Genomic DNA, 40774 nt, shown 5'->3' with positions numbered 1-40774 from the left:
CTCTACTAACAGATCAAAGCGAATCCCTTTTTCACCTTCATTTGCTTTCACCGGTTCACTCTCCCGGATCTGCAGCCGGACAATCCGAATGCCGAGCAAATCCGATAGAAAAGCGATCAGGATTTTATTGGACAGTTGATCCTCTGAACCAAATGTGTAACGAAAGAGATCGTTACTCCGATAATCCAAAGCCGCTAAGACGGGATGTGTGGGAGCGAACACAAATCTGACTTTTTGAATTTCCTGTTTGGTTAAAGTTCTGAGCCGGTCGATTCTCTGCATAATAGGATACCTCCTATCATTAATATTGCGGAAAATCGAAAAAAGCCCCCTAAAATCATTAAAAAAATTAAAAAATACTTTTTTGAGTTAATTTTACACCCTCATTATAGCTCAAAAGAGTTCGCCAATCAATCTGAAATGGTTATGGCTCAGCTGAATCAAATTTAAAAATTCTTAAACGAAAAAAACTCTCGCTATTCAGGCTAAGCCTAATTCCTATATCAAAAAAAGCAGCCGTTATGTCATAAACACAGACGACTGCTCCTCAGTATTAGAAATGAACTAGTTCAATATTCCGTAACTTCAACTCTTCTTTCAGTTTAGGATCGCAAAGTCCGGCCAGTTCCTGAACCCGCTCTAAACTATAAGAACTTTTTTGATATAGTTCTAAATCGCACCAGCCTGGATGAACCATAAACTCCAATTTTTCTGCATCGGCATGTTCCTCTAACATTTCCACAAAATGCTCAGGCGTCGCTTGTTCACCATGATAGGAGCTCAGCCATAAGTATTCGCAATGACGCCGCATCGGAAGCTGATACTCTTTCGCCAAAGCCAACGTTACAGCCAAAATTTCCTCGGTATTATGTTCCTCGCCAATTCCGCCAACGCGCGCCATTGTCAATGTCTGTCCGTCGTAACAACCCTGATGGCAATCCAAGTGAGTCGGTCGGCGGCCGAACAATTCGATAAATTTTTCAATTTGGGCACGGAATTCAGCTTCCACCTCAGCGGGATCAACATACACTTTATAAAACTGTGTGTTTTTCAGGAAATCACCATGCTGATCCACTAACGTTTTCGCTTTTGTCAACGGCCTTCCGCAAGTCAACGTTAAATGAACCCCAGTTCCGAGTCCCGGAACCGATCGTAGCCGTTGAGCGGCTTGAGCAGCTTGATCCATATTGCACATCACGGTGGTTGATGTAACGATTCCCTTTTCATAACCCTCGATAATTCCCTCACTGACACCTCGGTTATATCCCATATCGTCAGCGTTGACAATGATTTTCATCTTATGGCACCAAAACACCAAGGAAGGAACAGAGAATTGCCAGCGCCATAATCATCAGGATCAGACGCGAAGATTTCATGCCGATTTTACCTAAAACCCAATAACATAAAGCGACTATCAGAACCGCGCCGAACTTCGGCATAATCGCATCAAATAATTTCGTCTGCAGATCAAATTCTGTACCCATGATAGTCAGCGTCCCAAAATTCACCTTTACCAAAGAAGCGACCATGGAGCCGACAACCATAATCCCCAAAACACTGGCAGCCTGTGTAATCTGATTTAGTTTTCCACTCAGAGTTGTAACCAGCTTAATGCCCTGGGTATAACCTAACTGCATCAAATAAGGACGCAATCCAAACATCACGAAGAACAACCAGATTTCCCATAAGATAATTCCAAAATAGCTGCCTTCCAAAGCGGTCGTCACCGCAATAGAGCCAAAGATTGTCGCTAAGACGCTGGTAAACAACGTATCTCCGATACCTGCAAACGGCCCCATTAAACTGGCCTTAATCCCCGCGACAGTCTCAAGACCTTCAGCCCCCATTTCTTCCTCAATCGCGATGTCCATCCCCAGAATAATATTGGTCAGGTTTGGTTCGCAGTTGAAGAACACGCTGTGCGTTTCAAAGGCTTTCTTCCGCCCTTCCGGATCATCTTGATAAAGCTTGTCAATAACCGGAAGCATCGTCGTCATGTAGCCGGCTGTCATCATTTTCTCATAATTCCAGGCTAACGACCGATTCCATGACCAACGATAGGATAATCTGCGGATATCTTTTTTTGTAAACTGCTTACTCATCAATTTCACCTCCAGCATTGGATTTCCCGGTCTTTCCCGCCTGGTAATAAACGGCAATTGCGGCGGCCGCGCCGAACGTCGCCACAGCCAAGGTCGGCATTCCCGCCCATGCCGTTAACGCAAAACCCAGGATTAAAAAATGGAGATTGGAGCGGATTGGCAAATATTTTAATAAGATCGCAAACCCGACAGCCGGGAACATCCCCGCAGCGATGGATAAACCGGAACTGAGCCACGGCGGCATAATCGCATTCAGGGTATCAACAAAGGTTGGCCCTAAGCATAAAGCAACAAAGACAGGGATCATCCGCGATAAGGACCAGCTTAAAACACCTAAATGATTGCTGAAAGCAACTTGCCGGGAATTACCCTGAGCCGCGTATTTATCCGCACGGTGCTGGAAGAAAGTATTTAAGAAGCGGCCAAAAACATCAATCTGAACTGTCAGCGTTGCTACCGGAATACCAATCAAGGCAATCGTTGCCGGTACATCCGCAGCGGATGCGGACAAGGCGACGACGATAATCGCTGTAACCGGATAGTTAGGAATCGAAGCTCCGCCAAACATTCCTAAACCTAAGGCGTAAGATTGGAGCGTGCCTCCGACAAGTAATCCCAATTCTGGTTTTCCAACCACAAGTCCTGTAAAAATTGCCGTCGGGATAATGCCGCTGGGCAGCAGGTTGAACGTCATCTGATCGACCTGAGAGAAGCCTGCCCACAGAGTGAGTAACAAAATCTGTAAGATTGTCATAAGTCTACCCCTTTCATTATGTGGAAAGTATCTTGTCGAAATACTGAACTGCCGCGGTCCTCCTTTCTACATTCTGATAACCGACTTGTATGATGAAGTGTTATTCATTCAGAAATGATTACCTTTCCTTACTTCATCGGGTTGTTATGATTTCATTATAAATAAAATCCGCAGTTATGCAATACATATTTTTAAACTTGTATATATTTTTATTCCAATTTGAACGTTCATGGTATATAATTTAATCAACAACAAAGTAGTCAGGTGCTGATCACGAATCAGCGGAAAGGAGAATCGCTAATGGTCTTTATCAGCAGTCAACGTGTCTGGATCCACGAACAATTTATTCCCGCTACCTTAAAACTGGAAAATGGGAAAATCACCGAAATTCACAAAGGTATCCTGAAGAATTCCCAATCCTATGGCCACGCCCGGATTATCCCGGGCTTGATCGACGTGCATACCCATGGCTATGCGGGCGGCGACGCCTCCGACGGAGATCCCGAAACCATTCGGATCTGGCAGAAGTATTTACCGCAGGAAGGTGTTACTTCTTTTTTACCGGGCACCGTGACGCGTTCGGAACCCAGGATTCTTCAGGCACTTCAAGCTATCCGCTCCGTCATGGAAGATAAAAATGAGAACGGCGCACATATTCCTGGAATTTTCCTGCAAGGTCCCTACACTTCTCACGAATATCCCGGCGCTTATGATAAGTATTTAATTCAAAAGCCAGATATCGCGCAATTTAAGCGTTTCATGGAAGCTTCCGGCGGACATATCATCCGCGTTGGCATTGCTGTGGAAAAAGATGATCAGCATCAGCTTTTAAAGCACTGCGCCGCTTCCGGATTGGAAGTTGCAGTGGGTTTCTCCGGCGTCAGTTATGAGGAAATGATGCAGGCGGTTGAGGATGGCGCAACCTCTGTCGTTCATTGTTTCAACAGTATGAATCCGCTTCATCACCGAAAGCCAGGACTGCCGGGGGCTGCGTTATCCTGTGACGATCTATACTCTGAGGTCATCGCCGACGGCATTCACGTTCATCCTTCCGTTATCAATATTATCGGCAAGTGCAAAGGCAAAGACCGTCTGGTTGTCATTACCGATTCTTCCCGTTATAAAGGATTAAAGCCAGGTTATTATGAATCGGTCGACCGCAAGGTCACCATTGGCGAAGATGGCGTCGGCCGGCTCCCTGACGGCCGGCTTGCGGGATCCTGTATAACGATGATCCAGTCCGTCCGTAATCTTCAAACCTTAGGGCGCCTTGATGAAGTCTGCGCCATCAACGCAGCGACGATCAATCCGGCGCGTATGTTGAAACTTGACGATCATTTAGGTTTGATTGAAACTGGATATCAGGCAGATCTTACGATTTATAATGATGACTATCAGATTCTTCAAACGTTTGTTTCCGGTATCCCGATGTTGAAACAGGAGGAAACACGATGACTGAGATCACGATGTATGATTATATTCTGGAAGAAAAAGACGTATTATTGAATATTCTTCAGAAACGAAAAACGATCACCCGTCCATTCTGTACTCTGCTCCAGGAAAAGAATGTTGATGAGCTTGTTCTGTGCGGTTCAGGAACCTCTTATCACGCAGCGTTGGCCGCCCGGCGAATAATGGAAAATCTGCTTCAAATCCGAGTTCGCGCTGAATTGCCTTCTTTATTCACAACCCAGCAGAAAATCTATTCAAAAAATACGTTAGTACTGGGAATTTCCCAAGGTGGAAACAGTTACTCTACCGCGGATGCCCTGGAAAAAGCGAAGACGCATCAATGCATGACCGCCGGTTTAAGTGAAAATTCAAAAAGCTTGATTTTCCGATTATCCGACGTTCATCTGCTTATGGAATGCGGCGCGGAACTGAGCATTGCCAAAACCAAGGGATACACCGCCACCGTCCTCATTTTGTGGCTGCTTGGAATCGAAGGTGCTTTGTGTTTGAAACGAATCAGCGATTCAGAAGCTGAGGATCTGATTCAACGGCTGAACACTGTAATTACTAATTATGACGCGATCATCCCTGCGGCGACTCGCTGGGTGGACGCAATCCAAGAAGAATTAATCGAAGGCCGGAGAATCCTGGTGTTAGGCTATGGCAATAACTATGCCAATGTGCTGGAAGGCTCGCTGAAAATGTTGGAAACTCTCCGTTTCGGCATCGTTGGTTATGAGCTGGAAGAATTCTGTCACGGTATCTACAATTCAATCCAAAATGATACCCGACTCCTTTATCTTGCTAGTCCGGATCCCTATGAAAAAGATCGACTGATTAAAATCCATTCTGTGATCAAGGAAACGACCAATCATCAATATATCATCGGCGGGAAGCTTCCGCCTTCAATCACGACAAACAAAGATTGTTTATTACCGATGACTGACGATCCGGACTTCCATGTTTTAGAGTACATTCTGCCGCTGCAGATCATTTCATCGCGGATTCCCTACAAGCTGGGCATCAATCCTTTCCTTGCCGCAGATCCGCAGTTCCATAAAAAAGCGGGAAGCAAGCTAGTTACTTCGTAATTCCATCTGAAGAAATACGAATTCTTGGATATTTATGGTAAAATGATTTCGAATAGAGAGTTGAGGAACACCATGGCAAAGAAACAGCTTCAATATCAGAAGATTGAAGAGTATATCATTAAACAAATCAAACACGGAAAAGTTCATCGCGGAGATAAGCTTCCTTCTGAAAACGAGCTGTGCGCGCAGTTTAACGTCAGCCGTATGACTGTAAATAAAGCGCTGACTCACCTTTCTGATCAGGAATACATCGAACGGATTCCAGGCAAGGGCAGTTTTGTACGCGGGCCGAGAATCGAGCGGAAAATACCGGAAATGCTTTCCTTTTCCGAAGAACACCGGCGCGCTGGAATTAAAACAGAAGCTAAACTGCTTCAGTATTCTGTCATCTGCGCGAAAGAAGTTCCGGAAATCATGGAGAAGCTCGGCCTCAAAGAGAATGATTTTATCCATTATTTTATCAGACTGCGCTTAGGTGATGGAAAGCCGATGGCCGTCAGTTATAATTACATTTCTGTTGTCAAAGTGCCATATTTAGACATTACTTATCTGGAAAAGTCACTGTATCAGTATTTAGAAGAAAAATTGAATTTACAGCTGGCTTACAATGATACGACCATCAGCGTCGTCATGCCGAGTAAGGAAATCCAAAAGGCATTAGAAATGAGCGAGAAACGGGACGTCGTCCTCAGTACGCATATTTCGTATCTTACTGACAATACGCCGTTTGAATACACGGAAACTTATTACCACGCAGATCAATATTCATTCCGTTACCAATGTTATCGTCAGGAGAAATAAAAAAGGCATAAAAAATCGGGAACTCCTTCATTCCCGATTTTTTTATACCATCAATGAAAATCGTACAATTCAGAAAGGAAGTTCATCTTCCTCATCCCCGCCGAATTTTTCAAAGTACAACGACCGGATCCAATCCTTCACTGGAAGCTTCCAGGATTGTGACGGCGCAGGAATATTCTTGATTAAGCTTTTCGGCGTCATCCCCAATTGTTTAGCCATCTCAATCTCTTTTACACTTAACCGGCAGCGGCGTTTAGCTTCTGCCCAGGCTGCCTGTTTCTGTTTTTCTTTCTGTCCCATCGTCAGTTCCGATAGATCTGACGCGCGTCGATCAGCTGCTTATTGAACCGGTAGTACACATGCCATGTTCCGTCCAGCCCTTCCGCGCTGACCGTCTGGATTAACGTTGCGACGTCCGGCGATTTCGGCTGGTTGAAAACCGCCACGCACATCCCCGGCTGCGTATCCGTCTGAACCGGATAAATCCGCACTTCCTCCTGCTTCGCCAGAATGAGGTCGAGGTTATCATGCTTGTTTAACGTTGCCGTGACCATCAAGCGATCCTGTTCCTGCGTTAACGTCAGTTTCGCAGCCAGTTCCCCGTCAATCGGCTGAGCTTCGCTGAATTTCAGCTTGGACTCCAGATCGTCTTCCGTTTGATATGCCGTAACGCCCAGACTCCCCAATAACCTTCCGGATTCCAACGGTGTCATCGTCGTCTTGGAAACATCGATCATCTCAGCCCGGTAAATATTCGCCGGGATTTTAATTTCAAACTGTTCCTGACTCCCTTCGATCAGGGTCACATAGGCTTCCATCTGATCATAAGTCGTCAGTGATCCCGGCATGTTATTAATCTTGCCGTCCAGCCAGGAAATTCCGCCTGAAGTCACCAGCCACTGGTCATTTCCCAGGAAATCAACGTCGCTGATATACGGGGAATAATAAGCGTACCCCCGCTCTTTGCCATATTCCTTGACCTGCCGGATTGTCCTGGCCTCTAAATCGACTTCATAAACAACCAGGCGGGAATAATTATCTTCTGCCGCTACGGCGTTCTCTTCGGTCTTCGACCGGTACATTCCATTATCAAACATCATGATATGCCGATCGTCCAGCCAGGTTGCGGCATGCTGAGCCCACTGCCATTCGAAATTCTCACCCGTCGGCGTCAGAAAATATTGCTGCATTTCTTCCGGCCAGCCGTCCGGCGAACCGATGATGGCGATCAGTTCCTGTGTATCGTAGTCGATCACCGCCACAGCGTCCTGATGCCGCCCGGAAACCGTCAGCGTGTTCTGCGCCGGATTATAATCGACGCTGTTGTTGTGGAACCAATCCTTAGCCGTCCAGTTCAAGCTCTTCCCCTGATCCTGCGGCAGGATCGTTTTCAGATCAAAGGACTTCACGATGGTCCCAGTTTGCCGGTCCACCTCCACGATCACATCCTCCACAGTCGATCCGCTGAAGTCATCGGAAGCGATCAGGAAATTCCCATTGGGCAGCTGATCGAGATCATGATGATATCCGCCCGGCACACTGTATTCCGCGTCGATATGACCCAGTAAATCCATCGTCAGAAATCCCGTCGTGTAGTAGGGACTGTCCAGCAGCCGGTTCGTGCTCAGCGTGATCCGCCCGTCTTCCAGTAAATTCAAATCCCATAACATCATCACATTCAAAATCCAGCGGATTTCGCCCTGACTGTCATAGCCCGTGGCATAGCCGGTGCTGGAAGGTGTTGTGAAGATCAGCTGATTCGGCTGCGGATTCTGATGTTCGATTGTGACCTCGGCCATAAACGCGTTCTCTGGCAGAGCCTGACCTTCAATCTCCAGCTCTTTCACCATATCATCGACAATCAGCTGAACCGTGGTTTTCTGTTCCGGATACAATCCGATGATCGGCAAGCAATGCGAGGTTGATGGTTCATAAGTCCAGGTCAGGTCCGTCTGCGGCTGTTTGCCTTTGACAATGACCGTGACCGGTTCCGCGGTTTCAGTGTCGAATTGAATCAAAGCGCTCAGCGGACTTAAGCCATACGGATTGACAATCACGACGGGATTATCCAGCGTTCCGCCCGTTGCTTGGGCCGCAATCTGTTCAGTCTGTTTGTTCTGCGTTTCCAACAACGTTTCCTGATAAGCAACGGCTGTTTTTCCATCTTCGCTGAATGTCCGTTGTTCAACCGCGGTTGTGCAGCCGGCGCTCGCCAACAGGCCGCAGGCCAGGATGATCAATAATCTTTTTCGCATAATTCTCCTCCTTTTTGATAAATGTCTCAGGGAATGGGAATCTGATTTTCTTAACCCGAATCAAGTTTCGAATTGAATCCGCAGCCTTCCCGTCTGCCCGACAGTACTGACCGGTACTGAAACTTCCAGGCCGCCGCAAATTCTCAAATTCAGTTTATTGCGGAATGCCGCGGTTTCCGGCATCGTCGCGGGTAAAGAAAACCTCTGAGTTAATGATACCACAACTCAGAGGGATTGTTTGTTCTGCGGAATACTTTTTTACTTCTTTGCCAACATGCTTTCGTTCCAGCCTTCTGGAACTTCCAGGCCCATCAGCTCGACGGCCGTCGCCGCGACATTGCTTAAACCGAAATCGCCGTCTTTTAATTCAATGTCCGCCCCGCGGATGATGAATGGAACCGGATTGAGCGTATGCGAAGTTTTCGGTTTCGCCTTGTCTTCCGGATTCTTCTTCTTTTCTTCCATCTCGTCGGCATTGCCATGGTCGGCTGTGACAATCATGATCGCTCCCGCTTTATCGCAGGCATCCATCAGACGCTTCAGGCACAGATCGACGGTTTCCATACCGATGATCGTCGCTTCATAGTTGCCCGTATGCCCTACCATGTCGCCGTTCGGATAATTGACGCGGTAGAAGTCATAGTCTCCGGATTCAATCGCTTTGATCAGTTCATCACTGATTTCCGCGCCCTTCATCCAAGGCCGCTGCTCAAATGGAACGACGTCAGAAGGAATTTCAACCCAGGTTTCCAGCTTTTCATCAAATTTCTCAGAACGGTTGCCGTTCCAGAAATAAGTGACATGACCGAATTTCTGCGTTTCCGAGATCGCGTAGGAACGGATACCCTTCTTCACCAGATATTCGGATAACGTGTTGGTGATGTGCGGCGGCGTCACCAGGAATTTTTCCGGGATGTGCAAGTCGCCGTCATACTGAAGCATACCCGCGTAAACCACCTTCGGGAAGCGGACGCGGTCAAACGCGTCGAAGTTCGCCATTTCAAATGCCTTGGAGATTTCGATCGCGCGGTCGCCGCGGAAGTTAAACAGGATTACGCTGTCGCCGTCTTCGATCGTTCCCAGCGGCTGTCCGTTTTCAGCGATGACAAAGCCCGGCAGATCCTGATCTGAGCAGTGCAGCTCGTCGCGATAGGTTTCAATCGCTTCCTTCGTGGAAGCAAACTGACGGCCTTCGCCCAGGACATGGATATGCCAGCCCTTTTCCACCATATTCCAGTTGGCTTCGTAACGGTCCATCGTAATGACCATCCGTCCGCCGCCGCTGGCAATCTTTGCATCAAAGGTGCCGTCGCTCAGCTCGGCCAACAGATTTTCAATTTCTTCCACATAGATCAGCGCCGAAGTTTCCGGAACATCGCGGCCGTCCAGCAGGACGTGCAGGCGAACCCGTTCCACGCCTTCCTTTTTCGCTTCGCGGATCATCGCTTCCAGATGCTTGATGTGGGAATGAACATTGCCGTCCGACAACAGACCTAAGAAATGCAGCGTGTGACCCTTGGCGTTGGCGATCAGTTCCTTCCAGGTATCCGAAGTATAAATCGCGCCGGTTTCAATCGACTCGTTGACCAGTTTTGCGCCCTGGCTGTAAATCTGGCCGCAGCCTAACGCATTATGACCGACTTCGGAGTTTCCCATATCAGCGTCGCTCGGCAGACCGACCGCGGTTCCGTGCGCTTTGATTTTCGTATTTGGGCAGGTTGCCATCAACGCGTCCAGATTCGGAGTGTAGGCATGCTTGACCGCATTGCCGTTGTCCTTATCGGTTAATCCGACGCCGTCCATGACAACAAGAACTAAAGGTTTTCTATTCATGATATATCCTCCTGTTTTCACATCAATAATATACCACGAAGCGGGCTTAAAAGCATTAAAATGTCTTGTGATTCTCTGGATTATTTCAACGATCCGAGTTACAGCTGAAAAGAAATTGATCAGGAAAAAGGCAAGACCCGGTTATTCCCCGGCGCCTTGCCAATAGCCCCATTTCTGATCCTGACAAAAGGCGAGCTTGTTCTCGCTCAACAAGCCGATCGCTTCGCAGACTTCCGATTCCCAGCGGCCGTCGCTTGTCCGCAGCGTCATTTCTTTTGCCTGCAGTCTTTGCCTGTCCACAGTCTGCGCCTGCTTGAACACATTCTTCTCGATCAAGGAAAGGCCCGGTGCTTCCGCAAGCGTCTGACCGCCGGCCGTCAGCTTCACCGGCGTCACCCCATCGCTGATGCCCAGAAGACTGGAATCCTGATTTTCCCGCAGGATTCGCTCCGTTTCATCGGGTCTTGACAGCGTAGGGGTCTGTTCGTTTCCTTCCCACTCGATGAACACCAGTCCGCCCTGTTCATCGGCTTCAAGCTGAAACGCATGATTTTCCTCTCCGATCACATAACGGTAGAACACTTCTCCGCCTGCGTAATCCACGGTAAAATTCACCGCGCCCTCAAGCACCTTCCTTGGGTTTCCTTCCAGATCATAGAGTACCAGGCGCGGGGTCTGGGTTCCGCCACCTTCCGCGCGCACCAGCCATTTTTCTTCTACCGGCCAGGTCACGCTGTTTTCCAGCGGCGGCAGAATCGCTTCCCCTTGATTATTTAAGACTTCCTGAGTCCACGTCGTTTCCCCCTGACAAAACAGGGTTCAGCGCAGCAGCGGCAGATCGCCGGTCAGCTTGTTTACCCGCTTCTTCGGCCCATAAATGCCGATGCCAAAGTACGTGATTTCTTCTTCGGTCACCGCGGCGGCCTTTTCAATGTATTCCGGATAGTTCTTGCAGCTTTGCGCGACGTCAGAGAAATCAACGACGATCAGGTCGGAGAACTCCGGCTGATACAGCTGTTCCCGGATGGTTTTCAGCTTCTCCTTGGATACGCTGAGAATGGGAACCGGGATCGCGACGACGCCCAGATGGGAATTTCCGCTTTGATCGACAACATCCTCGCCGACGATCTGCGGCGCCAGCTTGCCTAAGGTGACGCCTAAAATTCCGGCGGTGTTCGCGATTAAGCCCAAGGGCAATTCGGCGTTGATCACCATGACGCATTTTTCATTCGAGTGTTCCATATTGTTCTTTCTGCTCCTTTTCTTGATTTGTTTTCTGCGACAGCACCAGGCCGCCTAACGTTAAAGCCAGCCCCAGAATCACCTTCGGCGTCAGCGGTTCATGGAGAACCAGCGCGGAAGCGACCGCGGTGATCACAGGGACGATATAAATGGTAACGCTGGTCTTCACCGAACCCAAAATTCCGACGGCCAGATTCCAGGTGACAAAGCACAGCGCGGAGGCCCCCAATCCTAAAAAGACTAAATTGAACAGGATTTCCGGCCGCAGGATCGTCGGAAGTGAAACTGAGAATTGCGTGAACGTCAGCGGAAGCATGAAGAGTAAGCCATAAAAAAAGGTTCTCCGCGTCGCTAAGAGCACGTTATAGCCCAGCTCGGAAATCCGCCGGCTTAGCAAACAATAGACTGCCCAGATCATCGCGGCCAGCACTGCCAACCCGTCGCCGACAGGATGAATCTCAACCGCTTCCTGATTGAAGCTGATCAGCATAATGCCTGCCATAGCGATCAGAAACCCTGCAAAAAAGCGCAGACCTGGCCGTTTCTCTTTCAGGAAAACCGCGCTGAACAGGACGGTAAAGAAAGGGGCGATGGAGATGATTACCCCGACGTTCGACGCCCGGGTTGCGCTCAGCGCCAAATTTTCAAATCCATAATATAAGGTAACGCCGCACAGTCCGGCCAATGCGAATAAGCCTTCCTGCCGCCGGTCGGTCAACCGCAGCCTTCGCGGAGCGGCCAGCCACAAAGCCAGATAGCCCAGGCTAAACCGCAGAAACAGAATTTCCACCGGAGACAGCGTATCCAACAGAACCTTGGTGGAAATGAACGTCGTCCCCCAGATCAGAATCGTGACCAGCGTCGCGGCCTGGCCGATCCGCTGCCGGTCGTTATTCATGATCCGGATTCGCGCTTTCCTGCGGCTGGGTAAAAATCCGCTGATACTGCTTCGGCGTCAGACCGATAAAGTCTTTAAAGTAATTGGTGAAATGACTCTGATCCGCAAAGCCGGTCATAGCCGCCGCTTCAATCGGCGCAATTCCCTGTTCCAGCAGCTTCTTGGCCCGATCGATCCGGATCGTCTGTAAGTAACGGTAAGGCGACACGCCGATCTGCTGGGTAAAACAACGCAGCAGATACGACTTGCCAAACCCGGCCCGCCCGGCCAACTCTTCGAGCGTGATATTCTCTGCGTAATGGTCCTCTATATATTGACACAACGCCTGAATCTGCGGGTTGGGCTGCGGAGCGGGACATTGATCAAAATCTACTGCATATTCCTGGAGCACCTGTTCGATCAGAAAATAAAAAGCTTCGGCTTTTTTCAGCTTCGGCGCCCCGCTTAAGATTGCATCATACACATCTGCGATCAAGGATGCGATTTCGCTTTGCGGCACAACGTTCTGCGTAAACCGCGGCAGCTGATCCCGCCCGGTAATTTCCCTGACGGCTTTGCGCATAACATCCGGGTTGATATTCACCGCCCGGTAATCCAGAATCTCACCGTTGATCGGAGCGCAATAGTGATTATCCCGCGGATTGAATAAAATCAGATCCCCGGCGCTCACGTCATATTCCTCGCCCCGGCACCACAGATGCCGTTTTCCCCCTTCGATAAAACCCAGGACATAAAATTCATGAAAATGGTTTGGAAACTTCTGAACAATTCCACCCAGATTGTACGCTTCAATTTCCAAATCGCGGTCATAGTAAACATGCCGCTGTTCCTGTGTCGATGGCATGAACTTCCCCCTTTTTCTTCTGGTTTTTATTGTACGCTGTTTTCCTCCTTTTTTCTTGTAGGATCTGACACTTGCCGGCAGGAAAACTTTAGATTGACACCTCTCACGCCATGAGCCCTTCGCCGGCAATGGAAAGCCATCGAAAAAAAGCGGGCTGTTTTGTTACAGACCGCGCTTTCCCCATTTTTCTCTGATTTTCCTTTTACTTCTAGAATTCTTCTTCGATTCCTTTGCCTGTCAAGTCAGTCGGAACCGGGATCGGTTTAGAAAGGGAGGTTCGTTCGCCGATCCCGAATTGACCGCTTGATCGTTCCCTTCAGGAACCGGATGTCAGCAGTTTCCGGGTTTTCCACTTCCCGCTGCAGTAATAGCCGATACAGATCAGACATGGAAGTATCCGCGAACAGGCGACGCCCCACCACAAGCCCTGATAGCCCATCTGGAAGAGATTGACAAAGATCAGGCTGAGACCGATCTTGCAGACAACGCCGTCCAGGATACCGATCGCAAATCCCAGTTCGACGAAACCGCAGCCAGTGACCATGGCCTGGAAGGCACCGATCACCGCGGAGACGAAGAAGTGCAGGATGAAGATGCGTAAGAAGGTAACGCCGAGATCCAGAACCAGCGGATCCTTAGTAAACAGACCGAAGATCACCTTTGGACAGAACAGGCATAACAGACTGGTCACCGTCGCGCAGACTAACGTGCATCCCAGCGTATAGATCGTTGTTTTGCCGGCCCGTTCAATCTTCCGCGCCCCCAGATTCTGCCCCACCATTGAAGCGGATGCGGTATCGACGCCCTGAACGAAGACTTCCAGGAACTTCTGCAGCTTGTTGCCGATGGAGTTGGTGCTGGATACGATGACGCCGTAGGAATTGGCCGTCGAATTAACCCACAACATGGAGAACCGAACTAATAAGCTGCGCACCACCTGCGGAATTCCCAGCTTAATAATAATTTTCATGACTTCGCCATCCAGCTTAAAATAGGACAACTTGGCTTCAAAGTCAAACTTTTCACGGTTTCTGAGCATGAAAATAAACGCCGCGCCGAACGATCCGATCTGCGCCAGCACCGTGGCGATCGCCGTCCCGGCTGCTTCCATGTGGAAGCCTGCCACAAGCACCAGATCCAGCACGATGTTGATCGCCGCCGCCACAAGAATAAAGATCAGCGGACGCTTGGATTCGCCCATCCCCCGCAGGATTCCGCAGACAGCGTAATAACCGAAGATAAACGGAAATCCGATCGCCGTGATCACCATGTAAGCACTCGCCTGATCCATCGCCTCTTTCGGACAGTTGATCAGATTCAGAATCGGCGTATGAAAGAAAATCGCCGCGAGTGCCAGCACGATTGAAATGAGTATCATAAAGCTTAACAACGTGCCGACCGTTTTCTTGATCTTCCCCTCTTCCCGTGCGCCGTACAGCTGGGATATATAAATCTGCCCTGCGGTGGAAAAGCCCATCGCAATCGGTGCGACCAGGTCGGCGATCTCACCGCCGGTATTGACACCGATTGTTCCCAGGGTGCCGACATACTGGCCGATAACCGCCAGATCGACCATCGAATACAGCTGCTGGACCAGATTGGTCAGCACGATCGGAATCGCAAAAATCACCAGGCAGCGCAGAATGGAACCTTCCGTCAGGTTCATTCCGACTCGGTCTTTTTTTATCGTTTGGGTCATGAATGAAACACCTCCAATGAACACGCTTATTTTAACAAGGAACCGCTCAGCTAAAATTTCAATAAGTAATCCATCATTACCATGAAATTAGAAATTTTACATATCCATTAAAAAGCAGAATACAGGCAGAGTTCATCCTTGCGTTCATCGTTAGCACAGAGCCGCGGCTTCCCCTGCACCCCGAAGGATTGGCTGGAAACAGGCTCTTTTCTTGGATCACGGACTCCGCTGGCGATCAAAACCATCGCTCCAGGTCCGCAAGCTTCCGGAAGTAAAGTGTATTTCATCCCTTTTTTAAAATGCTTATAATTTGGATAACCAACAGGAACAGTGATTCTTCTGTTCCGCCTGTATTGAAGGAGGAAAAGAAATGCAGATCAGCACCAGCCGCACCCGGATCACACCGGAAGGTCCGTTTTTTCCATGTTATCTTCTTGGTCATGCGATCCGGACCGAAAAAGCCCTCGGCGTCGCGGACGAGCTCTGGGCCAGTGCGCTTGTTTTAAAGATTGAAGAAACGACTTTAATCTGGGTATCCGTCGACCTGGCCGGCTTCAACAAGAGGGAAAGCGACCAGCTCCGCAGCGAGCTTTCCGACCGGTATTCGATCGCGAAGGAAGCCGTCACGATCAGCTTCACCCACACCCATTCCGGACCGGAATATGATTCGGTTTCCCCGTTTTTCGGAACGGAAAAAGCCGCGGTTCCCGGTTATATGGATTTCGTTCATGCCCAGATTCTGAAAGCTGTCGAGAAATGCTTCGAAAACGGGTTTGAGGAAGTCCAGGCTTACGCCTCCACCCTTCAGATTGAAGGGTGTTACGGCAACCGCAACGGCAAGGACAAACCGGCGGATAAAAGCCTGACGACCATTGAGTTCCGATCTGGCGAACGGATTGTCGGCGGAATCCTCCATTTCACCTGTCATCCAACGGTGCTGGGACCACAGAATTTATTCGTCAGCGGCGATTTAGCCGGCTATTTATCCCGTGCCCTGCAGCAGCGCTGGGGCGTGTATCCTCTGGTCATGCAGGGCGCAGCCGGCGATATGTCCAACCGGTTATACCGCCAGGGCAACGATTTCCATGAATTGCAGCGGATCGGTGATGCAATCATGGCGCAATGGGACGCCCATCCGGAGCGAACACCGCTGAACCTCGCGCCGGCAACGATGCGAACCGGTCGATTCCAACGCACGTTCAGAAAAGATCCGCAGAAACAGAAAGCTTTATTAGCGGAAGTGGAAAAAAGAATTGCCGAAGCGAAGACTTTCGATGAAAAGAAAGTCTATACCTCCAGTCTGGCGGTGCTCCGCCTTCAGTCAGAGCAAGCGGAAACAAAGTTGGATCTGGAATATACGTTATATAAAATGAACGATTTGTTTATCCTGACGATCCCGGCCGAGCTGTTTTCCCGCTTCGGCTTGGAAATTAAACAGGCGATGTCCGCTGTGTGTCCGATTGTCTGGGGATATTCCAATTATTCCGTCGGTTATCTGGTCGACCGGGAAGAATACGGCCGGTCGTTTGAAAGCGCCGCAAGCTCCATTCCGGAAGGCACGACGGAACAGATTGTCGCTGAAATTCTTGACGCTGTTCGCACACTGCGTTGATCCCCGCCGGACTTATCTAACGCTTACAAATCATACGATTCCGCAAACCCGCGATGCGTGCAAGGTCAGCGATCATCCTACGATCACTATCCAGAATGAGAAGTTCGCCAGTGGTAAAGAACTGCTTGCCGGACGGACTCACGCTTGACCGGCAATGTCATCATCCGCGATTCAATCAAAAATAGCTGCGGTTATCCCGTTAGCTCAAGGAGGAAATATTCATGTTAGAAGTCGCAAAAAGCTCCCGCATTATCACCCCGTCCGGTTCCGTTCCGATTGCCGGTCATGCGATGCGGACCGAAAGTTCCACCGGCGTCCACGACGAATTAGAGGTCCATGTTCTGCTTCTCAATCTCGAGGGGATAAAATGTTGCTTCATCAATGCCGACGTGATCGGCGCCGGTTTTGATTTTGTCCGCCGGGTGAAAACGACGGTGCATGAATTATTGGACATTGACCCGGCGCTGGTCATCTTCAGCGTCACGCATACTCATACCGGTCCTTATTTCGGACTCTCCGCGATGACGGGAACCCAAACCGAAGCGGAATCTCAATATGAAGACGAAGTGCTGGACAAAACGATCGAAGCGGTGCTGGATGCGGCAAAACAATGGACGCCCTTTACCGACGTCATCGTGCGCCAGGGCGAAGTCAAAGGGTTCTACGGCAACCGCAACGGTCTGGATAAACCTGGCGATGAGGTCATCACCGATCTGGAATTCCGTGATCAAACCGGCAAGCCTGTCGCGGCCTTCGTCAACATGTCGTGTCACTCCACGATTATGAATCCACTGGAAACCCGGCTGAGCGCCGATATGCTGGGGAACGTCCGGCGGGAATTAACGCCGTATCTGGGCGTTGTTCCGCTTATGAGCAACGGCAATGCGGGTGATTTGTCCAACCGGCTGTACCGCCATGGCAACGATTTTAACGAACTGAAGCGCGTGACCTCCGGAATCGCAGCGCATATCGCCGGATTCCGCGACGGCGCAGCCCTCTGCCTGACGCCGGTCCGCCATCGTGAAGTCGCTTTTGAAGTGGATTATGACAATGATAAAGCTGCGCTGGCACAAGCCTTGGCAAAGCTTGAGCAGCAGCTTTCCGTCGTCACGGAATTTGATGACCGCAAATGGCTGCTTTCGGAAATTTCCGGCTATCAGCGCAAGCTGGCTCAGGATCATGTCCACGTCTGCCTCAACAGTACAATTCTGCGGTTAGGCGATCTGGAGCTGGTCGTCGTTCCCTGCGAGCTGGCCAGTGCCTTCGGCCGTCAGATCAAGCGCAGTTCCAACGCCAAGCTCTGCTTAGTCTGGGGTTATGCCAATGGATGCAGCACCTATGTCGTCGAAGCGAGCGAGTTCAACGGCGGCCACGACGGCATCTCCACCCGGCTTCTGCGCGGACAGGCCGAGGAATATGTCGCCAAATTGATCCAGAATCTGTTCTGAGTTCTTCACCCGTTCAAATCATGCCTATTCCGCAAGCCTTCCTTAAGATGGTTTGCGGAATTTTTTATTCTTACCGGTTCTGTTTTCCGTTAAGCAGCCGCCACGCCCGCCGTTCATTCTTCCTATCGCCGATCGGTTCAATTGATTAAATAAGGAAGAGGCATTCCTGAGTCTGCCCCCCAAAAGCGACAGACTTCGCCCGTCTTTCAGCGTTCATTCCCGAAAATTCAACAAAAGACAACAATACTAAGGAACTTATCTGACCAATTCCAGGCTATTTCCAGTTTTTGGCATCATTCTTTTGAAAACAAGCATGGAAAAGGCTAAATTCTAGTGGAAATTGATATCCTATAATAAAAAAATGTAAGCGTTTATAATTAGTCTATCAGATAAATATGCATATTTGATTGATACGAAAGGAGATTGTTTTATGAATGAATATCTGCAGAGCAGCGGCATCGTTGACGTCCGCGTCGATGACCGGATGGTTCACGGTATCGTTGCTACCATGTGGATTCCAGAGAATCACTGCACCCGGGTTATGGTTGTCAACGAAGATGCTTCCAACAACCAGGTGATTCGCAGCACGCTGAAAATGTCCGTGCCGGCCGGCGTCAGCCTGTCGGTCCTGGCTCCGGAAAAAGCCGCGGGCAACATCAAAAATGGCAATTATGCCGATCAGCGCGTGTTTATTGTCGGCCGCGAGATTCAGGATGTTTACGCCTTATATAAGGCCGGCGTTCAATTTGCCCGGGTCAATCTCGGCAACGTTACCCAGAATACCGGGGAAACGCTGATCCTCGACAAGACCGTGCGGGTCAACGCCGAAGAAAAAGCGATGCTGCGCGAAATGCGCGATGCCGGCATTCAGATCACCTGTCAGTTTAGAACGGACGATCCGATAAAGATCTGCAAGGAAGTTCTGGATTAATTGTAGTGATTCAAAGTTTCAATCAATCAAATTGATTAAGAAAGGAAGAGAGAAATGTTTACTCCAATTCAAATCATTCTCGTTTGCGTGTGGATGTGGGGATTCACCGTCATCGGAATGAGCGTTCAGCTTTTCAGCTACGGCGTGGCGGTCCTGCATGGGTTTGTTACCGGCTTGATTATGGGCGACGTCGCGACCGGCCTGACGGTCGGCGGTACTCTGTGCCTGATGGGGCTGGGGGTCGGCGGTTACGGCGGATCCTCCGTTCCGGATTACGCGATGGGCACCGTTGTCGGCACCGTCTTCGCGATTGCGACCGGCGGCGGCGTCGAAGCGGGCTTAGCGACCGGAATTCCGGTTGCGACCTTGGGCACGCAGTTTGATATCCTCGCGAAAATGTGCGGCTCCTTCTTCATTCACAAACAGATGGACTGCGTTGAAAAACACCAGTTCGATAAAATGGGCATCTGGGCACATGGCTGGAATATCTTCCGGGCCACGTTATACACCCTGCCGATCTTACTGGTTATGACCGTCGGTTCCGGGATTATTACCACCCTGTTGGCAAACATGCCGCTGTGGCTGACCAAAGGGCTGAACACCGCTGCCGGGATGCTGCCGGCCGTGGGCTTCGCGATTCTGATGAAATATCTGCCGATCCGCGAATACGGCGTCTTTATGATCTTCGGCTTCGCGGCCGCCTCCTACCTGGGACTGTCGATGGTCGCGATTTCGATGTTCGCGTTCGTCGCCGCCTACATGGTCTATAAAGGCTTAGAAAAGGGCAATACTGCCGCGGCGGCCGGAAACGGAGGAAACTACGATGAGTAACGTATTAACCAAAAAAGATCTCCGGCGCTGCTTAAACCGTTATATCTTCACGCGTCAGTCGCCGTTCAACTATGAAACGATGCAGTCAGGCGGCTGGGTCTACTCGATCCATCCGGCCATGGAAAAGATCTATGACGGCGACGCCGATCTGTTAGCGGAAAAGTACAAGGATCATTTCAAATTCTATAATACACATCCATGGATGGGCAATATCATCCTCGGCGCGTGCATCGCGATCGAATCCACGAAGGATCCGGACGCAACCAAACAGGCCGTTGAAATGCGGACCGCGCTGATGGGGCCGCTGGCCGGCATCGGCGACGCGATCATCTGGATCATGTTTATGACGATTCTGGGTGCGATTGCCGCGTACATGGCGCTGGAAGGCAGTATTGTCGGCTGGGTCATCGCCGAAGCCATTCAGCTGGTCATCTGGTTTGCCTTCTACAAGCTGTTCTTCGTCGCTTATGAACAGGGCGTCACGTTTGTCACGACCCGCAGCGCACAGCTGCAGCACATCACGGAAGCGGCTTCCGTGCTCGGCCTGTCCGTTGTCGGCGCGCTGGTCGCTTCGACCGTCAACGTTAAATTCGGTATTACGATGAGCTATGGCGAAGTTGTGCAGCCGGTCAACGATCTGCTCGATTCGATCATTCCGCATTTCGGCAACGTCGTCACCGTCGCCCTGATCTATTGGGGTTTAGGCCGTAAGAGTATGACGTCCGGCAAGATGATCATCATCGTGCTGGTCGCCGCGATCGTTCTTTCAGCGATTGGGATTCTTGCCTAGCCGTCAATTTAGGTACTCACGAAGCACGCAGTATTCTTGCGTGCTTCCTTTCATAAGAGGAGAACGATATGATCCGATTTCAAGAAAACACCGCCCAGTTCATGGATGAATTCGTCCGGCGTCATACTGAATTTGAACAGTTGATCGATCAAGGGCGCTTCGCGGAAGTCAACCCGCGGCTATTGTCGATGATCGACGCCGTGCTGCCGGGGTTTGCCTTCCGGCTGATCCGGACAGAATCCGGGAAAAAGATCCATCTTGAGCTGACGACAACGCTGGATCCGCTCAAACGGATCCTGGCTTTTTATTTCTGTTCACGCCTGCCGGAAACGCTGCGGTCCCGCTGGTGTTTCGATTTCTGCCACCCCGCCTTTAAGGGCAGTTTCACGCAGGACGGCATCACCTGGTCGCCGGCGGAAATCCAGGTCATTCCTTCATTTGACAACAAGCGTCATCGGCTGAATTTGTTGGTGGAGAAGAATCCGAAATTCAAAGGGCTCCGTGAGGAAGACTGCTTCATGATATTATATATGATGCTTTCCGACGCGCTGGGCGAAACCGCTGTCGACGCCTACCTCGGATCGATTCAGTTTCTCGACAAGGTCGGACGCCTGACGCATCGTGGAAAAACCCGGGTATCGCTGCTTGAACTGGGAGCGGTGCTGCAGGAAGAATGTAAAAAACGCGGCTGGATCGATCCCCAGGACATCGTTTTTATCGCAGAAAATTATACCCGGCGGACTAAAAAGCTGCAGCTGCGCCAGGACATCACCGAAGGAATCAGCTTCTGCCTTCCGCTTTTAAACGAAGAAGGCGAACCGGCGGAGAAACAGCGTTCCACCGCACTCTTGCGGGCCTGCCAGGCTGGTTATTACAGCGTTGTCGTTCCTACCGCGCCGTCGCTGCCGAAAAACGAAAAGATCGCGCAGCGGGAAACGGTTGAAAAAGAAGTCAACCGGATTTTAAGCGAACATCATGGCGGCATGTTGATCAATGCCGCACTGGGCAACGCCCATGGCTACGTTGACTTTCTCGTCTACGATCCCGCTTCGCTGAAGGCCGTGCAAACCTGGGCCGCCGCGGATTCCCGGCTGGAAGTTCTTGAAATTCATTGACGATCCCAGGAGGTGAACGGATGAAGGAAAAACTGCTCCCGATCCAAAACCAGCTGCTCGACCGGCTGAACCGGACCAAAGAACCGGTGAGTTCCCAGTTTCTCGCAAACAGTCTGGGTGTTTCCAGCAAAACGATCCGTAAGAACCTCAACCAGCTCAATGGCTACCTGGCCGGTCAGGGCGCCCGCATTGCCTCCAAGACAGGCAGCGGCTACCGGCTGATCGTCGAGGATCCGGAAACATTTGAGCGCTTTATGCAGAAAAATACGATGCGCAGTTCACAGCTGATTCTCAATCCGGTTCAGGTCGACCGCGCGCACCTCATCATCCGCACGCTGCTCTGCCGACAGGATTATACCCGGATCGAAGAACTGGAAGATCTGCTTTTCATGAATCTGACCAGCGTGAAGCAGATTCTTAACCGGGCCCGTGAAATCCTGAGGCTGTTCGATTTAAAAATTGTTTCCAAAAGTCGGCACGGCATGAAAATCAGCGGACGCGAGCATGATATCCGGCTATGTCTGAATTATGAATACGGTAATTTTTCAACCACCTCCCTGCCGCTGGCCCAGCCTGAGGAATATGGCCGGCTCTATCAGTTTGACCCGCAGATCCAGCAGCGGATCGAGCTGATCATCCGGTCTTTGCAGGAGATGTTTATCAGCTACAACCTGTCGGTATCCAGTCTGGCTTCGCTGAGCCGGTTGATTCTGATTTCCGCAGTCCGCAGCCAAAACGGCCATCCGCTGGACTATCCAGAATCCACAATCATCCGTTTCACCAACCGGAATTCGTATTACGTCGCCAAGCTGGTCCTGAACCAGTGTGCCGAACTGCTTCAATGTACTTTTATCCGCGAGGATATCATTCTGCTTGCGATCGGTTTCGTCGGCTTCCGGATTGCGCTGAGTCCGGACGAAATGTTCCGCGACGGTTTTCTCGAAAGCAAGGATATCGCATTTGACCTTGTTCAGCACCTGGCGCAGACCAACCAGTTCAGCTCGATCAATAAGGATATCAAGCTGGTCGATGACATCGCGCTGCATCTTGACGGATTGTTCACCCGTTCCCGCTATCATCTGCGCACGACGCAGTTCGCCAGCGAGGTGCAGGTAGAAAGTTCGCTGATGTCGCGGAAAATGGCGATGCAGGCGATGGTGTATCTGCATGAGAAATATGAAATCGAAATCAGTGCGGAGGAAATCACGCGGTTAGCACTGGTGATCCATCCGGTCTTCGGCCGCTTCCCGTGGAAGTTCAGGAAGATCCGCGCCTGCTGCGTGTCCAATATCGACAAGAGCGTCGGCCGCGGACTCGCCGAACGGCTGATGCGCAACTTCGGCCGGTTTATCGAACAGATCGACGTGCTGGAATTGTATGAGTTAAAGGCAATGGATCTGAGCGGCTATGAATTGTTATTCACCTCCTACAATCCGGAGATGCTGGATTTCCTGCCGCCAACGCTGACCGTTTTTCAGCTGGATTTGTTTTTCGATGAAAGCACCAAGCGCACGATCCGCAGTCTGTTCGTCAACGGCAATCATCACAGCAATTTCAAAATCCGCAGCGATCTGCGGCCGGAGCTGATCTTCACTGGCGTGGAGGCCGCCAGCGAGGATGCCTGCCTTGAACTGATCGGACAATCGCTGAAGCCGCTGCTGGACAGTCCGCAGGCGCTGACGGAGGATCTGCGGACCTGTGAAAAGATCATGGCGTCGCAGCCCCGCGACAATGTCGTCATTCTGAGCGGACTGCATTCGCATACCCCGGGCGTGACGATCGGCGTGTTTGTCCTGAAACGGCCGATTCCCTGGAATCACAGCCTGCACAAAGCGCAGATCATCGTCTACTGGGATCGCGGCCAGGTAGCGAAAGACGCCGAACGGTTTGAAAATGAATACGTTCCGCATCTGTTGGAAACCGTATTCCACGACCGGCTGGTGATCGACGAGCTGGTTAAGAATCCGGATTATGAGCGCCTGATGGATGTAATTCTGGAATATCATTTTGCGGTGCTGACGCTGGGAAGCAGCTTCCGGTAAACGGCCTGTAGTCTTTCCCGTTATTATTTTCCCAGAGTCTGAATTAGAACCATGGCAGATGGCGGCGGTTTGAGGACTTCCGTTCTCATAACCCCCAATTAAATCAAAGAAAGAAGGAAGAATTATGCGTAAAATTGTTCTCTTAAGTCACGGCGGGATGGCGAAAGGCCTCCTGAACACCTTAAGTATTTTCACAGCCAATATCGATCCTATCACAGCGATCAGCGCCTATGTCGACGACTGCGATCCCAAAGCGGAGCTGGAGCGGTTTTGGACGAGCGTCAACGATGACGATCAGGTCGTCCTGTGCACCGATATCCTGGGCGGCAGCGTCAATCAGCTGGCCCTGCCTTATCTTTCCCGGCCGAACACCTATCTGTTTACCGGAATGAATTTTCCGATGCTGCTGCAGCTGACCTGCCTGGATGAAAACGCAACGGAGGCTGAGATCAAAGCGCTGGCCGACGTCGGCAGAGAAGCGGTCATCTGTATGAATGATTACGAGTTCCCCCAGTATGATGATGAAGATGAATAAGCCGCATACTGAAGCGGAAACAACGACGGATAAGCGGAAATCTCAACTTCCGTTCAGGTCTGATTTCAGAGTAAAATAAGAAGCAAAGAGAAAAAAACCAGGGGGAAAAGAAACGCTTATGATTAAATGGATTGTCAGCGATCTTGACGGCACATTGTTTGAAGGGCATGGAGAAACAGTCTTTGATTTAAGTCCGGCCAATGAAGCGGCGCTGCAAGCGGTTCAGAATGCAGGAATCGAATTCAGCGCGGCCAGCGGACGGATGATCGGCTACGGTATTCATCTGTTAGAAAAATATGGTTTCCCCCACATCCGAACCGCAGGATTTAACGGCGCTGTCTGTTACGATCAGGGACAGTTCGTCGTTACTCATGCGCTGGCAATCCGTCATATCCGTCAGATTGTCGAGATCACCCGGAAGGCATGCCCGCAATGCACTATGATTCAGGTTCAAGGTTTGAATTCTGAACGGATTCTGGCTAATCTCCAGGATCCCATCGCTGAACATTATCGGAAAGAATGTGCGAAGCTGGGAATTGGACAGGTTATGGATTTCACGCTGGATCAATATCTCGATGATTCCCAGGGTATTCTCGCTGGCAAGCTTTCCTTAACCTTTGATTCTCAGGAAGCCTGTCTTGCGGCCCGCCGGCAGCTGAGCGAACAGTTGGATCATTCCTGTTTTATCGCGCAAAGCGGCGAACGGCTTTTGGAGATCGGAAGCGGTTCAGCACATAAAGGAGTTTTTATTGATTACCTCAAACAGACCTATTCGCTGCGGGCGAACGAGATCGCGGTCATCGGCGATTCGCTTAACGACGCGGAAATGTTTGCCGGGGCGGATCATACCTTCGCGATGCAAAGCGGCAGTCCCGAGCTGCAGCGCAAAGCTGGACACATCGTAGAATCCGCCGCGGATGCGATTAACTGGTGTCTCGATTATAACGTCCATCAAGCCTAAATCCGTCTCATAAAGCGCAGAGTCATAAACGGCTGCGCTTTTTTGTGCTTTGACAATTCTGGCCAGCATCCGCAAACTGACTTTCAATGAACCAAATTTTGAAATGTTGATTCTCGTTTCTGATTCTATAATAGACAAAGAAGAAACACCCAAGGAATCCGGGAACTACGCCGGACAGGAGGAACTCAAAATGAAAATCCAGGAAATTATCGACAAGCTCAAGGACTGGCACGAACCCTTCATTGAATCTCCGCACGGAACCCGTGATCAGATTTTAACCGGGGATCCAGATCAGGAATGCACCGGGGTCGCTGTCACTGTCTGCGCCACTATGGAGGTTCTGCGAAAAGCGGCGGCCCGGAACATCAACTTCATTATCACCCATGAATCCATCTTCTTTGGCAGCGGCAACACCGAAGAAATGTTAGCGAACAACGCGGTTGCCATGGAAAAGAAGCAGTTCGCGGACGATCACGGGTTGGTCGTCTGGCGTGATCATGACCGGCTGCATGGCAACGGTTTGCCCTTTCAGCCCCAGCGAGTGAATCCGGATTCCATCTTCACCGGCATCCTGTCTGAACTGGGATGGGAGAATTATGTTGCGGACGATCCGCTGAAACCGCTGCTTTACCAGATTCCGCCTGTTCCCGCGCAGACACTGGCCGATTTCATCCTCCGTCGGTTTGAATTAAACGGTCTTCGGATCGTCGGAAATTTAGATTGCGAAGTTTCCTCCGTCCTGTTCTGCGAGCATGTGACAGGCTCGCCCAAGGATGCCGAGATCATCCGGAAAGCGGAACAGGCCGACGTATTGATTCCCTTTGAAATCTGCGATTATACGCTGACACAGTATGTGATCGACGCCGCGGCTCAAGGTCGGAACAAGGTTCTTTTGGAAATGGGACATTTCAACTGCGAGGAATTGGGTATGAAGGCGATGGCCCGCTGGCTGCCGGAGGTCATCGGCAACGCCTTGCCTGTAACTTTTATCAAGGCCGGAGATAAGTTTCAATATCGGACGGCTCCGATCTGTTCTGAAAGATAAAATTATTTCATGCTATGAAACAAACTTGAGAATCAGTATGTATCAGAGGACGCTGAGCGCTTCGCCGCGTCCTTTTTCCAATAAAAAAGCAGCGGATCGTTAAGCTTTCGCTGCGGGAAGTCAGTTTCCTTATTAAATATTTAAATTTTAACGTATTCGAAAATCAGTGAGATTGAAACTTTCTTTGAGACGTATCTTCTATTCATAGAGCTTTCCCATATAGAGAATTTTAGCCAGAACCTGAAAATCAACCTCTGTCCAGGCTATATTTGAGGACGGACTGGTCGAATCGTCTTCTATCCAGCTCGCCATTTGCCGCAAATAGTCAGAGATTGTTGTATTTTCCCATTCCTCAAAATGTTGTTGATAATCCGAAGATAAATCTTCAAGAAAACGGATGAACTCTTCTTTTTTTGAAATCGTGCTGATCTTTTCGATCCAACCGCATTCTTCTTCAGTTTTCATTTCATTCATCCCTTCTTTTCTGAGAAGTTCCTCGATTCCCGAAATCCTGAATCTCTTCAATAGAACTTCCTTACCAGCGTTTCATATTTTTTTTAAATTTTTCGATGTACGCGGATTTTAATTCCTCTGACGAGATATCATAACATAAGAGAACATCATTGTAATACATCAGAACATCCGCTAATTCCTCGATCAACTCTTTTCTTACTGCTTCATTCTGGCAGGCATTCCGATCACCCTGTTTTTTTACGATGTCGATCACTTCGCCCACCTCGCCGATCATCCAAAGTAATTTGTTTTTACCGACCTCCGGAGAGATCCCTTCCCATTGTTCTTTATATTTTTCCTGCAGCTTTCTCTGCATTTCTTTCATTTCATTGATCGTAAATTCTTCCATTGTTTTTTCCTCGATTTTTCTGTTTTTTGATTGCCAATGTTCATTCCAGAATGATTACCACGATTTTACTGATTAAAGTTCTTATACGAAAACTGATTACATTTAATAAACTGGAATTTATTCAACCGAATAAGAAAAAGGCAGAAGTGTTTTTGCTTTGATTTTTTTTAAGCTCTCCATCTACTGATACAATGACGTCACAATCCGGCATATAGTCATGCAATATCTGGCGGCAGTTTCCACAAGGCGGTATGATTTCCTCACCCTCTTTTCCTCTAACTGCAACTATAGCGTCAAAGTTCCTTTCTCCATTTGTGATTGCTGTTCCTATTGCCACTTGCTCCGCACAGGCCCCATGCAAAGAATAAAGATTTACGCCAACATATACTTTGCCGTTTTTACAACGTATAGCTGCTCCTACGGTATGATTACAGTTCTCTTGATCGTAGTTTAGACGAATTGCTTTTTTCGCTTCTGCTATTAACTCATAATCTCTTTCTTGTAATAAATTCATATGCACATCTCCCCAAATTCAAATTTATCGATCCTTTAAACTGGAATTTCTGAATATCTTATTTTTCAAATGAACTCGTTCATGATCCGTTCTTTCGCTTCCAGTTCCTCCATCCTTGAAATTGAATTTTTACAATTTAAACTTATTCCAGCAAAAACGCAGATACTCTTTCACTGATATTTCCTGACTATGCGAAATTCCAAGAATCACAAATGGAATTCCTGCCATCGTTATATAACAGTCTTTCAAATCAAAAATAAAGAAATTGGGAATCTGTAGAAAATCTAGACTTCCACCCCAAAACAACTTATCGATCAAACTGCACAAGCATCCCGCTAATCCGAAAATCATTATTATTTTTACTGGAAAACTAGTGTTTTCTCTTTTTACCTTATACAATGAATAACCCGATATCAAAATCCCCAAAGCAAAAACATTTAGAAGAATCGTTAAGAATGGGTTTGATAACGGATCAAAAAAATTTCCGATATAAGACAAACGGGTATTTACTACCGGATTAAATCTAAGGATTCCGGACAGAATATCAAATTCATACGACATGAATTTTCTTGATATCATTATTTTTAAAGTTTGATCTATCAGAATTAAAAATAATATTGGAATGATAAAAAACTTAAACCTCTTAATAAACCTGACCTCCCTTCAAATTCTACTCTATCCGTTATTGAAACAGAAAATTTATTATTTCAGCGAATTATGACGTTCACGATATTCCTGATCATAAACAGAAACGATCCTGCAGCATTGGCGTTTTCGATGGCGATACTCATAAATCTGAAATTTGCTTATTCAAATAATTCCTGACGGAGATTCTCACACTCTTGCGCCATTTCTTTCATTTCTTCATCGGGTACCATTTCATGAAGATCATAGGCAAGCGGATCTTTCGTAAAATCAGCCAGCGCTTTATTCATCAAAGCGTTCTCCTCTGAAGTAGTCGTTATCCGAATAGTCCGATCTGAAGCAGGATTCTGGATTAACCGTAAAGGGACCTTTCCATTGACCCGGCATTCTAACAGAAGTGCGGCCAGATCGGTAACAAGATCGATCGCAAAATCAAACTCATGTTCCCAACCCTCTTTATCTTTATATTCGAGCGGAACTTCCGTGTTTCGGAAGTTCCAGTTCAGCTTATCCAGACCCGTATCCGCAAAGATTTCCCTTAGCGGAATTTCATCTTTCTGCTTTCCGGCTAAATAATCCAGCAAGGTCAAGCTGTCGTCTGTTCCTCCGATATAGTTGCCCCAATATTTTTCAATCACCATTTTATCTGCCTCTTTTCTTATTTAAGTTGCCAGCATCCCAATCATATTTAATCGATGTATTCAAAGGAATCGTCTTGTTAAGTTAGATTCCTTGCGATGACTGCAATTACACAAACCAACAGTATGCCGCCGCTAAAGATCAGAATGATTCTTTTAAGCTTCTGATCCGCTTTAAAAGCCGCATCAATTTTATCTGAAAACAAAGCACAGACTATGGCTAAGATTAAGAATATCCACGTGATTTTCATACTCTTTCCCTCGCGTACACACGCCGCTCTCTACGGTTATTATAACTTCATCGACTGCTCTTCACAATTGGTATGTACCGCTTTTAAATGAATTCAGAAAAGACATCTGATTATATTAGATTTTTTTCGGTTATTTTTAAGTTTCCGCCTTCTCTCTGCCTTTCCATTGCTCAAATTACCTCAGAACGTTTTATAATAGCTAGTAGAGGGAAAAACAATGTTAAGTACAATTGGAAGGAAAATCTTACAGCACATCTCATCCTGCGACAGTTATGTCAGCGGTGAGGAGTTAAGCAAAATCTGCAACGTTTCCATCAATACGATCCGTAAGGAAATCGATTTGATCAACCACGAGCTGGCCGGCAAAGGCTGCTTTATCGAGACCAAAGTCGCTGTCGGTTATTCATTGACCATTCGTGATCCGCAGGCGGCCGCGCCCTTTCTCACCCAGTCGCTCAAAGAATTCCGGCGCTTTGATTACCTGAACTATTCTGCGTTTTCCATGGCCTATCTCATCCTGATGAAGCTGTTGACGGCTTCTTCATATACCTCTGTTGAAGCGTTAGTCGGCAGCCTGTTCTGTTCACGCAGCACAATTTTGCGCACACTGGATCAGGTACAGCTGATTTTGAATCCGTTTCAGCTGGAGATGAAAGTCCGGCGGAACTATGGCCTGATCATCCAGGGTGACGAATGGTCAAAACGCATCTGTCTGATTTTTATACACAAAGTCTTTGCGCATGAAAACAAGCCGCAGATCTACACTGGCGCTTTTGGGGCGTTGTTCTTAAATCAAACTGATTATCCGCAGATTCTTCAAGATCAGATTCTGCGCTATTTCGGAAACCACCCGGATATCACAATCCCCAACATTCATGTGATCAAACTTACGCAATATGTTCTGTTAGCGAAAACTCGGTCCCGCTATGCTTCGGAAATTCAATACGATTCATCCCGGCAAAACCGGATCCGGCAGCTGCGTGCCTATACTGCGGCCAAGGAGCTGTATGCCGTATTCCCGGCTTATTTTAAAGAGAATCTCCATGAAAATGATATTCTGTCGTTAGCCGCGCTGATCGCCTGCTGCATGACGCTGAAAAGCACCGATCAGATCCCCTTGGAGGACCAGCCCGGGATATTTCAGGAGGTTCGGGACAGTCTTGCCTTTATCCGTCAGTACTACGAGTTGGAAGGCTGTTTGGACACTTCCTTTTACAATGCGTTCGCGTGCTATCTTTATTGTCTGAACCTGAAAAAAGAATTCAACTTCTGCACGGATTCTGAAGAACTGACAACCTCGACAAAAATCGGACTGTGGACTGCCGACCTGTGTTCCTTATTCGCTCTGTTCTATAAAAATAAGACCGGTGTGCATCTGAATGAAACCGATCTGGCGGAAGCTTACTATATTTTTAACGCTGCGATCTACAAACAGAATTATACGTTCAACAAAATGAACGTCGCCGTCGTTTCCCGTCAGGGTCGCTATTACAGTGAAAGCTTCGCAGCCCGGCTTATGACATCTTCCAGCCGGTATATTAAAAACATCCGTGTTTTGGAGGTGACTGAGCTTTATGAAACGGATCTTGATGTTTACGACGCGATCATCACCGATATCTATTCATCCTCCCTGCCGAAGAAGGATCACAGCACTTATATTGAATTCAATCATCATCGCGACAGTCCTGAATACAAAGACCTCTCTGATTTTCTGATTCGGTATTTTAATCAGCAGGCGCTGCCGTTATTCCAGGCGGTCAATTTCCGCAAGACTGATTTCAAGCGGAAACAAGACGTCTATGACGCTATTTTCTCACTTTATGCGCAGGAGCTTGGCGACCGCGAAGCCTTCTTCCGCGATTTACAGTTGCGCGACAGCTTTATCAGCAACGAAAAGAAACAGGATCTGGTGCTGATCAATACGCTGGCACTGCGGATTCCCCGGCCGGTTTTTGAGGTGTTCGTCAACCATAAGCCGATTGCCTGGAATCAGAATAAAGCGCACGTCTTCATCTTTTATCAATATGGCGACGGCAGCCGGGAAAACGTCCAGCGGATCAGTTATTTGTTGAAACAATTTCTTCATCAGAACGCGCTGTTCCTCAATACGCTTTATGAGCAGAGTTATGATGAGGTAGTGGACTGCTTTAATATCTTATAATTCTGGGGCTAGGAATATAAACTAAAGCTCCTGTTGCTTTCCTGCTGATTATCACTAATAATTGTTATCAGCAAGATTATCAGCGAGATGATTAGCAAGAGAAGATGCTTTAATCATGATTAAGAATAAAATTATCGAATTTAAGAGAGAAAATACGGATGATGTAAATTATAGAAAATCCAGTAAATCCCTAAACAATCTAGAAGCTTTAGCCGCAGACACCCGTGAAAACATGATTATCTCATTGTTTGAAGAAAAGGATTTGATTGTTCGTAAAGATGTAGAGACCGCGTTAGGCGTGTCACAAGCCACCTCTGTGCTGATTCTCCGCGAGATGGTAAATAAAGGTGCGCTCAGAAAAGAAGACAGGATAAAGCGTTATAAAGCTTTGTCCTGCCTTCCCTTTTACTTATCAGGTTCTATGAAAGAACCTGATAAGGATAGCAGCATTTCTTTCTTATTTAAAACTTTATTCTTCCGTAAACTGCCGCTTATAGACACGATCCGGACTATACCGCAATGCCGTCCACTGGTGAATATTCTTTGTCAGGGAAATATGCGTTTTTCCATCCCGCTCGAAGCTCCGTTTCCCGTCAGCGTTCTCCGGGTTCTCCAGAATCCGCGTTACGGTATCCAACAGATACTGCAGGATCAGCGGCGACTGATCCCAGGCCCCGTGGCCCGGAAAGACGCCGTCGATTTCCGCGAACCACGGCTGAAGTTTCTTCAGCGCCTCGCTCATCGCTTCCACGGTACAGAACTCGCCATACGGCGTTCCCTTCGGACGTCTTCCGATGCCGGTGATATCCCCGCAGAATAACAGATGCTTCTGCCGGTCATAATAACCGCACTGCCCCGGCGTATGTCCCGGAAGCAACACCGCTTCCACAATCACGCCGCCGCCCAGATCAAATTCATGACCGTCTTCAATTCCGATGATTTCATACGGAACATACGCTTCCCGATGGTCGCGGTCGACGACGATATCCCGCTTGTCAAAATGCGTGTAGACCGGATCTCCCGGCGGAATCAGTTCATCCCAAACCTGGATCGGTTGGTCCGTATTGTTAAACAAATAATCCCAGATATCCGGATTGTTTTTTGTCATCAAATCCGGAACTTCATGGCGGTGGCAGTATACCCGTTCAAACTGACCGTTGCCGTAACAGTGATCATAATGGGCATGCGTGTTGCAGACGATCACTTCCTTATCGCCGATCAAATGGTGGATCAGTCCCTTCAGATCGCCAACGCCGAACGACGTGTCGATGAGCAGCGCCTTTTCCGGACCGTCGATCAGATACATCCAGACGTCGCCCGCTCCGTCAAAGCTGTCATTGTAGAAGGCGTACACATGATCGCGCACCTGATAAACCTCGGTGTACGGATTGATGTCCGGATAGAACTGTTTCAGCGAGCTGGTTTCCCGCAGTACTTTCATAAACGACCAGCGGACTGGGTGTTCCGTTTCCCAGACGATGCGTCTGGATTTCAAGTCGGAATGGATGGGACGCGGTGTCGCGCCCAGGGCTGTGTTTTTCTTAAAGCTTCCCGGCATAAAGATTCCTCCCGTCTTTTCTTTTTTTATAATTCTTCGTTGTGTTGAGATCAAACGTCAGTCTTGTCAATCCCGCTATTCGCTCAACAATTTTCGGGTCTTCCACTTGCCGCTGAGATAATAAGCGATGCAGATCAGACCGTTGACAATGCGCGAACAGGCAACGCCGTACCATAAGCCTTCATAGCCCATGTGAAAAACATTCATAAACAACAAGCTTAAACCGATCTTGCAGATGACTCCGTCCAAGAGACCTAACAGAAAGCCCAGCTCGACAAATCCGCAGCCGGTAACCATCGCCTGGAAAGAACCGGTGATCGCCGACGCGAAGAAATGAATCGTGAAGATCCGCAGGAAGGTGGTGCCCAGCTCGATGACTGCCGCATCCTGAGTGAAGATTCCGAAGATGACATGCGGAATCGTAACGCACAAGAGCGAAGATACACCGGCCAGCACAACACAACAGCCCGCTGTGACCAGTGTCGTCTTCCCGGCCCGATCCGTTTTGTGCGCACCCAGATTCTGACCGATCATACTGGCTGCCGCCGTATCGACGCCTGAGATGAAGACCTCCAGGAACTTCTGCAGCTTGTTGCCGACGCCGTTAGTCGTAGAAACGACAACGCCGTAAGCATTCGCCGACGCGTTGACCCACAACATGCCCGTGCGGACCATCAGGGAACGGAATACCTGCGGAATGCCCAGCTTGATTAGTACTTTCAGAATCGGCCAGTCAATCTGGAAATAACGCAGCTTGAGCTCGAAGTCAAAATGTTCGCGCTGAATCCACAGATAAGCAAATGCGGCCAGAAAGGAGCCCAGCTGGGAAGCCACCGTGGCCAGCGCCGTCCCGGCTGCGCCCATGTGGAACACCGCGACTAACAATAAGTCCAGAACGATGTTGACCGCTGCCGCGACTAAGATAAACAACAGCGGTTTCTTCGATTCACCCATTCCCCGCAATACGCCGCAGACGGCATTGTAGCCGAAAATAAACGGATACCCGACCGCGGTAATGATCATATATTGGGACGCCTGGGACAACGCGACCTCCGGACAGTTCAGCAGTTCCAGAATCGGCCGGCAGAACACGATACCGAAGCCGGTCAGCACGATCGAACAAAGGATCGTAAACGAAAGCAGCGTGCCGACGGTTTTCTTCATCTTATCTTCCAGTCCCGAACCGGCCAGCTGCGCGATGTAGATCTGACCGGCCGCCGCAAAGCCCATCGCCACCGGACTGACCAGATCGGCCATTTCTCCGCCGGTATTGACCGCGATGCTTCCGACATTGCCGACAAACTGACCGATGACCGACAAGTCGACCATCGAATACAGTTGCTGAACGATGTTAGTCAGCACGATCGGGATCGCGAAGACCAGCAGGGTGGTTAAGATCCCGCCCTCCGTCAGATTGGTTCCGACCTTGCGTTTTGCGGCCGCCGTCATGCTGCGGATCCCCCTCTCTTTTTCAAAGAGGAAGCGATGAGGTTAATCGTCATCCTCATCCGACTCCGATCCTGCCTGAGCCAATAACAGTGCGCCCGCATCCTGAATGGCCTGCCGGCCATTTTCAATAATCGCGGAAACCTCCGCCGGCTGTGTTTCACGCATCCCCAGTAATTCCAGAATCATCGGCAGATTCATGCCGACGATCAGATGTACCTTTTCATTGACCAGCGTCAGCGCCTGATTGCATGGCGTACCGCCCAGCATATCTGCGAAGATCAAGACGCCGTCCCCGCTGTCGACCTTCGCCACCTTCCGGCATAATTCATCATGAAACTCCTGCGGAGAATTCATTTCACGCAGCGCACAGATTTCAAATTGCGGCAGATCGGCGCCGAACAACATTGACAGGGAATCAGCGATTCCCTCCGCCATCTTACCGTGGCTGATTAGTACAAGTCCAACCATTGCTGCGACCTCCTTTCTTTCTTTTCTTTTTCCGAAAATCTTATTTTTTTCTTATCCGTCATTATCATTGTCACTCAACTAAAGAATTGTTCCGTCTTGCATACCTATCGCATTCACTTTTTAAAGGAAATCGTCAGACGGCGATTTCCTTTATTTCCTGAACTTTTGAATTTTGTTTGTCTTTGACCGTCAGTGCCAGTCTCTTCAGCCATTGCCGCATCCGTTCCTCATCCTGTTCGAACGCCCGTTCCGGTATAACCAGCTGGGTGTGATCGGTAAAGGTGACGATCAGAAAATCCGGCATGACGAAATAATTCAGCGGTTCCTTTTTCACACCGTTGACCTCGTAGTCACCGGCCTTTTCTTCAAACTCAATGGAATCCCAGGCCAGCTCGTTTGCGGACAATTTGCGCTTGGCTGCGCTCTTGCAGAGATGGTGGTAAAATCTTGGCGCGATGACAAAGATCCAGATTAGGGAAAAGGAAACGGCGAGCAGCCAGGCGATCAATGAATTTCCTTGTTGAAACCCGATCATCAGCGCCACGCTCAGCGCCGGTCCCCAGAGAATCGAGATCATCCGTGTCAGCCGCGTTTCATGCGCCGTGCTCAAAAGCAGTTCATAGTAATGCAGGGCATCCTCCTGAGTCCATTGATAATTCAGTTTCTGCATAACCGTTTCCTTTCTTTCGCTTTACGCGAGAATCGTGGTCAGATAACCGATGATCGCTACCGGAATCATCCACAGCATGATCTTGGTCGCCGACCATTTCTTTTCCTTCACTAAGTAATAGACGATAAAGCAGATGATTAACGTCAGGATCTTCGGGAAGAAGGCGTCCAATACGTCGGTCTGAATGTTGATGCTGGTCTGGCCGAAGGACGCGACCAGGTTGGTTCTGACATTCATAATACCGGCCAGCACGCCGCCGATAACCGTCACGCCCAGCGCTTCAAACGCGGGAATGACGCGATCCTTCATGTTCGAGCTGACCAGGGTTTCCGCACCGATGATCCCGGTTTTATAGCCTGCTTTAAATAACGAGTAGCACAGGATCCCGTTGATGACCGTGTAGGAAGCAAACAGGAACAGCGGGCCGAGAATCGAGCCGTCGGTGCTTAACCCGATCGCGATCGAGATCAGGATCGGCGTGATCAGCGCCTGGATCAAGGAATCGCCCAGACCGGCCAGCGGCCCCGCCAGCGCCTGCTTGATCGACTGAATCAGCTCGTTGGTGATTGAATCATCATGCGCCCGTTCAACTTCCATGCCTAAGACGATCCCATAAATCACGGCGCCCAGACCCTGCTGGGTGTTGAAAAAGACTTCGTGGTTGCGGCATAATTCCTGCTGCTTCACGGTATCTTCCGGATAAATCTCATCCGCGACGCGCGCCAGCATACAAACCATCGAACAGCCGAGCATCCGTTCCCGCGTAAAGTTCATTGGAATCGACCAGTTGTAAGCCCAGAAGGCTTTGTTGACAAATTTCTTATCGCTCTTTAACGCCTGCAGGCGTTCCATGTTCTGCGTCATTAGTCGTCATCCTCCTCAACCGCGGCGCCCGCCAACTGTTTACCCGGTGTAAACTGGAAAATCAGATAAGCGATGACGCAGCCCATAATCGTAATGGAAATGGTATCCCAGCCCAAAGCAGCGGCCAGGACAAAGCCGAACAGGAAATAAATCCACTGGAACGGCGTGTGAATCAGCGTGACCATCAGGATCATGAAGCCGATTGCCGGAAGCAGACCGGTAAAGGTCGAAGTGATCGCGTTGATCTGCGGCGGCAGTGCGTTAACGATGTTGCTGATGACCGCGGATCCGGCCAGGCAGAAGACCGGCACGATAATCATGCAGGAAACAAACGTCCAGATGTGACCGCAGGCTGGAAACCACCAGGCCTGTTTGATTTTCCCCTTTTCAATCAAAGCGTCCTGACGGTGCAGGAACCCGACTTTGACCAGGTTGCCGACGGTGTTCAGAATGTTCTGAACCGCCGCGAACGCCAGCGCGATCGTCAGGCATTCCGCCGCGTCGCCGCCTGAAACAAGTGTCAGCGGCAGCGCAAACCAGAGCGCGACGTTGATACTGGGCAGGGTCGCGACCCCGCCGATCGACATTTGACCGATATAAGCAGCCTGAATGACGCAGCCGATAATCAGCGCGTTTTTCATGTCGCCCATGATCAGACCGATGATCATACAGTGGATCAGCGGCTTGCTCATGATGTTCATGCTCAGCCAGCCTAACGGGAACATTCCGGTCGAAACCAGGAAGCAGAAGAGTCCAAGCAGAATCGCTTGCAGGATTGTGATTTGCATCGTATTTTTCTCCCCTTTCTCATTTATAGAAATAAAATACTTAATGCTTGCTTAATGCTGGTTCTGAATATCCTTGAAATACAGCTCCGGCTGACCGTCCCCCGGGAACTGCTGGAACTGGATCGTCGCTCCCAGCGCATCCAGTTCTTTTAACGCAGCCAGTTCCTCCTCATTGACCCAGATGTCGCGGCGAACCCAGAAGCCGTCTTTTTCCTTCGGCATGTTCGCAACGTTGATCGTCTTCATCAGATCCGGGATCGCCTTGTAGATTTTTAACAGCGTCGATGGACGGCGGGTGATAATCAACGTCCGTTTGTCGTTAATCATACACTTGCGGATCGGCGTCAGCGCGTCGGCAACTGAATGCACGGTGACTTTCACACCCTGCGGCGCGGCCATTTCAAAGATCCGTTTTAACATTGGATTGGCGGCGGTCGCATCATCCACGCCGATCACGCGCGTGATTTTGTTCAGCGGAATAATTTTGGTCTGACATTGGCCGTGGATTAAACGGTCGTCACAGCGGATAAATACAATCATCAAAAGCACCTCATTTCTTACGAATTGGTTTAAAGCTGGATTTTAACATTCCCCTCGACAGCTCTTATTGTATCGAAGTTGAAAGCGGTTTCTAATTCAGTTTTTAATCTTTAATCCTGCACATTTTGAACGGCTGAGGGCACAGAAAAACCCATTTCCAGAACCTTGGAAATTTGTTTGAAATTCTCAGGAAGTTCAAAACAAAACAGAGTTTGGAACAAACGCAGCCGCCGGCTGTCCAATCTTCCGGCTTCTTCCATCTGGAAAAGAACGATGTCTTTCCCGGGAATCCGGAAACTCAGATTCCAGCGTTTTCTTCTGCGGCGATGTCGTTGCCGAGAATCCGCAAATCACTTAAAGTCAGATGAATAACCTTTTCCAGGGACGTTCCCCGCAGCAGCGTTCCAGCGGTGGTTAATGTTGTTTTCGCCTTCTCCGTCTGACCGTCGAGATAGTAGGCTTTGGCCAGCGACATCATCAGCCGGCCGCGGTTCTGACCTTCATTCCGGCTCACCTGACTTTCCAGAACCGGAATCACGCGGCGATCATAAACTCCATACAAACTCTGGTTAATTTCATTTTCTTCCCGTAAGTCCGCAATCATGCCCTGCAGCGAAGAGTCCTGAATTTGATCCAGCTCCTTCTGGATAACCTGAAACAAAGAAACATCGCCGGTCTCCACCGCCGCCGAGCTGCACAGCTGCAGGTAAGCGAGCTTCTGCGCCGCCTCCAGCCGCATAACCCGGATGGCAGGCAGAATCTCTTTCGCCGCATCCCGGTTGCCGGAAGCCATCTGATCGCTGGCCCGCAAAAGCAGAATTGTATTGGGATTCAGAAACACCGCCGCGCTCCGGGCATAAATCACTTTGCGGTATGCGTCGTAATCCTTCTTCCGCAACGCCTGTTCCAGCTGCCCGGCCAGCCGCTTCTTCATCAATGCGGAGCCGAGAAAGACGACGAGGATCAATAAAATCAATAAAATTACAGAATATGTCAACATAACCTCTCTCCTCTTCATGCAATAACCCTGAAAATCCGATATAATGGAGTTCAGGAGAAAACAAAGATGCTAAACGAACTTGGAAAAACGCTCTTGCAGCAAATTGCTGCCTGCCATGATTACATCAGCAGTGAGGAACTCAGCAAAATCTGCAACGTCTCGATCAACACCATCCGCAAGGAAATCGATTTGATCAACGATTATCTCCGCGGACACGGCTGCTTTATCGACACCAAGATCGCTGCCGGCTATTTTCTGACGCTGGACCAACCTGAGCTGGCACGGCCGTTTCTGGCAAAAATGCTGAAGGAATTCCGGCAGTTCCGTTATCTGAACTATTCGGAATTTTCCACCGCGTATACGATCGCGATGCGGCTGTTAACGGCCTCGTCGTATACGACAATCGACGCGCTGACAAATAGTCTGTATTGTTCTAAAAGCACCGTGCTGCGGACACTGGACCAAACGCAGCTGATTCTTGATCAGTTCCATCTGGATTTAAAGAACAAACGGAACTATGGTCTGTATATCGAAGGCGATGAAGGATCGAAACGAATTTGTCTGATCTTTATGCACAAGGTTTACGTTCATGAAAATCCGCAGCTTGTCCGCACCGGCGTCTTTAACGCCCTGTTTCTCAATCATACCGACTATCCGGGCGTGGTGCGCGAATGTGTGCTCAATTATTTCCGTCAGCATCAGGAAATCACAATCCCCAACATTCATTTTGTCAAACTCGCACAATATCTCGCATTGGCGAAAACTCGATCTTCCCATGCCGGAGAGATTCATTTTTCAGCTGATCAAATACGTCAGCTGCACAGTCTTCCGGTCTATTCCGCTTCCCAGACGATTTACGCCTCACTGCCCGCTTATTTTCAAGAGGGAGTGACAGAAACGGATATCCTGTCCTTCGCGGCGTTGATTGCCTGCTGCATGACGGTGAAACATCCGTCACGGATTCCGGAAAACGAGCGGGCCGCGATCGAAGCGGAAGTCAGGGAGATAACAGCGTTTATCGCAAAATATTACGATGTCAGCGGTATTTTTGACGATCATTTTCATCAGGATTTCACCTGTTATCTCTATGGCTTGCATCTCAAGATGGAATTTAATTTTTCCTCGGATGCGGAAAAGCTTCCCGGTTCTACAAAAATCGGCCTGTTATCCGCGGATATCAGTTCGCTGTTCGCACTGTTTTATAAAGTGAAGCACGGCGTATATCTGCGGGAGGTGGATCTGGTCGACGCGTACTATATTTTCAATTCAGCCTTATACAAGAACAACGCCTATTACAACAAAATGAACCTGGCGATAGTTTCCCGCCATGGCCGGTATTACAGCGAAAACCTGGCGGACCGGATGCGGGTGCAATATGGACGCTACATCCAGACGTTGGACATTCTGGAATATACGGAAGTCTTCGCCTGCGATTTGGAGCACTACGACGCGATCATCACAGATGTCAACCGCAACATCCTGCCGAAAACCTACGCCGGCGCACTGATCGACAGCAATCTCAATCATATCCAGTCGGATCTCAATTCCCTTTCCACATTTCTGATTCAGCGCTTCAACGCGAAAGCGCGGACCTTATTCCGGGAAAAGAACTTCCACAAATGCAGCTTCACCTCGCAGATGCAGGTCTATGACGCGATCTACAAGCTGTATCAGAACGAGATCGGCGATCACGAACATTTCATCCATGATTTAAAGATGCGCAGCAGTTTCATCAGCTATGAGAAGGAAAAGAATATCATCCTGATCACGCCGCTGGCACTGCGGATCGCACAGCCGGTCTTCGAGGTGTTCGTCAACAAGAAGCCGATGCTGTGGGAACGGGCAAAAGCGAGCGTTTACATCTTTTATCAACAAGGCAACGGAAGCAAAGAGAACGTTCAGATCATTTCCTACCTGCTGAAGCAGTTCATCCACCAGAACGAGCTGTTTATCAACACTCTGTACGACCGATCGTATAAGGATGTCGTCGGGATTTTCCATGTGCTTTAAAAAAGGGCTGTCATGGGTTGGAATTTGCGTGACAGCCGTTGGTTTTTTAGAGAATACCGAAGAAAGCGAGAATGA

General features: G+C 49.2%; 41 protein-coding genes. 15 read left to right on the top strand and 26 right to left on the bottom strand.

The window, feature by feature from the left end:
* The 4 genes from HOLDEFILI_RS20010 to HOLDEFILI_RS02705 form a co-directional block, all read right to left on the bottom strand.
* Positions 1–282, bottom strand: a 282-nt coding sequence (locus tag HOLDEFILI_RS20010) for a hypothetical protein (protein ID WP_006057858.1), incomplete at its 3' end; no start/stop codon positions are given.
* 271 nt (positions 283–553) lie between these two features.
* Positions 554–1297: a carbohydrate deacetylase gene (locus HOLDEFILI_RS02715; protein ID WP_006057857.1), complete on the bottom strand. Its 744-nt coding sequence runs from the start codon at positions 1295–1297 to the stop codon at positions 554–556.
* 1 nt (position 1298) lies between these two features.
* Positions 1299–2102 carry a PTS system mannose/fructose/sorbose family transporter subunit IID gene (locus tag HOLDEFILI_RS02710; protein ID WP_006057856.1) on the bottom strand — a complete coding sequence of 268 codons (804 nt, stop codon included), beginning with the start codon at positions 2100–2102 and terminating at the stop codon, positions 1299–1301.
* Positions 2095–2856 carry a PTS mannose/fructose/sorbose/N-acetylgalactosamine transporter subunit IIC gene (locus HOLDEFILI_RS02705; protein ID WP_006057855.1) on the bottom strand — a complete coding sequence of 254 codons (762 nt, stop codon included), beginning with the start codon at positions 2854–2856 and terminating at the stop codon, positions 2095–2097. The genes HOLDEFILI_RS02710 and HOLDEFILI_RS02705 overlap by 8 nt, the downstream gene beginning before the upstream one ends.
* Before the next feature lie 300 nt (positions 2857–3156).
* Between HOLDEFILI_RS02705 and nagA the strand changes: the two genes are divergently transcribed.
* The 3 genes from nagA to HOLDEFILI_RS02690 all read left to right on the top strand — a co-directional run bounded on the left by nagA (position 3157) and on the right by HOLDEFILI_RS02690 (position 6200).
* Positions 3157–4311, top strand: a complete 1155-nt coding sequence (gene nagA / locus HOLDEFILI_RS02700; RefSeq protein WP_006057854.1) for an N-acetylglucosamine-6-phosphate deacetylase — start codon at positions 3157–3159, stop codon at positions 4309–4311.
* Complete coding sequence (locus tag HOLDEFILI_RS02695; RefSeq protein WP_006057853.1) at positions 4308–5399, top strand: SIS domain-containing protein; 1092 nt, start codon at positions 4308–4310, stop codon at positions 5397–5399. The genes nagA and HOLDEFILI_RS02695 overlap by 4 nt, the downstream gene beginning before the upstream one ends.
* Before the next feature lie 72 nt (positions 5400–5471).
* A complete protein-coding gene (locus HOLDEFILI_RS02690) occupies positions 5472–6200 on the top strand; it encodes a GntR family transcriptional regulator (protein WP_039863778.1) in 729 nt (242 codons plus the stop codon).
* Positions 6201–6269: 69 nt separating this feature from the next.
* On the opposite strand, the gene HOLDEFILI_RS02685 is transcribed toward HOLDEFILI_RS02690, so the two are convergent.
* From HOLDEFILI_RS02685 to HOLDEFILI_RS02650, 8 genes are all read right to left on the bottom strand, one after another.
* Positions 6270–6500, bottom strand: coding sequence for a hypothetical protein (locus HOLDEFILI_RS02685; RefSeq protein ID WP_006057851.1), 231 nt, complete (start codon positions 6498–6500; stop codon positions 6270–6272).
* 2 nt (positions 6501–6502) lie between these two features.
* On the bottom strand, positions 6503–8455 hold the full coding sequence (locus tag HOLDEFILI_RS02680; protein ID WP_006057850.1) for an aryl-sulfate sulfotransferase: 1953 nt from the start codon (positions 8453–8455) through the stop codon (positions 6503–6505).
* Between the two features lie 258 nt (positions 8456–8713).
* Positions 8714–10288 (bottom strand): 2,3-bisphosphoglycerate-independent phosphoglycerate mutase, encoded by a 1575-nt coding sequence (gpmI, locus tag HOLDEFILI_RS02675; RefSeq protein WP_006057848.1) that lies wholly within the window; start codon positions 10286–10288, stop codon positions 8714–8716.
* Positions 10289–10429: 141 nt separating this feature from the next.
* A complete protein-coding gene (locus tag HOLDEFILI_RS02670) occupies positions 10430–11020 on the bottom strand; it encodes a hypothetical protein (RefSeq protein ID WP_006057846.1) in 591 nt (196 codons plus the stop codon).
* Between the two features lie 87 nt (positions 11021–11107).
* Positions 11108–11530, bottom strand: a complete 423-nt coding sequence (locus HOLDEFILI_RS02665) for a DUF2000 domain-containing protein (protein ID WP_006057845.1) — start codon at positions 11528–11530, stop codon at positions 11108–11110.
* Positions 11514–12428, bottom strand: a complete 915-nt coding sequence (locus HOLDEFILI_RS02660; RefSeq protein WP_006057844.1) for a DMT family transporter — start codon at positions 12426–12428, stop codon at positions 11514–11516. The genes HOLDEFILI_RS02665 and HOLDEFILI_RS02660 overlap by 17 nt, the downstream gene beginning before the upstream one ends.
* The gene (locus tag HOLDEFILI_RS02655) at positions 12421–13272 is read right to left on the bottom strand and encodes an AraC family ligand binding domain-containing protein (RefSeq protein ID WP_006057843.1); all 852 of its coding nucleotides are present in this window, start codon (positions 13270–13272) and stop codon (positions 12421–12423) included. The genes HOLDEFILI_RS02660 and HOLDEFILI_RS02655 overlap by 8 nt, the downstream gene beginning before the upstream one ends.
* Before the next feature lie 316 nt (positions 13273–13588).
* Positions 13589–14971: an MATE family efflux transporter gene (locus tag HOLDEFILI_RS02650; RefSeq protein WP_006057842.1), complete on the bottom strand. Its 1383-nt coding sequence runs from the start codon at positions 14969–14971 to the stop codon at positions 13589–13591.
* Between the two features lie 370 nt (positions 14972–15341).
* Here HOLDEFILI_RS02650 and HOLDEFILI_RS02645 point away from each other — a divergent pair, with 370 nt between their 5' ends.
* The 10 genes from HOLDEFILI_RS02645 to HOLDEFILI_RS02600 all read left to right on the top strand — a co-directional run bounded on the left by HOLDEFILI_RS02645 (position 15342) and on the right by HOLDEFILI_RS02600 (position 26281).
* Positions 15342–16583: a neutral/alkaline non-lysosomal ceramidase N-terminal domain-containing protein gene (locus tag HOLDEFILI_RS02645; RefSeq protein WP_006057840.1), complete on the top strand. Its 1242-nt coding sequence runs from the start codon at positions 15342–15344 to the stop codon at positions 16581–16583.
* A 221-nt stretch (positions 16584–16804) separates the two neighbouring features.
* A complete protein-coding gene (locus tag HOLDEFILI_RS02640; RefSeq protein WP_006057838.1) occupies positions 16805–18031 on the top strand; it encodes a hypothetical protein in 1227 nt (408 codons plus the stop codon).
* Between the two features lie 430 nt (positions 18032–18461).
* Positions 18462–18962: a PTS sugar transporter subunit IIB gene (locus tag HOLDEFILI_RS02635; protein WP_006057836.1), complete on the top strand. Its 501-nt coding sequence runs from the start codon at positions 18462–18464 to the stop codon at positions 18960–18962.
* A gap of 54 nt (positions 18963–19016) precedes the next feature.
* A complete protein-coding gene (locus tag HOLDEFILI_RS02630) occupies positions 19017–19793 on the top strand; it encodes a PTS mannose/fructose/sorbose/N-acetylgalactosamine transporter subunit IIC (RefSeq protein ID WP_006057835.1) in 777 nt (258 codons plus the stop codon).
* Positions 19786–20583, top strand: a complete 798-nt coding sequence (locus tag HOLDEFILI_RS02625) for a PTS system mannose/fructose/sorbose family transporter subunit IID (protein WP_006057834.1) — start codon at positions 19786–19788, stop codon at positions 20581–20583. The genes HOLDEFILI_RS02630 and HOLDEFILI_RS02625 overlap by 8 nt, the downstream gene beginning before the upstream one ends.
* A gap of 68 nt (positions 20584–20651) precedes the next feature.
* Complete coding sequence (locus tag HOLDEFILI_RS02620; protein ID WP_006057833.1) at positions 20652–21698, top strand: hypothetical protein; 1047 nt, start codon at positions 20652–20654, stop codon at positions 21696–21698.
* Between the two features lie 20 nt (positions 21699–21718).
* Positions 21719–23740 (top strand): BglG family transcription antiterminator, encoded by a 2022-nt coding sequence (locus tag HOLDEFILI_RS02615; RefSeq protein ID WP_006057832.1) that lies wholly within the window; start codon positions 21719–21721, stop codon positions 23738–23740.
* Between the two features lie 124 nt (positions 23741–23864).
* Positions 23865–24275: a PTS sugar transporter subunit IIA gene (locus HOLDEFILI_RS02610; RefSeq protein WP_006057831.1), complete on the top strand. Its 411-nt coding sequence runs from the start codon at positions 23865–23867 to the stop codon at positions 24273–24275.
* Positions 24276–24393: 118 nt separating this feature from the next.
* Positions 24394–25236: an HAD-IIB family hydrolase gene (locus HOLDEFILI_RS02605; protein WP_006057830.1), complete on the top strand. Its 843-nt coding sequence runs from the start codon at positions 24394–24396 to the stop codon at positions 25234–25236.
* Between the two features lie 190 nt (positions 25237–25426).
* Positions 25427–26281: a Nif3-like dinuclear metal center hexameric protein gene (locus HOLDEFILI_RS02600; RefSeq protein WP_039863776.1), complete on the top strand. Its 855-nt coding sequence runs from the start codon at positions 25427–25429 to the stop codon at positions 26279–26281.
* Between the two features lie 198 nt (positions 26282–26479).
* Here the strand turns inward: HOLDEFILI_RS02600 and HOLDEFILI_RS02595 are convergent, their stop codons facing one another.
* From HOLDEFILI_RS02595 to HOLDEFILI_RS02570, 6 genes are all read right to left on the bottom strand, one after another.
* Positions 26480–26746, bottom strand: a complete 267-nt coding sequence (locus tag HOLDEFILI_RS02595) for a DUF7660 family protein (protein WP_039863943.1) — start codon at positions 26744–26746, stop codon at positions 26480–26482.
* A gap of 70 nt (positions 26747–26816) precedes the next feature.
* On the bottom strand, positions 26817–27143 hold the full coding sequence (locus HOLDEFILI_RS02590) for a MazG nucleotide pyrophosphohydrolase domain-containing protein (protein ID WP_006057827.1): 327 nt from the start codon (positions 27141–27143) through the stop codon (positions 26817–26819).
* Positions 27144–27264: 121 nt separating this feature from the next.
* Positions 27265–27657, bottom strand: a complete 393-nt coding sequence (locus HOLDEFILI_RS02585; RefSeq protein ID WP_006057826.1) for a cytidine/deoxycytidylate deaminase family protein — start codon at positions 27655–27657, stop codon at positions 27265–27267.
* A gap of 129 nt (positions 27658–27786) precedes the next feature.
* On the bottom strand, positions 27787–28263 hold the full coding sequence (locus tag HOLDEFILI_RS02580; RefSeq protein WP_279625253.1) for a signal peptidase II: 477 nt from the start codon (positions 28261–28263) through the stop codon (positions 27787–27789).
* A 200-nt stretch (positions 28264–28463) separates the two neighbouring features.
* On the bottom strand, positions 28464–28943 hold the full coding sequence (locus HOLDEFILI_RS02575; protein ID WP_006057824.1) for an imm68 putative immunity domain-containing protein: 480 nt from the start codon (positions 28941–28943) through the stop codon (positions 28464–28466).
* A 77-nt stretch (positions 28944–29020) separates the two neighbouring features.
* Positions 29021–29191 carry a hypothetical protein gene (locus tag HOLDEFILI_RS02570; protein WP_006057823.1) on the bottom strand — a complete coding sequence of 57 codons (171 nt, stop codon included), beginning with the start codon at positions 29189–29191 and terminating at the stop codon, positions 29021–29023.
* A 217-nt stretch (positions 29192–29408) separates the two neighbouring features.
* On the opposite strand from HOLDEFILI_RS02570, the gene HOLDEFILI_RS02565 reads away from it, so the two are divergent.
* Entirely contained in the window at positions 29409–31352 is a 1944-nt protein-coding gene (locus HOLDEFILI_RS02565) for a BglG family transcription antiterminator (RefSeq protein ID WP_006057822.1), read from the top strand.
* A 469-nt stretch (positions 31353–31821) separates the two neighbouring features.
* Here the strand turns inward: HOLDEFILI_RS02565 and HOLDEFILI_RS02560 are convergent, their stop codons facing one another.
* The 8 genes from HOLDEFILI_RS02560 to HOLDEFILI_RS02525 all read right to left on the bottom strand — a co-directional run bounded on the left by HOLDEFILI_RS02560 (position 31822) and on the right by HOLDEFILI_RS02525 (position 38689).
* A complete protein-coding gene (locus tag HOLDEFILI_RS02560; protein ID WP_006057821.1) occupies positions 31822–32910 on the bottom strand; it encodes an MBL fold metallo-hydrolase in 1089 nt (362 codons plus the stop codon).
* A gap of 75 nt (positions 32911–32985) precedes the next feature.
* A complete protein-coding gene (locus HOLDEFILI_RS02555) occupies positions 32986–34359 on the bottom strand; it encodes an MATE family efflux transporter (protein ID WP_006057820.1) in 1374 nt (457 codons plus the stop codon).
* Between the two features lie 42 nt (positions 34360–34401).
* Positions 34402–34827, bottom strand: a complete 426-nt coding sequence (locus HOLDEFILI_RS02550; RefSeq protein WP_006057819.1) for a PTS sugar transporter subunit IIA — start codon at positions 34825–34827, stop codon at positions 34402–34404.
* 133 nt (positions 34828–34960) lie between these two features.
* Entirely contained in the window at positions 34961–35497 is a 537-nt protein-coding gene (locus HOLDEFILI_RS02545) for a hypothetical protein (RefSeq protein WP_006057818.1), read from the bottom strand.
* A gap of 21 nt (positions 35498–35518) precedes the next feature.
* Positions 35519–36361 (bottom strand): PTS system mannose/fructose/sorbose family transporter subunit IID, encoded by an 843-nt coding sequence (locus HOLDEFILI_RS02540; RefSeq protein WP_006057817.1) that lies wholly within the window; start codon positions 36359–36361, stop codon positions 35519–35521.
* On the bottom strand, positions 36361–37149 hold the full coding sequence (locus tag HOLDEFILI_RS02535) for a PTS sugar transporter subunit IIC (protein WP_006057816.1): 789 nt from the start codon (positions 37147–37149) through the stop codon (positions 36361–36363). Before HOLDEFILI_RS02535 ends, HOLDEFILI_RS02540 begins: the two co-directional genes overlap by 1 nt.
* Positions 37150–37200: 51 nt before the next feature.
* On the bottom strand, positions 37201–37689 hold the full coding sequence (locus HOLDEFILI_RS02530) for a PTS sugar transporter subunit IIB (RefSeq protein WP_006057815.1): 489 nt from the start codon (positions 37687–37689) through the stop codon (positions 37201–37203).
* 298 nt (positions 37690–37987) lie between these two features.
* Positions 37988–38689, bottom strand: coding sequence for a hypothetical protein (locus tag HOLDEFILI_RS02525; protein WP_039863773.1), 702 nt, complete (start codon positions 38687–38689; stop codon positions 37988–37990).
* A 66-nt stretch (positions 38690–38755) separates the two neighbouring features.
* On the opposite strand from HOLDEFILI_RS02525, the gene HOLDEFILI_RS02520 reads away from it, so the two are divergent.
* Entirely contained in the window at positions 38756–40699 is a 1944-nt protein-coding gene (locus HOLDEFILI_RS02520) for a BglG family transcription antiterminator (RefSeq protein ID WP_006057812.1), read from the top strand.
* The last annotated feature ends 75 nt before the right edge of the window (positions 40700–40774 follow it).

Source organism: Holdemania filiformis DSM 12042 (assembly GCF_000157995.1).
Classification (GTDB): domain Bacteria; phylum Bacillota_I; class Bacilli_A; order Erysipelotrichales; family Erysipelotrichaceae; genus Holdemania; species Holdemania filiformis.
This window is presented reverse-complemented; position numbering and strand designations above follow the sequence as displayed.

What these genes read in the sequence shown, in the direction of transcription:
- HOLDEFILI_RS02645 (WP_006057840.1), top strand. Translation starts at nt 15,342, where the DNA reads ATGCAGATCAGCACCAGCCGCACCCGGATCACACCGGAAGGTCCGTTT.
- HOLDEFILI_RS02690 (WP_039863778.1), top strand. Translation starts at nt 5,472, where the DNA reads ATGGCAAAGAAACAGCTTCAATATCAGAAGATTGAAGAGTATATCATT.
- HOLDEFILI_RS02535 (WP_006057816.1), bottom strand. Translation starts at nt 37,149, where the DNA reads ATGCAAATCACAATCCTGCAAGCGATTCTGCTTGGACTCTTCTGCTTC.
- HOLDEFILI_RS02625 (WP_006057834.1), top strand. Translation starts at nt 19,786, where the DNA reads ATGAGTAACGTATTAACCAAAAAAGATCTCCGGCGCTGCTTAAACCGT.
- HOLDEFILI_RS02530 (WP_006057815.1), bottom strand. Translation starts at nt 37,689, where the DNA reads ATGATTGTATTTATCCGCTGTGACGACCGTTTAATCCACGGCCAATGT.
- HOLDEFILI_RS02640 (WP_006057838.1), top strand. Translation starts at nt 16,805, where the DNA reads ATGTTAGAAGTCGCAAAAAGCTCCCGCATTATCACCCCGTCCGGTTCC.
- HOLDEFILI_RS02665 (WP_006057845.1), bottom strand. Translation starts at nt 11,530, where the DNA reads ATGGAACACTCGAATGAAAAATGCGTCATGGTGATCAACGCCGAATTG.
- HOLDEFILI_RS02560 (WP_006057821.1), bottom strand. Translation starts at nt 32,910, where the DNA reads ATGCCGGGAAGCTTTAAGAAAAACACAGCCCTGGGCGCGACACCGCGT.
- HOLDEFILI_RS02575 (WP_006057824.1), bottom strand. Translation starts at nt 28,943, where the DNA reads ATGGTGATTGAAAAATATTGGGGCAACTATATCGGAGGAACAGACGAC.
- HOLDEFILI_RS02655 (WP_006057843.1), bottom strand. Translation starts at nt 13,272, where the DNA reads ATGCCATCGACACAGGAACAGCGGCATGTTTACTATGACCGCGATTTG.
- HOLDEFILI_RS02685 (WP_006057851.1), bottom strand. Translation starts at nt 6,500, where the DNA reads ATGGGACAGAAAGAAAAACAGAAACAGGCAGCCTGGGCAGAAGCTAAA.
- HOLDEFILI_RS02650 (WP_006057842.1), bottom strand. Translation starts at nt 14,971, where the DNA reads ATGACCCAAACGATAAAAAAAGACCGAGTCGGAATGAACCTGACGGAA.
- HOLDEFILI_RS02610 (WP_006057831.1), top strand. Translation starts at nt 23,865, where the DNA reads ATGCGTAAAATTGTTCTCTTAAGTCACGGCGGGATGGCGAAAGGCCTC.
- HOLDEFILI_RS02660 (WP_006057844.1), bottom strand. Translation starts at nt 12,428, where the DNA reads ATGAATAACGACCGGCAGCGGATCGGCCAGGCCGCGACGCTGGTCACG.
- HOLDEFILI_RS02710 (WP_006057856.1), bottom strand. Translation starts at nt 2,102, where the DNA reads ATGAGTAAGCAGTTTACAAAAAAAGATATCCGCAGATTATCCTATCGT.
- HOLDEFILI_RS02555 (WP_006057820.1), bottom strand. Translation starts at nt 34,359, where the DNA reads ATGACGGCGGCCGCAAAACGCAAGGTCGGAACCAATCTGACGGAGGGC.
- HOLDEFILI_RS02540 (WP_006057817.1), bottom strand. Translation starts at nt 36,361, where the DNA reads ATGACGCAGAACATGGAACGCCTGCAGGCGTTAAAGAGCGATAAGAAA.
- gpmI (WP_006057848.1), bottom strand. Translation starts at nt 10,288, where the DNA reads ATGAATAGAAAACCTTTAGTTCTTGTTGTCATGGACGGCGTCGGATTA.
- HOLDEFILI_RS02570 (WP_006057823.1), bottom strand. Translation starts at nt 29,191, where the DNA reads ATGAAAATCACGTGGATATTCTTAATCTTAGCCATAGTCTGTGCTTTG.
- HOLDEFILI_RS02590 (WP_006057827.1), bottom strand. Translation starts at nt 27,143, where the DNA reads ATGGAAGAATTTACGATCAATGAAATGAAAGAAATGCAGAGAAAGCTG.
- HOLDEFILI_RS02565 (WP_006057822.1), top strand. Translation starts at nt 29,409, where the DNA reads ATGTTAAGTACAATTGGAAGGAAAATCTTACAGCACATCTCATCCTGC.
- HOLDEFILI_RS02630 (WP_006057835.1), top strand. Translation starts at nt 19,017, where the DNA reads ATGTTTACTCCAATTCAAATCATTCTCGTTTGCGTGTGGATGTGGGGA.
- HOLDEFILI_RS02715 (WP_006057857.1), bottom strand. Translation starts at nt 1,297, where the DNA reads ATGAAAATCATTGTCAACGCTGACGATATGGGATATAACCGAGGTGTC.
- HOLDEFILI_RS02680 (WP_006057850.1), bottom strand. Translation starts at nt 8,455, where the DNA reads ATGCGAAAAAGATTATTGATCATCCTGGCCTGCGGCCTGTTGGCGAGC.
- HOLDEFILI_RS02585 (WP_006057826.1), bottom strand. Translation starts at nt 27,657, where the DNA reads ATGAATTTATTACAAGAAAGAGATTATGAGTTAATAGCAGAAGCGAAA.
- HOLDEFILI_RS02595 (WP_039863943.1), bottom strand. Translation starts at nt 26,746, where the DNA reads ATGAAAACTGAAGAAGAATGCGGTTGGATCGAAAAGATCAGCACGATT.
- HOLDEFILI_RS02615 (WP_006057832.1), top strand. Translation starts at nt 21,719, where the DNA reads ATGAAGGAAAAACTGCTCCCGATCCAAAACCAGCTGCTCGACCGGCTG.
- HOLDEFILI_RS02620 (WP_006057833.1), top strand. Translation starts at nt 20,652, where the DNA reads ATGATCCGATTTCAAGAAAACACCGCCCAGTTCATGGATGAATTCGTC.
- nagA (WP_006057854.1), top strand. Translation starts at nt 3,157, where the DNA reads ATGGTCTTTATCAGCAGTCAACGTGTCTGGATCCACGAACAATTTATT.
- HOLDEFILI_RS02605 (WP_006057830.1), top strand. Translation starts at nt 24,394, where the DNA reads ATGATTAAATGGATTGTCAGCGATCTTGACGGCACATTGTTTGAAGGG.
- HOLDEFILI_RS02635 (WP_006057836.1), top strand. Translation starts at nt 18,462, where the DNA reads ATGAATGAATATCTGCAGAGCAGCGGCATCGTTGACGTCCGCGTCGAT.
- HOLDEFILI_RS02705 (WP_006057855.1), bottom strand. Translation starts at nt 2,856, where the DNA reads ATGACAATCTTACAGATTTTGTTACTCACTCTGTGGGCAGGCTTCTCT.
- HOLDEFILI_RS02695 (WP_006057853.1), top strand. Translation starts at nt 4,308, where the DNA reads ATGACTGAGATCACGATGTATGATTATATTCTGGAAGAAAAAGACGTA.
- HOLDEFILI_RS02550 (WP_006057819.1), bottom strand. Translation starts at nt 34,827, where the DNA reads ATGGTTGGACTTGTACTAATCAGCCACGGTAAGATGGCGGAGGGAATC.
- HOLDEFILI_RS02545 (WP_006057818.1), bottom strand. Translation starts at nt 35,497, where the DNA reads ATGCAGAAACTGAATTATCAATGGACTCAGGAGGATGCCCTGCATTAC.
- HOLDEFILI_RS02600 (WP_039863776.1), top strand. Translation starts at nt 25,427, where the DNA reads ATGAAAATCCAGGAAATTATCGACAAGCTCAAGGACTGGCACGAACCC.
- HOLDEFILI_RS02525 (WP_039863773.1), bottom strand. Translation starts at nt 38,689, where the DNA reads ATGTTGACATATTCTGTAATTTTATTGATTTTATTGATCCTCGTCGTC.
- HOLDEFILI_RS02520 (WP_006057812.1), top strand. Translation starts at nt 38,756, where the DNA reads ATGCTAAACGAACTTGGAAAAACGCTCTTGCAGCAAATTGCTGCCTGC.